General features: G+C 65.4%; 55 protein-coding genes and 3 pseudogenes (1 of these 58 running past the window's edge). 41 read left to right on the plus strand and 17 right to left on the minus strand.

The features are described from left to right. The 3 genes and pseudogenes from ACFYOW_RS44585 to ACFYOW_RS44595 form a co-directional block, all read left to right on the plus strand. Positions 1 to 913: pseudogene (locus ACFYOW_RS44585) on the plus strand (IS110 family transposase); the annotation flags it as partial. Between the two features lie 606 nt (positions 914 to 1,519). Beyond that, the gene (locus tag ACFYOW_RS44590) at positions 1,520 to 2,485 is read left to right on the plus strand and encodes a reverse transcriptase domain-containing protein (protein WP_387297354.1); all 966 of its coding nucleotides are present in this window, start codon (positions 1,520 to 1,522) and stop codon (positions 2,483 to 2,485) included. Next, positions 2,452 to 2,949: a group II intron maturase-specific domain-containing protein gene (locus ACFYOW_RS44595; protein ID WP_387297356.1), complete on the plus strand. Its 498-nt coding sequence runs from the start codon at positions 2,452 to 2,454 to the stop codon at positions 2,947 to 2,949. Before ACFYOW_RS44590 ends, ACFYOW_RS44595 begins: the two co-directional genes overlap by 34 nt. Before the next feature lie 262 nt (positions 2,950 to 3,211). Here ACFYOW_RS44595 and ACFYOW_RS44600 read toward each other — a convergent pair whose 3' ends face one another. Together ACFYOW_RS44600 and ACFYOW_RS44605 are read right to left on the minus strand one after the other, a co-directional pair. Continuing rightward, complete coding sequence (locus ACFYOW_RS44600) at positions 3,212 to 3,535, minus strand: hypothetical protein (RefSeq protein WP_387297358.1); 324 nt, start codon at positions 3,533 to 3,535, stop codon at positions 3,212 to 3,214. Between the two features lie 905 nt (positions 3,536 to 4,440). Further along, complete coding sequence (locus ACFYOW_RS44605) at positions 4,441 to 4,569, minus strand: hypothetical protein (protein WP_387297360.1); 129 nt, start codon at positions 4,567 to 4,569, stop codon at positions 4,441 to 4,443. Positions 4,570 to 4,653: 84 nt separating this feature from the next. On the opposite strand from ACFYOW_RS44605, the gene ACFYOW_RS44610 reads away from it, so the two are divergent. Both ACFYOW_RS44610 and ACFYOW_RS44615 read left to right on the plus strand, forming a co-directional pair. Then, positions 4,654 to 5,253 (plus strand): TetR/AcrR family transcriptional regulator, encoded by a 600-nt coding sequence (locus tag ACFYOW_RS44610; protein WP_387297362.1) that lies wholly within the window; start codon positions 4,654 to 4,656, stop codon positions 5,251 to 5,253. 85 nt (positions 5,254 to 5,338) lie between these two features. Then, complete coding sequence (locus tag ACFYOW_RS44615; protein ID WP_387297501.1) at positions 5,339 to 5,476, plus strand: hypothetical protein; 138 nt, start codon at positions 5,339 to 5,341, stop codon at positions 5,474 to 5,476. Here ACFYOW_RS44615 and ACFYOW_RS44620 read toward each other — a convergent pair. The 6 genes and pseudogenes from ACFYOW_RS44620 to ACFYOW_RS44645 form a co-directional block, all read right to left on the minus strand. Continuing rightward, positions 5,467 to 5,658: pseudogene (locus ACFYOW_RS44620) on the minus strand (multicopper oxidase domain-containing protein); the annotation flags it as partial. The gene ACFYOW_RS44615 and the pseudogene ACFYOW_RS44620 overlap by 10 nt on opposite strands. Then, complete coding sequence (locus ACFYOW_RS44625; protein ID WP_387297364.1) at positions 5,618 to 6,100, minus strand: transposase domain-containing protein; 483 nt, start codon at positions 6,098 to 6,100, stop codon at positions 5,618 to 5,620. The pseudogene ACFYOW_RS44620 and the gene ACFYOW_RS44625, both read right to left, overlap by 41 nt. Positions 6,101 to 6,194: 94 nt before the next feature. Then, a complete protein-coding gene (locus ACFYOW_RS44630; protein WP_387297366.1) occupies positions 6,195 to 6,983 on the minus strand; it encodes an ATP-binding cassette domain-containing protein in 789 nt (262 codons plus the stop codon). Next, complete coding sequence (locus ACFYOW_RS44635) at positions 6,980 to 7,984, minus strand: ABC transporter ATP-binding protein (protein WP_387297368.1); 1,005 nt, start codon at positions 7,982 to 7,984, stop codon at positions 6,980 to 6,982. Before ACFYOW_RS44635 ends, ACFYOW_RS44630 begins: the two co-directional genes overlap by 4 nt. Then, a complete protein-coding gene (locus ACFYOW_RS44640) occupies positions 7,981 to 8,883 on the minus strand; it encodes an ABC transporter permease (protein WP_387297370.1) in 903 nt (300 codons plus the stop codon). Before ACFYOW_RS44640 ends, ACFYOW_RS44635 begins: the two co-directional genes overlap by 4 nt. A gap of 4 nt (positions 8,884 to 8,887) precedes the next feature. Then, positions 8,888 to 9,838, minus strand: a complete 951-nt coding sequence (locus ACFYOW_RS44645) for an ABC transporter permease (RefSeq protein ID WP_387297372.1) — start codon at positions 9,836 to 9,838, stop codon at positions 8,888 to 8,890. 467 nt (positions 9,839 to 10,305) lie between these two features. Here ACFYOW_RS44645 and ACFYOW_RS44650 point away from each other — a divergent pair, with 467 nt between their 5' ends. Beyond that, positions 10,306 to 11,001 (plus strand): hypothetical protein, encoded by a 696-nt coding sequence (locus ACFYOW_RS44650; RefSeq protein WP_387297491.1) that lies wholly within the window; start codon positions 10,306 to 10,308, stop codon positions 10,999 to 11,001. A 68-nt stretch (positions 11,002 to 11,069) separates the two neighbouring features. On the opposite strand, the gene ACFYOW_RS44655 is transcribed toward ACFYOW_RS44650, so the two are convergent. Both ACFYOW_RS44655 and ACFYOW_RS44660 read right to left on the minus strand, forming a co-directional pair. Continuing rightward, on the minus strand, positions 11,070 to 11,552 hold the full coding sequence (locus ACFYOW_RS44655) for an oxidoreductase C-terminal domain-containing protein (RefSeq protein ID WP_387297374.1): 483 nt from the start codon (positions 11,550 to 11,552) through the stop codon (positions 11,070 to 11,072). After that, complete coding sequence (locus tag ACFYOW_RS44660; RefSeq protein WP_387297376.1) at positions 11,549 to 12,136, minus strand: CoA transferase; 588 nt, start codon at positions 12,134 to 12,136, stop codon at positions 11,549 to 11,551. The genes ACFYOW_RS44655 and ACFYOW_RS44660 overlap by 4 nt, the downstream gene beginning before the upstream one ends. Positions 12,137 to 12,375: 239 nt before the next feature. On the opposite strand from ACFYOW_RS44660, the gene ACFYOW_RS44665 reads away from it, so the two are divergent. Both ACFYOW_RS44665 and ACFYOW_RS44670 read left to right on the plus strand, forming a co-directional pair. Next, a complete protein-coding gene (locus ACFYOW_RS44665; RefSeq protein ID WP_387297378.1) occupies positions 12,376 to 13,968 on the plus strand; it encodes an ABC transporter substrate-binding protein in 1,593 nt (530 codons plus the stop codon). A gap of 55 nt (positions 13,969 to 14,023) precedes the next feature. Then, on the plus strand, positions 14,024 to 14,323 hold the full coding sequence (locus tag ACFYOW_RS44670; protein ID WP_387297379.1) for a hypothetical protein: 300 nt from the start codon (positions 14,024 to 14,026) through the stop codon (positions 14,321 to 14,323). Positions 14,324 to 14,441: 118 nt separating this feature from the next. Here the strand turns inward: ACFYOW_RS44670 and ACFYOW_RS44675 are convergent, their stop codons facing one another. After that, positions 14,442 to 15,710, minus strand: a complete 1,269-nt coding sequence (locus tag ACFYOW_RS44675; protein ID WP_387297381.1) for an indolepyruvate oxidoreductase subunit beta family protein — start codon at positions 15,708 to 15,710, stop codon at positions 14,442 to 14,444. Between the two features lie 234 nt (positions 15,711 to 15,944). Between ACFYOW_RS44675 and ACFYOW_RS44680 the strand changes: the two genes are divergently transcribed. From ACFYOW_RS44680 to ACFYOW_RS44690, 3 genes are all read left to right on the plus strand, one after another. Continuing rightward, positions 15,945 to 16,202, plus strand: a complete 258-nt coding sequence (locus ACFYOW_RS44680) for a hypothetical protein (RefSeq protein ID WP_387297383.1) — start codon at positions 15,945 to 15,947, stop codon at positions 16,200 to 16,202. A gap of 161 nt (positions 16,203 to 16,363) precedes the next feature. Next, a complete protein-coding gene (locus tag ACFYOW_RS44685; RefSeq protein ID WP_387297385.1) occupies positions 16,364 to 16,639 on the plus strand; it encodes a hypothetical protein in 276 nt (91 codons plus the stop codon). Between the two features lie 215 nt (positions 16,640 to 16,854). Then, positions 16,855 to 18,687 (plus strand): acyl-CoA dehydrogenase, encoded by a 1,833-nt coding sequence (locus ACFYOW_RS44690; protein WP_387297387.1) that lies wholly within the window; start codon positions 16,855 to 16,857, stop codon positions 18,685 to 18,687. A 463-nt stretch (positions 18,688 to 19,150) separates the two neighbouring features. Here ACFYOW_RS44690 and ACFYOW_RS44695 read toward each other — a convergent pair whose 3' ends face one another. Further along, positions 19,151 to 19,762: a TetR/AcrR family transcriptional regulator gene (locus ACFYOW_RS44695; protein WP_387297493.1), complete on the minus strand. Its 612-nt coding sequence runs from the start codon at positions 19,760 to 19,762 to the stop codon at positions 19,151 to 19,153. A 139-nt stretch (positions 19,763 to 19,901) separates the two neighbouring features. Between ACFYOW_RS44695 and ACFYOW_RS44700 the strand changes: the two genes are divergently transcribed. The 3 genes from ACFYOW_RS44700 to ACFYOW_RS44710 are packed head-to-tail and all read left to right on the plus strand — an operon-like array spanning position 19,902 to position 22,642. Next, on the plus strand, positions 19,902 to 20,819 hold the full coding sequence (locus ACFYOW_RS44700; protein WP_387297390.1) for an alpha/beta hydrolase: 918 nt from the start codon (positions 19,902 to 19,904) through the stop codon (positions 20,817 to 20,819). Continuing rightward, positions 20,816 to 21,697 (plus strand): SDR family NAD(P)-dependent oxidoreductase, encoded by an 882-nt coding sequence (locus tag ACFYOW_RS44705; RefSeq protein WP_387297391.1) that lies wholly within the window; start codon positions 20,816 to 20,818, stop codon positions 21,695 to 21,697. The genes ACFYOW_RS44700 and ACFYOW_RS44705 overlap by 4 nt, the downstream gene beginning before the upstream one ends. A gap of 15 nt (positions 21,698 to 21,712) precedes the next feature. Further along, a complete protein-coding gene (locus ACFYOW_RS44710) occupies positions 21,713 to 22,642 on the plus strand; it encodes a short-chain dehydrogenase/reductase (RefSeq protein WP_387297393.1) in 930 nt (309 codons plus the stop codon). 493 nt (positions 22,643 to 23,135) lie between these two features. Here ACFYOW_RS44710 and ACFYOW_RS44715 read toward each other — a convergent pair whose 3' ends face one another. After that, a complete protein-coding gene (locus ACFYOW_RS44715; RefSeq protein WP_387297395.1) occupies positions 23,136 to 23,762 on the minus strand; it encodes a TetR/AcrR family transcriptional regulator in 627 nt (208 codons plus the stop codon). Between the two features lie 199 nt (positions 23,763 to 23,961). Between ACFYOW_RS44715 and ACFYOW_RS44720 the strand changes: the two genes are divergently transcribed. From ACFYOW_RS44720 to ACFYOW_RS44850, 27 genes and pseudogenes are all read left to right on the plus strand, one after another. Continuing rightward, positions 23,962 to 24,762, plus strand: a complete 801-nt coding sequence (locus ACFYOW_RS44720) for an IclR family transcriptional regulator (RefSeq protein WP_387297397.1) — start codon at positions 23,962 to 23,964, stop codon at positions 24,760 to 24,762. A 102-nt stretch (positions 24,763 to 24,864) separates the two neighbouring features. Then, positions 24,865 to 26,061, plus strand: a complete 1,197-nt coding sequence (locus ACFYOW_RS44725) for a Rieske 2Fe-2S domain-containing protein (protein WP_387297399.1) — start codon at positions 24,865 to 24,867, stop codon at positions 26,059 to 26,061. Between the two features lie 7 nt (positions 26,062 to 26,068). Next, a complete protein-coding gene (locus ACFYOW_RS44730) occupies positions 26,069 to 28,435 on the plus strand; it encodes a CaiB/BaiF CoA transferase family protein (protein WP_387297401.1) in 2,367 nt (788 codons plus the stop codon). 13 nt (positions 28,436 to 28,448) lie between these two features. Then, complete coding sequence (locus tag ACFYOW_RS44735; protein ID WP_387297403.1) at positions 28,449 to 29,615, plus strand: thiolase family protein; 1,167 nt, start codon at positions 28,449 to 28,451, stop codon at positions 29,613 to 29,615. After that, positions 29,612 to 30,049: a Zn-ribbon domain-containing OB-fold protein gene (locus tag ACFYOW_RS44740; protein WP_387297405.1), complete on the plus strand. Its 438-nt coding sequence runs from the start codon at positions 29,612 to 29,614 to the stop codon at positions 30,047 to 30,049. The genes ACFYOW_RS44735 and ACFYOW_RS44740 overlap by 4 nt, the downstream gene beginning before the upstream one ends. Beyond that, positions 30,039 to 31,508, plus strand: a complete 1,470-nt coding sequence (locus ACFYOW_RS44745; RefSeq protein ID WP_387297407.1) for a class I adenylate-forming enzyme family protein — start codon at positions 30,039 to 30,041, stop codon at positions 31,506 to 31,508. The genes ACFYOW_RS44740 and ACFYOW_RS44745 overlap by 11 nt, the downstream gene beginning before the upstream one ends. Positions 31,509 to 31,525: 17 nt before the next feature. Then, positions 31,526 to 32,401, plus strand: coding sequence for an SDR family NAD(P)-dependent oxidoreductase (locus ACFYOW_RS44750; protein ID WP_387297409.1), 876 nt, complete (start codon positions 31,526 to 31,528; stop codon positions 32,399 to 32,401). Continuing rightward, on the plus strand, positions 32,394 to 33,389 hold the full coding sequence (locus ACFYOW_RS44755) for an amidohydrolase family protein (protein WP_387297410.1): 996 nt from the start codon (positions 32,394 to 32,396) through the stop codon (positions 33,387 to 33,389). Before ACFYOW_RS44750 ends, ACFYOW_RS44755 begins: the two co-directional genes overlap by 8 nt. Beyond that, positions 33,386 to 34,282: an SDR family NAD(P)-dependent oxidoreductase gene (locus ACFYOW_RS44760; RefSeq protein WP_387297412.1), complete on the plus strand. Its 897-nt coding sequence runs from the start codon at positions 33,386 to 33,388 to the stop codon at positions 34,280 to 34,282. The genes ACFYOW_RS44755 and ACFYOW_RS44760 overlap by 4 nt, the downstream gene beginning before the upstream one ends. 20 nt (positions 34,283 to 34,302) lie before the next feature. After that, a complete protein-coding gene (locus ACFYOW_RS44765; protein WP_387297414.1) occupies positions 34,303 to 35,463 on the plus strand; it encodes an amidohydrolase family protein in 1,161 nt (386 codons plus the stop codon). Between the two features lie 3 nt (positions 35,464 to 35,466). Continuing rightward, complete coding sequence (locus ACFYOW_RS44770; RefSeq protein ID WP_387297416.1) at positions 35,467 to 35,685, plus strand: hypothetical protein; 219 nt, start codon at positions 35,467 to 35,469, stop codon at positions 35,683 to 35,685. A 246-nt stretch (positions 35,686 to 35,931) separates the two neighbouring features. After that, complete coding sequence (locus tag ACFYOW_RS44775) at positions 35,932 to 38,286, plus strand: CoA transferase (RefSeq protein WP_387297418.1); 2,355 nt, start codon at positions 35,932 to 35,934, stop codon at positions 38,284 to 38,286. Between the two features lie 27 nt (positions 38,287 to 38,313). Next, a complete protein-coding gene (locus ACFYOW_RS44780; protein WP_387297420.1) occupies positions 38,314 to 39,219 on the plus strand; it encodes an SMP-30/gluconolactonase/LRE family protein in 906 nt (301 codons plus the stop codon). Between the two features lie 27 nt (positions 39,220 to 39,246). Continuing rightward, positions 39,247 to 40,386, plus strand: a complete 1,140-nt coding sequence (locus ACFYOW_RS44785) for a CaiB/BaiF CoA transferase family protein (protein WP_387297422.1) — start codon at positions 39,247 to 39,249, stop codon at positions 40,384 to 40,386. Between the two features lie 36 nt (positions 40,387 to 40,422). Next, on the plus strand, positions 40,423 to 41,325 hold the full coding sequence (locus ACFYOW_RS44790) for an SDR family NAD(P)-dependent oxidoreductase (protein ID WP_387297424.1): 903 nt from the start codon (positions 40,423 to 40,425) through the stop codon (positions 41,323 to 41,325). Then, positions 41,322 to 41,552, plus strand: a complete 231-nt coding sequence (locus ACFYOW_RS44795; RefSeq protein ID WP_387297426.1) for a ferredoxin — start codon at positions 41,322 to 41,324, stop codon at positions 41,550 to 41,552. The genes ACFYOW_RS44790 and ACFYOW_RS44795 overlap by 4 nt, the downstream gene beginning before the upstream one ends. A gap of 14 nt (positions 41,553 to 41,566) precedes the next feature. Further along, complete coding sequence (locus ACFYOW_RS44800) at positions 41,567 to 42,784, plus strand: cytochrome P450 (RefSeq protein WP_387297428.1); 1,218 nt, start codon at positions 41,567 to 41,569, stop codon at positions 42,782 to 42,784. A gap of 4 nt (positions 42,785 to 42,788) precedes the next feature. Beyond that, the gene (locus ACFYOW_RS44805; protein ID WP_387297430.1) at positions 42,789 to 44,153 is read left to right on the plus strand and encodes an FAD-dependent oxidoreductase; all 1,365 of its coding nucleotides are present in this window, start codon (positions 42,789 to 42,791) and stop codon (positions 44,151 to 44,153) included. 2 nt (positions 44,154 to 44,155) lie between these two features. Further along, positions 44,156 to 44,503: a ferredoxin gene (fdxA, locus tag ACFYOW_RS44810; protein ID WP_387297432.1), complete on the plus strand. Its 348-nt coding sequence runs from the start codon at positions 44,156 to 44,158 to the stop codon at positions 44,501 to 44,503. After that, a complete protein-coding gene (locus ACFYOW_RS44815) occupies positions 44,503 to 45,636 on the plus strand; it encodes a MaoC family dehydratase N-terminal domain-containing protein (RefSeq protein ID WP_387297434.1) in 1,134 nt (377 codons plus the stop codon). Before fdxA ends, ACFYOW_RS44815 begins: the two co-directional genes overlap by 1 nt. 15 nt (positions 45,637 to 45,651) lie before the next feature. Then, positions 45,652 to 45,948: a hypothetical protein gene (locus ACFYOW_RS44820; RefSeq protein WP_387297436.1), complete on the plus strand. Its 297-nt coding sequence runs from the start codon at positions 45,652 to 45,654 to the stop codon at positions 45,946 to 45,948. Between the two features lie 14 nt (positions 45,949 to 45,962). Then, entirely contained in the window at positions 45,963 to 47,096 is a 1,134-nt protein-coding gene (locus ACFYOW_RS44825; protein WP_387297438.1) for an NAD(P)H-dependent flavin oxidoreductase, read from the plus strand. Positions 47,097 to 47,169: 73 nt separating this feature from the next. Beyond that, positions 47,170 to 47,919 (plus strand): enoyl-CoA hydratase-related protein, encoded by a 750-nt coding sequence (locus ACFYOW_RS44830; protein WP_387297440.1) that lies wholly within the window; start codon positions 47,170 to 47,172, stop codon positions 47,917 to 47,919. Between the two features lie 134 nt (positions 47,920 to 48,053). Further along, the gene (locus ACFYOW_RS44835; RefSeq protein ID WP_387297442.1) at positions 48,054 to 49,337 is read left to right on the plus strand and encodes a CoA transferase; all 1,284 of its coding nucleotides are present in this window, start codon (positions 48,054 to 48,056) and stop codon (positions 49,335 to 49,337) included. Continuing rightward, positions 49,334 to 49,534, plus strand: a complete 201-nt coding sequence (locus ACFYOW_RS44840) for a hypothetical protein (protein WP_387297444.1) — start codon at positions 49,334 to 49,336, stop codon at positions 49,532 to 49,534. The genes ACFYOW_RS44835 and ACFYOW_RS44840 overlap by 4 nt, the downstream gene beginning before the upstream one ends. Next, a pseudogene (locus ACFYOW_RS44845) lies at positions 49,471 to 49,851 on the plus strand (enoyl-CoA hydratase/isomerase family protein); the annotation flags it as partial. The gene ACFYOW_RS44840 and the pseudogene ACFYOW_RS44845, both read left to right, overlap by 64 nt. Before the next feature lie 160 nt (positions 49,852 to 50,011). Then, positions 50,012 to 51,715 (plus strand): FAD-binding protein, encoded by a 1,704-nt coding sequence (locus tag ACFYOW_RS44850; RefSeq protein ID WP_387297446.1) that lies wholly within the window; start codon positions 50,012 to 50,014, stop codon positions 51,713 to 51,715. Between the two features lie 221 nt (positions 51,716 to 51,936). Here the strand turns inward: ACFYOW_RS44850 and ACFYOW_RS44855 are convergent, their stop codons facing one another. The 4 genes from ACFYOW_RS44855 to ACFYOW_RS44870 form a co-directional block, all read right to left on the minus strand. Next, entirely contained in the window at positions 51,937 to 52,773 is an 837-nt protein-coding gene (locus ACFYOW_RS44855; RefSeq protein WP_387297447.1) for a nitroreductase, read from the minus strand. 464 nt (positions 52,774 to 53,237) lie between these two features. Next, positions 53,238 to 54,716 carry an FAD-dependent oxidoreductase gene (locus ACFYOW_RS44860; protein WP_387297449.1) on the minus strand — a complete coding sequence of 493 codons (1,479 nt, stop codon included), beginning with the start codon at positions 54,714 to 54,716 and terminating at the stop codon, positions 53,238 to 53,240. Between the two features lie 98 nt (positions 54,717 to 54,814). Then, a complete protein-coding gene (locus ACFYOW_RS44865; RefSeq protein WP_387297451.1) occupies positions 54,815 to 55,693 on the minus strand; it encodes a VOC family protein in 879 nt (292 codons plus the stop codon). A 37-nt stretch (positions 55,694 to 55,730) separates the two neighbouring features. Further along, positions 55,731 to 56,534: the 3' portion of an acyl-CoA dehydrogenase family protein gene (locus ACFYOW_RS44870; RefSeq protein ID WP_387297453.1), read on the minus strand. The gene runs 381 nt beyond the window's last position; the window shows 804 of its 1,185 coding nt (coding positions 382-1,185); its start codon lies beyond the right edge, outside the window; it ends in the stop codon at positions 55,731 to 55,733.

Raw genomic sequence — 56,534 nt, forward strand, 5'->3', positions numbered from 1 at the left:
ACGGCCCGGTGCTGATCGTGGTCGATCAACCCAACACAATCGGGGCGCTACCGGTCACCGTGGCCCGCGCCTGCGGCCACGACGTGGCCTATCTGTCGGGCTTGTCGATGCGCCGCATCGCCGATCTGTATCCGGGGCAGGCCAAAACCGACGCCCGCGACGCGCACATCATCGCCGACGCGGCCCGCACCATGCCGCACACCCTGCGCCGTGTCGACATCGGCGACGAGACCCTCACCGAGCTCGGTGTTCTCGTCGGGTTCGACGACGACCTCGCCGGTGAAGCAACCCGCACCAGCAACCGCATCCGCGGTCTGCTGACCAGCGTCCATCCCGCTCTCGAACGGGTCCTGGGCCCGCGCATCGCCCATCCGGCGGTCCTGGAAATCCTGTCCCGCTGCGGCGGACCCGAAGGAATCCGCGCAGCGGGCAGACGCAAACTCACCGCCATCGCCACCAAACACGCCCCGCGCATGGGCGCCCGTCTGGTCGAGGACATCCTGGCCGCATTACCCGCCCAAACAGTCACCGTTCCCGGCACCAAGGCCGCCGAAACCGTTCTCCCGAAACTCGCCGACTCGCTGAAAGCTGTTCTGCTGCAACGAAAACAGATCGCAGAGGACATCGAGAGGATGTTCGACGATCACCCTCTTGCCAAGGTCCTGACCTCGATGCCCGGCGTCGCAGGACCGGAGCCCGCATCCTGCTCGAAGTAGGCGACGGCACGGCATTCGCCACCGCCGGCCACCTCGCCTCCTACGCGGGCATCGCCCCGATCACCCACCGCTCCGGCACCTCGATCCGCGGCGAACACCCCGCCCGATCAGGCAACCACAAACTCAAACGGGCACTGTTCCTCTCAGCCTTCGCCGCTCTACACGACCCCGCCAGCCGCCACTACTACGACCGCAAAGTGCGCCACGAGGCGCTTGATGTTCGAAGGGAGGTGCAAGACCTTCCTCGCCTGGCTGTCGCAGCGGTCGAGTTGAAGCTGGGAGCAGCCTGATCCGGGGAGCGCCGGTGAGGGTGGGAAGCAGCTCCGACGATGTCGGGACGCGCCAGAACTGCCAGATGGTGTGGGTCCGGCTAGCGAGGTCAGAGGGTATAGCGAGAGCGAACCAGTGGTTGACGCCCCGTAAGCGTAGTACCGGCTCCAACCTGGTGGATATGGGCCGGGATGCAGTGCGCGGCTTCTATTTTGCGAGGAAGCCGACTCCGCCGCCGCCTTTTTCGACCGGTGCGGAGGCCACGGTGAAAGTCTGCGGCGTAGTCGTGGCGATGCTGCCGGGGTAGAGCTGGATGCCTGCCTGACCGATCGAACAACAAGTGAACGTGGGAACCACCCGTGGCCGTCCCGGCCACCGGGCAACCAGCCCGGTTCGGGACAGGTCCGCTGCCGACTGACGACCGCGTGGTGGGACGGAGGTCTCGTAGTAGTCCGAGCACGCGAGAGGCGTGCACATGGCGAAGGGGACCAGCGAATCTGCAAGGAGGAGATTGGAATGCCGGGAGGTCGTTGGTGAATACCGACGCGCCGGAGGAAATCGCCCTGCTCCGGGCGAATCGCCGGGTACTGGAGATCCAAACCAAGCTGCACCATTGGGCGAACGGCGATCCTCATCGCCGGTTCGATGATCTGTTCAACCTCGTGACCGATCCCGCGTTCTTGCTGGTGGCGTGGGATCGGGTGCGCAGCAATACCGATGCCCGCACGGCGGGAATCGACAGGAAGACCGTCTCCTATATCGAGAACCGATCCGGAGCCGAGGAGTTCTTGGCCCGGCTGCGATCCCAGTTGCGGGACCGCAGTTTCCGGCCGGTTGCGGTGCGGGAGCGGATGATCCCCAAGGCTGGCGGCAAGCTTCGCCGGCTGGGGATCCCGACTGTCGCCGACAGAGTGGTGCAGGCGTCGCTGAAATTGGTGTTGGAACCCATCTGGGAAGCGGACTTCCGGCCGTGTTCCTACGGGTTTCGCCCAAACCGCCGCGCGTATGACGCGATCGCTGAGACGCGCTTTCTCGCCTCCTGGTCTTACGAGTGGGTGGTGGAAGGTGATATCGAGGCGTGTTTCGACTCGATCGACCACACGGCCCTGATGGACCGGGTGCGTCTGCGGGTTGGAGACAAGCGCGTGCTGGCGTTGGTGAAGGCGTTCCTCAAGGCGGGCATCCTGTCCCAGGATGGGACGCTGCGAGACACCGACACCGGGACCCCGCAAGGGGGCATCCTCTCTCCGTTGTTGGCCAATATCGCCCTGTCGGTCCTGGACGAGTACTTCGCCCAGATCCCGGGCGGACCGGCCACCAAGGAATGGGAGCGCCGCAAGAGACGGCACCGCGGCCAGGCCAACTACCGGTTGATCCGGTATGCGGACGATTTCCTGGTCATGGTGTCGGAGACCGTGAACGCACCGAAGAAATCCGGGACACGGTCGCGGCGGTCCTGGCACCGATGGGTTTGCGCCTGTCGCAGGCCAAGACGATGATCACGCACATCGACGAGGGCCTCGATTTCCTCGGCTGGCGCATCCAGCGCCACCGCAAACGAGGCACTACCAAGCAGTTCGTCTACACCTACCCGGCCAAGAAAGCCCTCAAGGCGATCACGGTCAAGGTCAAGACAATCTGCCGCACCGACATCAACCGACCGCTGCCCGCACTGCTGCGCCGTCTCAATCCGGTGCTGCGGGGCTGGTGCAACTACTTTCGGACCGGGGTGTCCAGCTCGACCTTTCAATACCTGTCCAAGATCGCATGGCGGCAGGTGATGAAATGGCTCTGGCGAAAACACCGCAGACCGACCTGGAAATGGTTGCGCCGCCGCTACTGCGGCGGCGGATGGTGGCCGACCGCCAGCACCGGACGGCTGTTCGATCCCGGAGCGGTGCACATCACGCGCTACCGATACCGGGGTACGGCCATCCCCACCCCATGGACGGTCACCGCATGAGGAAATCCCTTGCACCCGAAGGGATTCGTGGAGAGCCCGGTGCCTGGTAACAGGCACGCCGGGTTCGGGAGGCGGTCCGGAGAAACCCACCGATGGCAACGTCGGCAGGGCGCTCCGGACCGACCTCACCGCGCCGAAGGCAAGAAACACAACGCCGCCCTGATCTGCCTGGCCCGACGCCGCTGCGACGTCCTCTACGCCATGCTGAAAACCAAACAGCCCTACCGCAGCCCCACAGCCGCCTGAGCTGCCACCGGCCCGATCAGGCATCCAGATCCTCGGCGCCGCGAGCTCTGGCCGGTGCACCGCGCTGCCACCAATCGATGGCCTCACCGTGATCAGCCATGCGCTCAATCAGGTGCGCGGTAGATTCCACCTGCGCACCGGACTGGGCACAGAACGACCACAGCTGCCGGGCCGCCCGACGGAACTGGTGGATCACGGCGTCGACCTCGAACGCGTCCTGCTCGCTGGCCCGGAACCTGTCCACCGCCTGGCCGACATGCTCAATCAGCACACCGAGCTGCGCCTGGTGATACGCAGCCACCAAGCCACGGGCAGCCTGCCGTTCAGCCTTCGTCCCCACCCAAATCACGCTACCGACAACCGACTTCGCCCCACACCCTCACCCGCCAGGACACCGACCCGTGACTTGACAACGAACATAGGGACACCCCCCGACCGTCCCTGTGCTATTGGTCGGTTCCCCGGAGGTTCCGGTCGTTCGAACTGTCGCGTCGATGGACCGATGCCCGAAGCTGAGTACCGTCGTATCGAGATCTCTGACGACCTGCGTGCCGATGCAGATCGCGCCCAACTCCTCGATGTGCGGCACGATCCTAGATGTGTGCGAACCTGATCTGGCAATCGGAACCACGAGTGCACACCAACTCGCCGGGAGGTTCCGAAACAGCGACCAGGCGCTACTGATACTGCCAGTGGGTCAGAACTGGCACAGACCGACGACCGAACGGAGAAAACCCACGTCAGTTACTGTGGCGGTCGCTCTCTGGGACGACCGAGGATCGAAACTCGATTTCGCTCGCTGTGGCCGGTCTCTACGGTCTCGTGGCGGTCGCTCCCTGAGGCGACCGAGGATCGCAACCTTGTCATTACCTACGACGAAATGATCGAGTACCGGGGTGGCGGTCGCTTCCTGATGAGGTGACCGAGGAGCGCAACGCTGAGATGGTGGCGGTGGGTTAGGGGTACCGTCCCGCGTGGCGGTCGCTCCCCGGGGCTGAGACCTACTGAAACACATTTCCCGGCTGGATCTTTACTGGATCTTTTGGTCCGAATCCACCCGAAGACGGCGGCATGTAGGCGCATGGTCAGGACCTGAGTCTGTGCAGGTAGATGTAGGGAACCGACGCCATCCGAAGGTAGCTGTATCGCGGTCCGTCATAACCCAGAGATCTCAGGTCCAGATTGCCCTGGGGATGCAGTCGCGATGCTTCGCACCCGAGATGAGGATCGTATGGAACTCCGTATTTACTCGTCATTCTCAGTCGAATCCGGCCGAATCCGATGCGGCACCTTGTCGCCGCGGCTCAGTGCCGCCTTGGCGAACTCCTTGCCGAACCCGCGCCCGGCGCCCGTGATGAACCAGATCTTGGTCATGAGTACCTCCTTCGTCTCTGATGTCACCGTACGCCACACATGTCACTCGGTGTCAAGTGTGGCGTGTGATGTTAGCCTGCAGGAGTGGAATCACCATCGCTGCGGGAGCGCACCCGCCTGGCCGTGCGCCAGCAGCTGCTCGATGCGGCCCTGGCGCTGTTCCTCGAGCAGGGTTACGAGGCGACGACGGTCGACGAGATCGCGGCGGCGGCCGGGATGTCCAAGCGCAGCTTCTTCCGCTACTTCGGCAGCAAGGAAGATGTGATCCTCGGCAAGCACGAACGCCTGGGCGAGCAGTTCGTCGACGCCCTGCGCGCTCGACCGCTCGACGAGCCCTTGTGGACGTCGCTGCGGCGGATGTTCGACGGCGTCGTCGACTACATGATGGATCCGGCGCAGGCCGCGGGCGCGGCGGAGCTTCAGCGGGTGATCAACGGTTCGCCGTCACTACGCGCGGCGTATCTGGACCGGATGCTTGGGAACCAGTCCAGCATTGCCGACGCCGCCCGGGAACGAGCCCGCGACGCCGGTCACGGCTGGGACGACGCGGACCCCGCTCCACTCGCGCTGGTGGGCGCGGCATTCGCCTGCCTGACCGCGGCGAATGCCGCGGCTGCGGCCGGCGGCGGGTCGTTGCGCGAGGCTCTCGACCGGGCCATGGCCGCGGTCGGCCCCCTCGCCTGAACTCGTGAGCCGGTGAGTCACGAGGCAAGTGCTCGGCCGGTCGTTGAAGATGGCCGGCGGCAAGGTTTCGCGATTGTCTCCGACGATGATGGTTCCCGACAGTCCCGCCCCGATCTGGTTCTCGGTTCCGTCGCAGCGCATGTTGGCCGGGTCGGCGGTCATTGTCATCCCCGGCATCGACTGGCCGTTCTTGGGGCACATGTCGTGGTCGTGGTACCAGTAGGTCCCGAGGGGCTGGTTTGCGGGGATGTCGAGGTGATAGGTCAGGGTTTGACCGGGCTTGTTGGAGAGAAAGATGTTGTCGGCGTTGCTATCTGGGGGCAGGTGCATCCCGTGGAAGTGCAAATTGGTTGCCGTGCCGAGATTATTGACCAGTTGCAAGGTGACATGCTGGCCGGGAACCACATGCAGGGTCGGCCGACGAGGCTCCCGTTGCCACCGCCAGCCCGTCCAGACCGGTCGTGAGTCGAGCCCGCCCCTGCCCATAGCCGATCTCGGTGAACAATCCGGCCGCGAGCAGCAGGTACACCACGACCCGCGAGGGCAGGTCCCGCACCCGATGTTGGGTGCTCGCGGTTGAGGCGAGAACATCATCGACCATCTCGAACGGCACGATCTGGTTCAACTCGCCGAGATGGCCGGGTGCGAAGGCACCCGTGGCTACCGCGACGGATCGGTGGATGACAGACTGAGCAGACAGCGGGACTCCAACCGTGGCGACAGGTTGTCTTGCGAGGACGAACCCATCAATACCCGGCGTTCCGCTGTCTTGGTACCACCACACATCTTGGCAGCCAACAGAATTCGATACCGTCGCACACATCCCCGGATCTGGCCGACGCAGCATCCGCCGATCTGACCACGGGCCCGCCACCTGAACTACCCGGCATTGGGCCTGGTGCCGGAGACCTCCGGGCTTGCGCAGACATGTCGCGGGCTCCTCAGACGGTGAACGAGGGCACCGGCGCCGCCGCCAGCAGCGTGCGGGTGTACTCGGCGGATGGATTCTCGAAAACGTCTGCCGTGGATCCGGTTTCGACTACCTCTCCGGCCTTCATGACGACGACCCGGTCGGCGAAATGCCGCACCACCGACAGGTCGTGGGAGATGAAAACATAGGAGATCCCGAGTTCCTGCTGGAGCTCCACGAGCAGGTTGAGAATCCGCCCCTGGATGGACAGGTCCAGCGCCGCGACCGGTTCGTCACAGACGATCAGCGCCGGCTCGGTGCAGACGGCTCGCGCTATCGCGACGCGCTGCAGCTGACCGCCAGAGCACTCCCGCGGATACCGGTCGGCGAACGCACCGTCGAGTCCGACTCGGTCGAGCAATTCCAGCACCTTCTCGTGCCGGGCGTCCGGACCCGCGAGGCGGTGTACCCGCAAGGGCTCGGCTATCGAATCACCGATGGTCACAAGAGGATTCAGCGACGAGAACGGGTCCTGAAAGATCATCTGCATCCGGGGCCGCAACCTGCGCAGTGCCGAACCGGAGAGCGCGAGCAGATCGGTGTCCTCGAAGGTGACCGAGCCCGACGTCGGCTCGATCAAGCGCAGGATCATCCGGCCGACGGTGGATTTGCCCGCACCGGATTCACCGACGACGGCTATCGTCTCGCCGACACCGACGGCAAGGTCCACACCTTTGACCGCGTGAAAGGTATCGCGGCCGAAACCCGGCTTCTTATAGGATTTTCGCAGTTCCCGGGCTTCGAGCAGAGTTGGTGTCATCGCTTCACTCCTTCCAGCGCCAGTTCCCCGGTCCGCGCACAGCGGACGGTGCGATCGCCGAGCATCTCGATCGGGATCGGACCGTTCGTGCAGCGGCCGGTGACAACGTGATCGCAGCGATCCGCGAAATGGCAACCGGGCGGCCAGTTCCCGACCCGTGGCACCGCACCGCGGATGTAGCCGAAGCGGCGGTTGTCCGCGTCTGTGGAGGGCAGCGAGGAGATGAGGCCGTCGGTGTAGGGGTGAGCCGGTGCGAGGAAGATGTCGCGGGTCGAGGCTTGCTCCACGATCTCGCCCGCGTACATGACAGCGGTGCGGTGGCAGATCTCGGACACGACACCGAGATCGTGCGTGATCAACAGGACCGCCAGGCCCATCTCCGCCTGCAGATTCGCCAGTAGCTTCAACACCTGTTTCTGCACGGTCACATCGAGTGCGGTAGTCGGTTCGTCGGCGATGAGTACGCGGGGCGAACAGGCCAGCGCCGTGGCGATCATGACCCGTTGGCACATGCCGCCGCTGAGTTCGTGCGGGTAAGCACTGATCCGATCGGCGGCCCGGGGGATCTCCACCATTTCCAGCAGTTCGATCGCGCGCTTGCGGCTGTCCTTTCGCGACATCTTCCGATGCAACCGAAGCGGTTCGGCGATCTGGTCACCGATGGTGTATGCGGGGTTCAGGCAGCGCATCGCGTCCTGGAAGATCATGGAGATCCTGGCGCCGCGCTGGGATCGCAGTTCGGCAGGGGATAGGCGCAGCAGATCGGTTCCGTCAAGGAGAACCTCGCCGCCACGCACCCGCAGTCCCCTCGGCAGCAAGCGCATGGCGGCCAACGAGGTCACCGTCTTGCCGGAACCCGACTCGCCGACCAAGCCGAGTACCTCGCCCTGGGCGATATCGAAACTCACCCGGTCGAGTACCGGCGTGTGCGCTGAGCCGCGCACCGCGTCGACCGACAGGTCGCGGACCTCGAATACGGGCGCTGTCGTCGTGTTCGTCATAGTTTGTCCCCTCCTGAGGCGAGCGTGTCCCGCAGTGAGTCGCCGAGCGACGCGAACAGAAACATGATCAGCGCGATCATCAGGCAGGGCGGGAATACGGCGAACGAGGACTCTCGCACGTGAGTGAAGGCATCGCGCGCCATTGTTCCGAGGCTGACCGCGGGGGGCTGCGCGCCCACTCCGAGGAAGCTCAGGCTAGCCTCGGCGATGATCGCCAGGCCGATCGAGAAACTGACTTGTACAAGAATCGGCGCGATGCTGTTGGCCAGCACGTGGTGACCGAGGATGCGGGATGTGCGGCACCCGATCGCGCGCGCCGCCTCGACGTAGCTCTCCTTGGCGACCGAGCTCGCCACGCCTCGGGTGACTCGAAAGAACCGGGGTGCCATGGTGATTCCGACCGCCAGCATTGCCGGGACGACGCCGCCGCCGTACGCGCCCACCACCGCGAGTGCGATGATCAGCGGCGGCAGACTCAGCAGTGTGTCCGAGAACAGGTCACCGAGTGCACGGATCCAGCCGGAGCGATATCCGGCCAGCAGTCCGCTCGGTACGCCCGCCACCACGGCGGTGCCGACCGCGAGCAGGCCCGCGAGCAGGCTGAGCCGGGTGCCGGCGAACAGCAGGGTGAAGGTGTCGCGGCCGAGGCTGTCGGTGCCAAGCAGATGGGCGCCGGATGGTGATTGCAGTCGGTTCAGCAGGTCCTGCTGGTTGAGCCCATAGGGCGAGAGCGCGGGTATGGCGATCGAGGCGACGGCCAGTGCGATGAGCAGGCAGAGCAGAATCCGGGTCCGGCGGCTGGACAACATCATTCGGGTTGTGCGCAGCCTGCGCCTGCGCCCCGGTGGGGTCGCCGGAGTTTCGATATCCGGGTTGCCGGATTTCACCAGTGTCGTCATCGGTTCATGCCTTTCGGAGGCGTGGATCGAAATAGCCGTAGGTCAGGTCGACCAGCAGGTTGGTCAGCAACACGGCGAAGGCGCTGAACAACACCAGGCTCTGGATGACCGGAAAGTCCTTCGCCAGAACGGCATTCACGGCGAGTGAGCCGATCCCGGGCATCGCGAAGATGATCTCGACGACAACCGTGCCGCCGATGACCCGGGTGACCTGCAGGCCCAACACGGTGACGGCGGGTATGGCGGCGTTCTTCAGTGCGTGCTTACCGATCACGCGAGCCGGAGCCAGACCCTTGGCGGTGGCTGTGCGGACGTAGCTCTGGTCCATCGCGTCCACCAGCGAGCCGCGGATCTGGCGGGCGATCTCGGCGATCGGGTTGACCGCCAGTGCGAGCGACGGCAACACCAGGTAACTGATCCACACTGGAAATCCGGTCGACAGGGGCTCGTAGCCCACGGCGGGAAACGCCCTGATGGTGATCGCGAAGAGTACGGCCAGCACCGGGCCGACGACGAACGGGGGCAGCGCCAGCGCCAGCGCAGTGAGTCCGGTGAGGAACTGATCTTCCCACGTGCCCCGGCGCAGCGCCGCGGCCACGCCCAGTGGCACCGCGACGAGAACGGCGATGATCAGCGAGACGAGGGTCAGTGACAGTGTGACCGGGACGGCTTGGGTGATGAGGTCCATCGCGTTCCAGCCTGGTTGCAGGACAACGGATTTGCCGAAGTTCCCCGAAGCGATGTCACCAAGATAGGTCACATAGCGCTCGAAGACGTTGCGGTCCAGGCCGAGCGCCACCCGGGTTGCCGCCACCTGTTCGGGAGTGGCCGTTTCGCCGGCCACCACCTGTGCCGGATCGCCGGGAATCAGCTCGATCAACAAGAACGAGATCAAGGTGACCAGCAGTGCGACCGGCACCATTGCCGCGAGGCGCAGACCGATGAATCTGATCATCTCGCTACATCCCGCACTCGGGCCGACGCGGCGTCACCGGGGTCGCAACGGCCGCTGATTTCCCACGCATCATCTTGCTCTCCTTCGCGACAGTCCCAGTGACTGGAGTCACACGGAAGAGTATCCTATTATGAAGGGCTGTCAACGAGGAATCCGCAGAAGTGGGCCGTTTCGGCCAGCGGTGGGGAGATATTAGTGCACTTTGCCTCTTGCTGAGGCTGGATCGCGAGATCGGCGGCGCCCATCCGGGAAATAGCCCAAGGCTATGGATCTGCCCTGATTTGGTGGTTGCTCACAGAAGGCAATGAGGATACTATTAGCAAAATCTCAGGAGGCTAGGTGGTGAAAAGCGTGCCACTACGACTTTAAAAGTAGCCTCTTTCTCTATTTGTGCCACCGCGGCAGCGGTGTTAATGCGGCATGCTTTTGCCGCTGATTCCGAGTTCACCGGAGAGGAACGAGTAATGATGAGGAACATTGCTGGTATGGCCGTGGGTCTGGCGGCTGCCGTGGGAGTAGTGGCGGGCTCGACGCCTGCGCACGCCCACTCGGACGACGCTGTCGGCTTCACGGCTTATACCGCGGGCGCCCGGTCCGTCGTCTCGACGGAGGCCGGCTCGCTCCTGGTGGAAGGCGGGATCTTCAAGGTCACGGCGCCGGATGGCACCGTACTGGCGGGGACGCCGCTGACGTTCCGTGTCGACGATTTCGAATTTCCGATCGCCGCGGAGATCGACGGACGCACCGCCACTTTGACGCCGCAGTTCGATTTGGCGCATGCGGCCTATAAGCCGGTCGCCCTGCCCTATGAGGACAAGGCGCCGTGGAAGAGCGACTACGACCGTGAACAGGCCGCGTGGTCGCGAATGACCAGCACCGTCACCGTGGGCGCCACGCTGGGAACGTTGGTGGGCGGGCTCGGCGGCGCGGCCGTCGGATGTGTGCTCGGCGGCATCGCGGGCGCTACGGTGGCCGCGGCCACGATCGTCGGAATGTTCGGCCCGTTCATTCCGGCTGCCGCTGTTGGCTGCATCGGCGGGGTCATCGCCGTCGGTGCGCTGGGCACCGTCATGGGGCAGCTGCTGGTGACCGCGCCGGTGGCGATCGGCGCGGTCATCCAGTACATCTCCACCGTCAATCAGCCTTCGCTGCAGACGAAGTAGATCCCCTCTGCCGCAGCGGAATCCTTCGCGCCCGGCGCAAGCGCCGGGGCGAACGATTCCGCCACTGATCATCCGGGTCGAGCCACGGGCACCAGCGTCCGCAACGGAACATCCGAATCCGCCAGCAGGTCGAGATCGATCGGCGTGCCGGCGGACACCATTTTCTTGGCCGCCGCGAAATCGGCTGGCCTATTGCCCACGTCGGCGGCTATCACGACATTGTCGCGGAGATAGAACACCGTGATCGGCCGGCCATGGTCCGTATCCGGCCGCACGATCACGCGGTCGTAGCCGGTGGACAGCCCGACCACCTGGAGTTTGAGATCGTATTGATCCGACCGGAACCAGGGTTCCGCCGCGTAGTGCAGCCGGTTGCCGGTGAATGCCAAACCGAGCTGCCAACCGCCGCCGCCGAGTTCGTCGACGACATAAAGCGGTAGCAGTGCCAGCGCCATGCCGAAGGAGACCATGTACAGGCCCATCACGAGCATGAGCGAGAGCAGCTTCCTGCTCAGCACCCGCTGTGAGCCGCGAGCGCGCGATGCCGTCATTCGCCCTGCGAACCGGTGATGATGTAGTCCTGCACCAGGTGCGGAGCTGTGGTTACCGCGGCGTCGGCGTGCGCATCGATCTCCGCGTCGGACAAGCCGGCCTCGCTCAGGATCGCTCGGGTGTGCTGGCTGTGGCCCGGAGCCGGTTCGAGATTGGCGGCCGGGGTGCCGTCGAGTGCGGGTTGGCCGATATAGGTGAAGGGCGCTCCGTCGGCATCACGGCCCTCGTGCAGGATTCGGCGGGCGCGGATCTGCGGATCCGCTTCGACCTCGCCCATGCCGTCGTTCGCAGGTCCGAGTGGAAGATGGTGTGCGACAGCCAGTTCCAACCACTCAACGCGGGTACGGGCTCCCGGTTCCTGGAAGGCGGCCGGGATGTGCTCGTAGCGAGTGAGCACCCAGAAGCCGCCGTGGCGCGGGCTGTAGAACGTGCGTGTGCCCTCGCGCAGGCCGTCGATCGCGGAGGGGGGATGCCGGAGCACTTCGGGGCCGGAGACATGGTCGTAGTCCCGAACGAGATCGGCCGGCACGTGGGCGGGGATCTCGGCGACTTGTAGTGGGTGAGGACGGCTGTCCATGGGCATCGGCACTCTCCTGGATCCGGCCGGCGCTCGCCACAGGTACGTCGGCCGTCGTGGTCCCAGCCTAGTTACGTTGTGGCGCTCGAACAATATATTAGGACTCTAATTGTCTCGCAGATCAGTGCATATGGACAGAATAACTCGGTCAGATTCCTCAAAGTGCATTGACACTGGTACGGAAAAGGATACTCTTTGCCTGTGACTCCGGTCACTGATGCTCGTTGTGGAGAGGAATGGATCACGTGCTCAAGCTATCGACGGTGTTGCGTCGCAATGAATCCGGACGTTCCTCCCGTGGTTACCGCCCGGCACGGGGTATCGCCGTGGCGCTGGCGGTGACCCTCGTCGCGGCGGGATGCGCCGATGTCGCCCGGTCAGGGTCAGGCGGGGGAGCAGTCGATCGAAACGCGACGATCACTGTCGGTGTTTCGGTGCCACCGTCGCAGAACGACCCGATCGCGGCCAACAGCGAGCTCGCGGTGCTGCCGTACTACTCGCTGATGTTCGACACCCTGATCGGGCTCGACGCGAAGGGCGGGCCGACGCCGCTCATCGCGGAGAAATGGGCGCTCGCCGCCGACCAGAGGTCGTTGACGCTCACCATCCGCAAGAACGCGGTCTTCCACGACGGCACTCCGATCGACGCACCGGCTGTCGTGGCCAACCTGCAACGGGCGATCGCCGCGGATACACCGTTGATCCGGTCCAAGACCGCGACCATGGAATCGGCGTCGGCGGACGGCGATTCGACCGTGGTCATCCGGTACATCAAACCGGAACCGCTGGCGGTGGTCCAACTGGTGTCGCCGCTGCTGGGTCTGATCAGCCCCGCGTCGTTCGCGACCGCAGCGACCACGCCGATCGGTTCCGGGCCCTACAGATTCGCTCGGCAGAACCAGGACAGCGTGACGTTCGACAGGTTCGACCGCTACTGGAATCCGGATACGGCCAAGGCTGCCCACTTCGTCATCAAGGGCATTCCGGACAACACCGCACGGCTGAACGCGCTCGAAGCGGGTCAGCTGGACCTGACGAACGCCCAACCGGATCTGACCAGTGCGCTGTCCCGACTCTCCGGCACCGGCGCCGTCACCGTGGACTGGATTCGGACACAGGCCAATTCCGTTGTCTTCCTGAACATCTCACGAGGTCCGCTTGCCGATCCCCGGGTGCGCCGGGCACTCAACTACGTGGTGAACCGGCAGGCGCAGTCGGATGCACTGATGGGCGGGCAATGCAAGCCGAACCCGCAGCCGTTCCCGACCGGGCCGGGGTACCTTCCCGAGCTCGACAGCCGATATACCTACGACCCGGCGAAGGCGCGGCAACTGCTCGCGGAGGCTGGTTTCCCGGCCTTGCGGCTCAACGGGCTGTTCTCGAACAACGCGCTGGCGCGTGTCCAAGCACCCGCAGTGCAAGGCGACTTCCAGGCCGCGGGAATCGGTTTCGAGATGGCTCCGGTTCCTGCGCAAGAAGCGCGGGCCACCTTCCGCCAGGGCAAGGCCGACTTCTTGGTGCTGCAGATGAACGCCGAAGTGGATCCCGCTCTGACGATCGTGAACAACTTCCTCGGCGGCGACAGCCCAGGCGGAGTGCCTGCCGAGGTCCGCGCGGCGGCCGAGAAGGTATTGGCGCTCCCGGTGGATGCGCCGGAACGGACCGCCGCTCTGCAGGAGTTCGGCCGGGTCGCGACCGACACCCCGACACACGTGATCATCTGCAGCCCGCCGTCCGGATTCGCGTATCGCAACACCATCACCGGGGTGAAGGACATGCCGTGGCTCACTGTCGCCCAGAACACCGACTTCCGCACGCTCGCCAAGACCGCCCGATGACACCCGAAAGTGGGATCCGCCGGAACACACCAATCATCGCAAGGCGCTGCAGAAGGTGTTCTCGCGCAAGACTGTCGACCACTGGCGCGATGAACTCGTGGTGCCGGATCTGAAGCGCTGGATCGACGCGTTGCGCGAGCAGGGCCAGGCGGACCTGGTCAAGGACTTCACACTGCTTACTGGCACATGTGTATCGGGTTGCCCGATCGAACGCGGTCAGCCCGCGACGGGTCGTCTGGCCCCGACGGGAGCCGTCGGGTTGCCCGACGTAGCGCCAGTCGAAGCGGTTCGGCATCCGGTACACCCCGACGTTCGTCGGCAACGACCGCGACCTCCCGCCAGCTACGCGGGTTGAGCCGGACGAATTTCAATTTGTGTCGCGTGCAATCAATGTGGTCTTCGCTTCGCGTCGAAGAACATGATCCTGCGCGACCAGCCCCGAGGAGCGACCTGGTTTCGGCCGCCGGCATCGGTCAACCGATAGTCGCTTGCCTGCCGGTATGCAGGGTGGCGAGTTGGGCGTTGAGGGTGGCGCCGGTTTCGTCGCCGAGGGCGGCGGTTCGCAGGTTGGCCAGTTGTTCGGCCGCGTCGGCGTGTCCGGCCAGGGCGTGGGCGGCTTCCATGAGGGCGGTGAAGCTGTCGGTGCCGTGCTCGTAGGTCGCGCCGTAACCTTTCAATACGCGCTGGCAAGCGAGGATCTCGCGGGCGAAGTCGGGGTCCAGGGCGGCCGCGGCGGAGGCTGTGTTCAGCCATTCGTCGATGGCTTGTTGTTCGCGGAGATACCGCAGCGAATGCGGACGCAGCGGGCGCAGGCGTGCGGTGAGCGAGAGCGCGGTGTAGCCGGTGATCGAGCTGGTGTTGACGATCATGCCGCGGTGGGTGATTCGGCGGACCAGACGTTGGAACGCGGTGGAGCGGCGCAGTGTCGATCCGAGGCGGGTGGGCATGGTGTCGGTGATCTCGTCGATCTGTGGGTGCAGGTATTCGCGGACCTGGATGAGCTGGTCCGGTTCGGCCCGCGCTTCGGTGCGGATGCGGTCCATGCGGTGGCGCCGGATCTTTTGCAGCGCAACCTGAATGGTGTCCTGGTAGCACATCCACAGCGCGATCTGGCGGGCCGCTTCGATGGTGAGCAGCGCGTCGCTGTCCCGGTCGGGATCCAGGTCGGCGAATACGCCGACGCGACGCAGATACAGCTCCGCGTAGTCGGTGTTCTGGTACAGCGCGGTGCGGACCAAGCCGTGCAGGATCATCGATCGCGCCGCGGGTGGCAGACCGGTGACCGTGTCGGCGAGCGCACGCAGTTTCGGGCCGACCAGCCGACCCGGGTCGGTGGCGGCGATGTCGTTGCGCCGCTTCTCCTCTCGGGCCTTGCGTTCCTCCGCGGACAGCGGCTTCGGGATGAGCGTCAACTCCACCGGCTGTGATTTGCGCTGTGGGGTGGCGGTTTCGGGCTGCTCCGATCCGGACGGCTCGGGTTCGGCGGCGGCGCTGAAGCCGTCCGCGAAGGCGTGCAGGGACTGTTCGACTCCCTTGCTGAACGCGCGGATCGGCTGCTCGAATTGCGCACGGGTGAAAGGCAGTACGTTGGCGCCGGCCAGCGCGCCGAACAGTGCTGCGCTGATGACGCTGCGAGCACGTTCGGCGACCGCCATGAAATCGGCCGCGATGAGTGTCTTCGAGCCGCGGCGCGCCGCGTCGAGCAGCGCCGAATTGTCTACCCGGCCGTCGCCGAGGGCCATCTTCTATTTTCAGCGGACTCAAACTCGCCGAACGCGAAACCGGTGAACACCACATCAGCGCCCGCCCGGCCGAGGGCAGCGGCCGCCACAGGTAGCTCTGGTCGATTTCGCACGAGCCGCCGTAGGCCCCATCACCATCGCGATCCTGGCCATGGGCGGCGAGGGCGGCGGTGTCCTCGCCGACTGGATCGTCGAGGTCGCCGAAACCGTCGGCTACTACGCCCGACCACCTCCGTGCCCGGCGTCGCCCAGCGCACCGGCGCGACGGTCTACTACGTGGAGTTGTTCCCGCCAGTCCCGGGCGGTCCTCGCGGATGCGGGGTGTGCGGCGCGAACGCACACGCCGCGGTGCTGTGTCCCTCGTTCTACCGCACCGACGTCGTCTACAACCCCACCCGCCGCGATCGCGTCCTGGCGCGGCTGCGCACCTGTTGGATCAACCTGCTCGCCCGCGGCGTCGAACGCCGCGCCGCCGGATTCGAGGCCCCGTGATGACAAGCTGGCACAACGAATTACGGGGGGGTCGAGCAGATACTGCTGGCCGACCACGACGGTTGGGCGGCGGGGGAGCAGCCCGGCTTCGGCCTCCGCGCAGGCGATTCCGGTGCTGGCGGAACCATCGGAGACATGGATCAGGGGAGCTGGCCATCACGGTGAGTGAGACCCGGCACCTGCCCGCTGAGGCGGTGCAACGCTACCGGCGGGTGCGTCTGGACGGCATCGCCCAGTGGAGTCGCATGCTGCAGGCTGCCCGGCCCGAGCTTCCGGCTGCGGTGGCGCGCTTGCTGGTTCGGGCTTCCACCACCGTCGTCATCGACGCGGTGCGCAACCCGCGCCTGCGTCGCCGGAGCGATCTCGTTGACGTCCTGGTCGCCGTCGGTGAGCGTATCGGAGCGGCGCCGATCGGCGAACGCGCACCGGCCCAGTGAATTACACCACTTAGCGGCCATTCACTTATGAGGTTCGGATTGCCTGCTACCTGTGTGCGAAAGGATTGAATTCCCTGGCTGCCTTACTTAGTGGTCATTAACAGTGAATTGTCAGCCAGTTGATCGTGATCCAAGGTGGCCGGTGAGCGATCAAATCTGTGCGCTCTGCTGCGACTCGTGCGGTAATCCTCCGCTTCTTCTCGAAAGGTGGCGCCGTGGGCCATTACAAGAGCAATGTCCGCGATCTCGAATTCAACCTGTTCGAGGTGTTCGGTCTCGATGTCGTCCTGGACGGCGGTGCCTTCGGGGATCTCGACCCGGACGTCGCGCGGACCATGCTGATCGAGGCCGCGCGACTGGCAGCGGGGCCGGTGGCCGCGCCGTTCGCCGAAACCGACCGCACTCCACCGGTTTTCGATCCGCAGACCCATTCGGTGCGGCTGCCCGAGACGTTCAAGCGTGCCGTGCGTGCGTGGTACGACGCCGAGTACTGGCGGGTCGGCAAGGCCGAGGGGATCGGCGGCGTGGCAGCGCCTGCCATGCTCGCCTGGGCGTTGAGCGAGTTCGTGCTCGGCGCACAGCCGGCCGCGTACATGTATCTGACAGGCCCGATGATCGCGAATGTCGTGCACGGCGTGGGCACCGAGCAACAGCGGCACTGGGCCAAGCTGATGGTGGACCGCAACTGGGGCGCGACCATGGTGCTCACCGAGCCCGACGCTGGGTCGGATGTCGGCGCCGGACGCACGAAGGCGATCCGGCAGGACGACGGCTCCTGGCATATCGAGGGCGTCAAGCGCTTCATCACCGGCGCGGACTCGGACGACCTGTTCGAGAACATCGCACATCTGGTGCTGGCACGGCCCGAGGGCGCGGGCCCCGGCACCAAGGGGCTGTCTCTGTTCTTCGTGCCGAAGTTCCACTTCGATCCCGAGACGGGCGAGCCGGGCGGACGCAACGGAGTCTTCGTCACCAACGTCGAGCACAAGATGGGCTTGAAAGCGTCGTCGACCTGCGAACTGACCTTCGGCGACCACGGCACGCCCGCCGTGGGCTGGCTGGTGGGTGAAGTGCACGACGGCATCGCCCAGATGTTCAAGGTGATCGAGGAAGCCCGGATGATGGTGGGCACCAAGGCGATCGCCACCTTGTCCACCGGCTACCTGAACGCGCTCGACTACGCGAAGCAACGAGTCCAGGGCGCCGACTTGACCCGGCAGGCCGACAAAACCGCCCCGAAGGTGACCATCATCCACCACCCGGACGTGCGGCGCTCACTGCACCTGCAGAAGGCGTACGCCGAAGGGCTGCGCTCGATCTACCTCTACACCGCCGGACACCAGGACGATGTGGTGGCCCAGCATCTTTCGGGCGCGGACCCGGAACTCGCCGCCGCGGTCAATGATCTGCTGCTGCCGATCGTGAAGGGCGTCGGCTCCGAACGTGCGTACCAGTATCTCGCCGAATCGCTACAGACGCTGGGCGGCTCGGGATTTCTCCAGGACTACCCGATCGAGCAGTACATTCGAGACTCGAAGATCGACTCGTTGTACGAGGGCACCACGGCGATCCAGGCGCAGGACTTCTTCTTCCGCAAGGTCGCCCGCAATCGCAGTGTCGCACTGGCGCATGTGCTGGGGCAGGTCCGTGCCACCGCCGAGTCCGAGAGCTGGGCACAGCTGAAGGTGGCCCGGGAGCTGCTGGCGACGGCGGCGTATCGGGTGCAGGACATGGCGGGCGCGCTGACCGGCTACCTCTTGGCCGCGCAGGAACAGCCCGACGAGTTGTACAAGGTCGGCCTGGGTTCGGTCCGGTTCCTGCTGGCGGTCGGTGATCTGCTGGTGGCCTGGAGACTGCTCGTCGGGGCCGAAACGGCCCTTGCCGCACTGGATTCCGATCCCGCCGACTCCGATCGTGCGTTCTACGACGGCAAGGTCGCGACGGCGACCTTCTTCGCCCAGCAGATTCTGCCGCGCCTGGACGCTGACAGCGCGATCATTTCGGCTCTCGACGGTGAGATCATGACCCTCGACGAGGACGAGTTCTGACACGAACAGAGCCAGTTCTGCGACGAAACCCTCGGAGCGCCCGAGGGTTTCGTTGTTTTCGACTCGAAGTCCTCCACGCGGCACACCCGTCAGATCATCTCGAGTCCAAGGTCGGCGCAACGGTGGCACAAGGTGTCGAGCCCGAACGTATCGACGGCGCCGACGACACCGGGGGTGAAATACCCTGAGATCAGATATTTGCTACCGATTGGTGACTCGTCTCTCCCGCAGGTCATCAGAGAGTGAACCGGTTTCCCTTGGTGGTCGCCCACAAGATTCGCCCGCGATCGGTGAGGTACCAGCGCTGACCGGTACCGCCACCGGTGGCCCAATCAACTCCCGCGCACGCAAACGCGTGGTGATACGGCATATGGCGCTGATGGTCAGATGCATGCCGGGCCTATCGGCTGCCGGCTTCGCTACGGCGTCGTCGATGGAATCCGGATGACCATCGTGTCGGCTGTCAGTCCCCATTGCCCGGGCTGATGCCTCTGTCGAGCAGACCGATGACGGTCGCAAGGAGCAGTTCCATGCGGTGACCCTCGGCGCGCAGCCGGTCGGCGCGCCAGTTCAGGGCCAGCACGCCGTTCATCGCTGCCCACAGCGCGGTCGAGGTGAGCTCGGGATCGAGGTTCGGATCTATGGTTCCGTCGGCGAGTCCATCCGACAACGCGGCGGCGAGTTTCGTGTTCTGTTCCTCGATGAGATCGGCGACGCGTGCGAGCGCGCGCGGCTCGTTGGGCGGGTCGATGAGCAGCCGGAATTGGTGTGGTCGTTCGGCGGCGAACCGGGCGTACGCCTCGGCTGCTCGCAGGATCCGTGCCCGGGGCGACCCGGGCGCGGCGTAGGCGTCGTCCATGTACTGGCGGTTCTGTTCCAGTGCGCGTTCGGCGACGGCGATGAGCAGGGCCGAGCGTCCGCCGATCCGGTTGTAGATGGTCTGGACCGCGACGTCGGCCTGCTCGGCGACGGCCTCCAGGGTGAGGGCGTCGGCTCCGTGGGCGAGGACCAGGCTCTCGGCGGCGTCGACGATCGCTTGCTGGGTGGCTGCGGCCCGTCGTGCCGTCCGTGTCATGCCTGCGGAGTCCATGCGCCCACTGTACGGCCGTCATGGAGTGACCTCCATTGTTGGAATGACTTCCATATTTGGAACCTATTCCATATACTATGTGGTGCCGGTCATAGTCGACCGGCGAGAGCAAAGGAGTTAGCCGATGGGTGATCGCCTCGAAGTCCGCTTCCCGTCCGGCCCCGCGGGGCTGGAATGCGCTGCTTGGTTGTATCTGCCGGTCGGCGGTCCGGCCCCGATCATCGTCATGGCACATGGTCTGGGCGGTATCCGCGAGATGCGGCTCGACGCCTACGCCGAGCGTTTCCGTGCCGCCGGGTATGCGTGCCTGGTTTTCGACTATCGGCACTTCGGGGCCAGCGGCGGCACGCCACGCCAGCTGATCGACATACGTGAGCAACTCGCGGACTGGGCCGCGGCGATCGCGTTCGCACGCTCGCTGAACGTGGTCGACACGAGCCGAATCGTGTTGTGGGGAACGTCCTTCGGTGGCGGACACGTCCTGGTGGCCGCTGCCGGTGATGGCGACATCGCGGCGGTGGTCGCGCAGTGTCCTTTCACCGACGGTTTCGCCTCCGTACTGGCGATGCCGCCGTCGAACGCGCTGCGTGTCACCGCGCGAGCGGTCCGCGATCTGATCGGGGCGCATGTGGGCAGGGAGCCGGTAATGATCGCCACGGCGGGGCGGCCGGGTTCGACCGCGCTGATGGCGTCGCCGGATTCGGAGCCGGGCTATCTGGCGTTGGTGCCGGACTCGGCGCCGTTCGCCAACGAAGTCGCCGCCCGGGTCGCATTGTCTATCACTCGGCACATCCCGGGGCGCAGCGCCGCGAAGGTGAGCTGCCCAATCATGTTCGCCATCTGCGAACGGGATGCGGTCGCACCGGCGAAAGCCACTCTGCGTCATGCGCGTAAGGCTCCCCGCGGGGAGATCGCGCTATATCCCGCAGGGCATTTCGATATCTACGTCGGTGACTGGTTCGAGCGCGTCGTCGCCGACCAGATCGCCTTCCTGCACGCTCACGTCGCACCGCGCGTCACCGTCGAGGAGTCCGAACGATGACCCGCTATCCACTCGCAGGCCGCACCGTCGCGTTGACGGGTTCCACCGGTGGGCTCGGCACTGAATTGGCCCGAGCCCTGCGTGCCCGCGGAGCGAACCTGGCACTCCTGGATATCGACGCCGATAATGTCCATGCGCAAGCGGCCGCGCTCGGTACTGCGCGTCAGGCTCGCGGTTGGTATGCGGATGTGCGCGACATGACCAGCCTGACCGACGCGATGAACGCGGCCACCGAGCATTTCGGCCGTCTCGATGTCGTCATCGCCAATGCCGGAATCGACACCATGGCTCCCATGGCCACTCTGGATCCCGCGGCCTTCGAACGTGTCGTCGACATCAACCTGACCGGGGTGTGGCGCACCTTTCGCGCCGGGCTGCCCGGCGTGCAGGCCAATCACGGCTATCTGTTGGCGATTTCCTCGATGGCCGCGTTCGTCCACTCCCCGTTGCAAGCGTCGTATACGGCCACCAAAGCCGGTGTCTGGGCGATGTGTGACAGCATCCGCCTCGAACTGCGCCATCAGGGTGTCGGAGTCGGCAGCGTGCACCCGACCTTCTTCCGCACCCCGATGATGGACGACGTCATCGCCGATCCCGCCGGTCGAGTGCTTTGGGGCGGCAATGAGAAAGGTCTGTTCAAGATGGTGCCCAGCGCCACGGTCGTGCGAGGCATCGTGCGCGGCATCGAACGGCGCTCCGAGCTGATCGTGGTGCCGAAACGCAACTCGCTCATCGCCAAAGCGCCCGGCCTCTTCCGCCCGGTGCTGGACCGCGTCGCCTGGAAGGACACCACCATCGCCCACGCCACCGAACTGGCCGCCCCGGCCGGTTGGCATGACCACCGAGCTATCGACCGCCATACCGCGACCGCGGACTGACCCAGGGAGAAGACGTTGTCCGAGATCTGGCCCCTCGCCGGAAAGACGATCCTCATCACCGGCGCAGCCGGCGGCATCGGTGCCGCCAGTGCCATCGCACTCCACACCCGCGGCGCCAACGTCGTGCTCACCGACATACACCTGGATGGTGTGGAGCGGCTCGCGAATCGGCTGGCTGGCAGCCGCGTGCTGCCGCTCGCACTCGATGTCACAGACCCCGACAGCCTGACGGACGCGGTCGAACAGTCGGTGGAGAAATTCGGCGGCATCGACGTCACCTTCGCCAACGCCGGTATCGCCGCTGCCACGCCCAGCACCATCTTCACCAGCGACCCAACCGAATTCGAGCGCATCATCGAGGTCGACCTGCTCGGTGTGGTCCGGACCGTGCGTGCGACGCTGCCCCAGATCGTCGCAAGCAAGGGCCATGTGCTCGTCACGGCCTCGGTCTACGCGTACTTCAACGGAACGATCAACGCCGCGTACGCCATGTCCAAAGCCGGTGTCGAACAATTCGGCCGGGCACTGCGCACCGAACTCGCCGTGCACGGAGCCACCGCGGGCGTGCTGTATCCGGGATGGGTGCGTACGCCGATCGCGCAGAGCGCCTTCGGCGGCAACGATCTCGTCACCGAGATGCGCCGGCAGCTCTATCCTCGATTCCTCGCGGAGGCGATCGAGCCCGAGACCGTCGCCGCTCGTATCGTGGAAGGCCTCGAGACGCGATCTCCACGCATCATGGTTCCCCGTAGGTGGGCGCCGATCTCCGCGCTGCGCGGCGTGGTCAACCCGTTGACGGACTGGGCTCTCGAGCGCAATTCGCAACTGCGAGAACAGCTACGACAGCTCGAACAAAGGGCTCAGTCGAGTACCCGACTCGGGCAAGGTAGCGGAATCGCGGAAAGCGGCCGACAAACTCGATCCCCCTTCCCAGCCGCACAGTAGGGTGCCGATTCACGACAACGGGTCTGCCGCACGAGACTGCGTGCCGCAGACCCATTGTTGTGCCCATGTCGTGACAGCGTGTTCGTGACCGAAGTCGCCCGGCGTCAACCCTCGACAATTCCTACGGGCGGTAGCGCGGACCGCAGCCATCGGTCTCGGTTCCAGAGGTCGCGTGCTGGTGGCAGGCCGTATCGTTCGGGGTGGCCTGCAGTTCCAGATCGTCGTTGAGTGGAGAGGCTTGTCAGCAGAGCATTTTCAGCCTGTTGAGTGCCTCCGCCAAATCAGGGGGGAGGGGAAGGTCGCGACGGCTGCAGTCAGCCGGACGCACGGTGTCGATCGTGCGCCGGAAACCGGGATGTGGGGTTCGTTCGGGCCCCGTGCCCTGGTTTCGAAGCTCACCTCGACCGAACGACCGTGTGTCAGCCGCTCCCCGGCGAATACCTCGCCTGATTGATCTCGAACTGTCCGCGCTTCGCGCATCATCGTCGCGTTCTCACTGGCCGGATATCGTCGGCTGCCGTCGCTTCTCCCGCAAGCCACCGACGATCATGCGCATGCCCTCGCGTTGCCGAGATTCGAGTTCCGTCAAGTCGCCGGTGTCGACCCACTGGATGTAGGCATGGACGCTGGTGTGCACGATCAGGCGTGCGGGCAGTTCGCGCAGGAATGGGTCGTCGTCGAGATCAAAACGGGTGGAGAGGAACTCGGTGACCGGCTGTTCCATATGCTCACACCATTCCATCCAGCGCAGACGGAATGGGGGAGTCTTGACGACCAGGGACATGAACTTGCGGTCGAACTCTTCGAAGTGTCGGCGTCGAATTTCCGTAGTGAACGCTCGGACCAGCGTTTCGACCGGATCGTCCTGCGGCCCGGCGGTCTCGAACACCTCGGTGGTGGTGGATCCGAAGCGTCGGAACAGGGGGATGGCCACATCCTCCTTGACGGGGAAGTGGCGATGGAAGGTACGCGGGGAGATGCCGACGATTTCGCAGATGCGCTCCACAGTCGCGGAGGTATCGCCATCGGTGACGAACAAATCACGCGCCGTCAAGGCGATGGTGAGCTTGAGTTCTTCGGCGCGGCGCTCGGTCAGGGTCTGTTTGGCCGGTTTGCTCACTTGCTGACTCCCTCACTCTTCACTCGATTTCACATTATCGCGATCCTGTGGTGAGCATCCGCGGTCTCGTACGTGTGGGGGCGAGCCGATGTGACCTGCTTTACATAGAGCCGCGAGTGTGTCTACACTCACACCTGTCAGATTCTGACATCTAGTCATAGTATGACATAAACGTCAGCGGTCGGAGGTACACGTGGCAATGACGCAAACCGAAGAGGCCCCCACCGCGATGATCGACCGAGTGTCATCCGTGCTCGACGCCTTCGTTGGACAAAGGCCGCTCACCCTGGCCGAAATCGCCAGGCACGCACACCTTCCACGCTCGTCGACGCATCGCATTCTGCAACGGCTGGTGGAGCTGGGCTGGGTGGAGCGATCGGGATTCGAATACGTGCTGGGCATACGGATGTTCGAGCTCGGCGCACAGGTCGTAAGACAGCGCAGTGTGTACGAGGCCGCGCTGCCGGTGATGACCGATCTGCATCGCCGAAGCGGATACACGGCCTATCTGAGCATCCTGCTCGGAGGGGAAATCATGCACATGGAGCGGGTCGGCTTGTGGCCTGCGGTCGGCCGGGAGTGGGGTGTGGGCGCGCGGCAAGCAGCTGAACTCACCGCGCCTGGACGGGCGTTGTTCGCCGAAATGGAGCCGGACGAATGGCCCGAGCTCGAATTCGCCTCTGCGCCGACCTGTTACAGCATCCGTGCCAGGTCGCAGTTGGAGCGTGAGGTCGCGCGCGTGCGCGATCGCGGTGGTATCGCCGTGGACGCGCAGGGTTGCGCTCTGGGGGTCACCGTCGTCGCCGCACCACTGGCGTTCGACGACTCGGGCAACCGAGTGGCCTTATCGGTATGCGGACCCACCAATTCGGTGCGCATCGAAACCATGGCCGCTGCGGTTCGCAGTGCTGCCGTCGAGATCGGATACGCCGCATCAGGGGTGCCGCGAGTGCGCAATCGTCCGCTGCGCCCGGTTCCGGCGCTGACCGGTTTTCGGTGAGTGGGAGCTCGGCTTTCCCGCTTTCCCGCTGGTTTCCAGGATGAACGCGAGTGGTTGCGAGTCCGCCGGGACGCGTTGCCGGTGAGAAGATTTGGAGGAGCGATGACATCACTGGAGTCTCAGGATATCCGTGTGATCGAGGCAGGCGCGCCGCCCGTGCGATACGCGCGCGGCTGGCACTGTCTCGGCCTGGCAGATGGATTCCGGGATGGTAAGCCGCACGCCGTACAGGCGTTCGGAACCAAGCTGGTGGTGTTCGCCGACAGCAAGGGCGGACTGCACGTGCTCAACGGTTACTGCCCGCACATGGGCGGTGACCTCACCATGGGTACCGTCAAGGGTGACGCGGTGGCTTGTCCTTTTCACGACTGGCGCTGGTCGGGTTCGGGTCGCTGCACGGGCATTCCGTACGCCCGCCGGGTGCCGCCGCTCGCGCGCACCAAGGCGTGGCCGGTACTCGAGCAGAATAAGCAGCTGTTCGTCTACCACGATCCGCAGGGCAATCCGCCGCCACCGGAGGTCGCGATACCCCGAATCGACGCAGTCTATTCCGACAAATGGACGGACTGGACCTGGAATTCGGTGCTCATCGAGGGATCGAACTGCCGGGAGATCGTCGACAACGTGGTGGACATGGCGCACTTCTTCTACGTGCACTACTCGTTCCCCACCTACTTCAAGAACATCTTCGAAGGCCACGTCGCCACCCAGCACATGCGCTCACGCGGCCGCGGAGACATCGTGCTCGGCTCGAACTACACCAAGCGTGCGGCCGATGAAGAGGATGCCGAAAATAGTTCGGACGCAAGCTATTTCGGACCCTCATACATGATCGACTGGCTGCACGGGAATGCCGGAGCGGTGCGGACCGAGACGGTCCTCATCAACTGCCACTACCCGGTGACGCCCACCAGCTTCGTCCTGCAATGGGGCGTGATCGTGAAGAAGCAGCCGGGCGTATCCGACGAGATCGCGCAGAAGATCGCCGAGGCCACAGCGAACGGCGTCGAAGTGGGCTTCCTGCAGGACGTGGAGATCTGGAAGAACAAGACCCGCGTCGACAATCCGCTGCTGTGCGAGGAAGACGGACCGGTGTATCAGCTTCGCCGGTGGTACGAGCAGTTCTACGTGGACGTCGACGATGTCACCCCGGCGATGACCGACCGCTTCGAATTCGAGCTCGACACCGAGCGCGCTATCGAGTACTGGAAGCGGGAGGTCGCCGAGAATCTGGAGCGGCAGGGCGGAGTACCAGTGAACCCGGTCGAGCAGCGGCCCGCTGCCGCCACTACCAACTGAGATGGCGATGCGGGCAGAGCGCACAACGCACGTGCGCGAGTTCCGGGTGCTGGACATGACATCCGGCATTACAGGTCCCTACGCCACGAAGCTGCTCGTGGACGCGGGCGCGGATGTGGTGAAGGTGGAGCTGGCCACCGGTGACGAGTACCGGAGGTGGTCGGCGTCGGGAGCCGACCTGCACGGTGCGGACGGGGCCATGTTCCGATACCTCAATGCCGGAAAGCGTTCCGTGCTGGGCGATTGCGCCGATCCCGAGATACGTGCGCTGCTGGCCGGAGCCGATCTGCTGGTCGAGGATCGGTTGACCGCTTCCCAACTTGCTGCGATCCGGGCGGACTACCCCGCGCTGGACGTCGTGTCGATCTCACCATTCGGCCGCACCGGGCCGTGGTGCGATCGGCCGTGGACGGAATTCACCCTGCAGGCGCGCGCCGGCTCGACCGGTGTTCGTGGCTTCCGCGACCGCCCCCCGGTGCACGCGGGCGGACGGCTCGGTGAATTCATCGCGGGAAGTTACGCGGGGGCAGCGGCCATGGTGCTGCGCACCGCCGCCCGCCGCCACCGGCACAGCGGCGCGCACGTGGACCTTTCGATGCTCGAATGCGTTTGCGTCGCGATGTCGTTGTACACCCCACTGACCGTGTCGCTGTCGGGGCTGCAGCCGCCCGGCCGGACGGTGGAGATCCCGTCGGTGGAGCGCAGCGCTGACGGCTGGGTCGGCTTCTGCACCATCACCGGGCAGATGTTCCAGGACTTCCTGCTCATGATCGGCCGCGCGGATCTGCTCGACGATCCGGGGATCGTCGATCCCAAGGCGCGGCAGGAGCGCTACGGCGAATTCCAGAAGGCGATCGAGGAGTGGACCAGTGCGCTGCCCACGGCAGCGATCGAGGAGATCGCAAGCGCGATGCGGATTCCGGTGTCGCCGTTGGGAACTCCCCGCACGGTCACCGGCAACGCACACTTCGCGGCGCGCGAGGTGTTCGTGACGAATCCCTCCGGTGGTTTCCCGCAGCCGCGGCGTCCGTACCTGCTCGACGGCGATGCAGGTGAGAGTCCCGGGCCCGCTCCGCTCCTCGGCGAGCACACCGGCCGGGTGCTGTGGAGCCCGCGGCGCGGTGTCCGGCGCGCGGATGGTTCGCCGTTGGCGGGTCTGCGCGTGCTGGATCTGACCGGATTCTGGGCGGGTCCAGCCGCTACTCAACTGCTGGCCGCGTTCGGAGCCGAAGTCGTGAAGGTCGAATCGACGCAGCGACCTGATGGCATGCGGTTCACCTCCACCAAGCCTCCCGATTTCGAGGGGTGGTGGGAGTGGGGCGCGGTGTTCCAGGGCGCGAACGCCGGCAAGCGCGGCATCACGTTGGATCTGTCCCGGCCCGAAGGCCGAAGGACGCTGTTCGCGCTGGCAGCGGAATCGGATGTGCTGATCGAGAACTTCTCACCACGTGTGCTCGACAACTTCGGCATCACTTGGGATGCCTTGCAGGAGATCAACTCCCGGCTCACACTGGTCCGAATGCCCGCCTTCGGGTTGGACGGGCCATGGCGTGATCGCACAGGCTTCGCACAGACGATGGAACAGGCCGCCGGGCTGTCGTGGATGACCGGATACCCGGACACCGCGCCCATGGTGTTGAAGGGCGCGTGCGATCCCGTCGCTGGATTGCACGCGGTAGTCGCCACCCTCGCCGCCCTGGAACGCGCCGACGTGGCAGGGCGTGGGGTCTTCGTCGAGGTGCCGATGGTGGAGACCGCACTCAATATCGCAGCCGAGGTGGTGATCGAATTCGCTGCCTACGGTGCGGAACTCGTGCGCGAGGGCAATCGCGGACCGGTCGCCGCACCGCAGAACCTGTACCGCTGCGCCGGACCGGGGGGTGACGCATGGCTGGCGCTGGCCGTCGCCACCGACGAGCAATGGGCCGCGTTGCGGGCGGCCCTCGGAGATCCGGAATGGGCGCGCAACCCGGAGCTGGCGACAGTTTCGGGCCGCCGCGGCCTGCACGACGAGATCGATGCGCGACTCGCCGAGTTCTGCGCTGACCGGGATGCCGCCGAATTGTCCGAAGAGCTTGCCGCGCAGGGTATTCCGGCAGAGTTCGTGGTTCCGCCCGCCTGTGCGTGGGACAACCTGCAATTTGCCGCCCGCGAATTCACCGAAATCGTCCGCCATCCGCAGCTGGGCGATTACCGCCTACCGGGTCTGCCGCTGCGCCTGGCGGATCGGCGGGCGCCCTGGTTTACCGCTCCCGCTCCGACGCTGGGACAACACAACGACCCGGTGTTGGGCGAGATCGCGGGTCTGTCCCCCGACCGTATCGCGGAGTTACGCCGGACGGCTGTGATCGGCGAGCGGCCGGACAATCTGTAGAACCGGAGATTCGTTGAGTAGACACCCTTTCCGCGACGTGGCCATCATCGCCGCGTTCAACACGCCGCAGGCGCGGGTGCTGGAAGGCCATACCGCCTTCTCCATCACCCTCGACGCGGCGCGCGGCGTCCTGGCCGAGGCCGCGGTCGAGGTGACCGAGGTCGACACCGTGTTCAGCAAGCACGCCCCCGAGTTGATTCACGCCCTTGGCATCGGACCGGTCTGGAATTCCAACTCCAAGAGCGGCATCGCGGGTGTGCTGCAGGCGGCGAGCTTGGTTGCCACCGGCCTGGCGCAGACGGTCTTGCTGGCTGATGGCGAGGCGGGGATTTACACCGAGCGGTCCGCGACCGCGCCGTGGACGCGTCCGTCCAACGAGTTCGTCGCTCCGTTCGGGCTGTATACGGCCGCGGAATTCGGATTGATCGCGCGGCGGCACATGGACCGCTACGGCACCTCGCCGGAGCAGCTCGCCGAGGTCGCCGCCACGATCCGCAACAACGGGCACGTCAATCCGGACGCGATCTACCGCGGCAGGGGACCTTTCACCCCCGCCGACGTGCTGGCCTCGCGCATGATCGCCGAGCCGTTTCATCTCCTGGATTGCGCCATGACTTCCGAGGGCGGCTGTGCGGTGCTTATCACCACCGCTGAGCGCGCCGCCGAACTGCCCGGCACACCGGTCTACATCCTCGGCGGCGGGCTGGACACACTCGGGCCGGCCTATCGACATGCTCCGGCCTGGGATCTCACGGGCCGCGGCAGCGACATCCCGAACGGTTATGTCGGACGCCGTGCCGCCCGAAAAGCGTTCGCCATGGCGGGATTGCGTCCGGTCGACGTCGACGTGTGCGAGCTCTACGACCCGTTCTCGTTCGAAATCATCAGGCAGTTCGAGGCTTTCGAGTTCTGCGGTGACGGCGAGGGCGGAGATTTCGTTATGGGCGGCCGGATCGCACCGGAAGGCGAGTTCCCGATCACCACCGACGGTGGGCTCATGTCCTACAGCCACGGCGGTGGCATGGTGCAGCTCAGTCAGCGCGTCGCGCGAGGCGTACACCAGTTGCAGAAGCAGTGCCGCAGCCGCCAAATCGCCGACGCGCGAGTGGTGTTGTGCAGCAACGGCGGTGCGGGCGCGCTGTTCACCGACGTCGTCCTGCTGGGGAGTGAACGACCATGACCATGCTGCGACCTCAGCATGCTGGAATCCCGCTCCCGCAACCAACCCCGGTCTCGAGGCCGTTCTGGGATGGCTGCGCGGCCGGAGAGCTGCGCTATCAACGTTGCCGGACGTGCGGGCACGCGGAATTCGACCCGGTGTGGGTCTGTCGGCACTGCGGTTCGGACGACATGGCCTGGCAGGTGAGCGACGGGCGAGGAGAGGTGTACTCGCACACCGTCGTATGGCGGCCACAGACACCGGAATTCACCGTGCCCTACGCGGTAGTGATCGTGAACTTCGACGAGGGCTTCACGTTGTTGACCAATCTTATCGGCTGCACCGTCGAGGACGTGCTGACCGGTATGCGAGTGCGGGGCGTGTTCCACCAGATCGGTGGCGGCATCACGCTGCCGTACGTGGAGCCGGATCCGGAGGGAAATCATGGGAATTGAATTGATTCTGGACATGGCAGGCGACGGGCTTGCCGACCGGGTTGCGCTGGGACGCCAGACGGACGGCCTCACCTACGCGGACCTGACGCGGGCCGCGGACGGCGGCGCTGCGCTGCTGCGGGCCGCGGGCGCGGGCAGCGTGGCCTATGTCGGGTTGAACGGTCCGGTGCTGCCGACGTTGGTATTCGCGGCGGCCCGGGCGGGAATTCCGCTGACGCCGTTGAATTATCGGCTCTCGGCCGACCAGCTCGGCGAGCTCCTGTCCGAACTGGAAAGCCCGTACCTGGTGGCGGACCGGGCCTTCGCGCACGTGGTCACCGCCGACACTTGGTCGCAGGATTGGCTGGAGCTGGCCCGGCGCACCGATCCGGTCGACGCCATCCCGGCCGCCGATAGCGATCCGGCGGTGGTGCTGTTCACCAGCGGCACCACTGCCAAGCCGAAAGGCGTAGTGCTGCGGCATTCACACCTGCTCAGCTATGTGCTCGAAACGGTGGAATTCGCTTCCGCCGCTGAGCCGGACGCGGTGCTGGTGAGTGTGCCGCCGTATCACATCGCGGGGATCGGCTCGGTACTGAGCAACCTGTACGCAGGCAGGCGAATGACCTACCTTCCGGACTTCACCGCCCGCGGCTGGCTGGACCTCGTACGCGCGGATCGAGTGACGCACGCGATGGTGGTGCCGACCATGCTGGCCCGAATCGTGGCCGAACTCGACGGTGCGCCCGCCGATGTGCCGATGTTGCGTTCCATCGCTTATGGCGGTGCCCGGATGCCGGCGACCGTGCTGCGGGCGGCGTTGCACGCGTTCGGGGACACGGACTTCGTGAACGCCTACGGTCTCACCGAGACCAGCTCCACCATCGCGGTGCTCGGACCGCAGGACCATCGCGCGGCGCTCGCCGGTAATTCGGCGGCGGTGGCGCGGCTGGCATCGGTCGGGCGCATGGTGCCCGGGGTGGAATGCCAGATCCGCGGTGAGGACGGGAAGCCGTTGCCGCCCGGTGAGACCGGTGAGATCTGGGTGCGCGGCGCGCAGGTGTCAGGGGAGTACCGGGGCATCGGCTCGGTACTCGACGCCGACGGCTGGTTCCCGACCCGCGACCGCGGGCGCCTCGACGAGGAGAACTACCTGTTCGTCGACGGTCGCTCCGACGACACCATCATCCGAGGCGGCGAAAATATCGCGCCAGCCGAGATCGAGGACGTCCTGGTCGAGCATCCCGCGGTAGACCAGGTCGCCGTGCTCGGCGCGCCCGATGCGGAATGGGGCGAGCGGATCGTCGCGGTCATCGTGCCGGTTTCCGGTACGCAGCCGGACACCGAAGATCTGCGCGCATATGTGCGCGCCCGCCTTCGGGGTTCGCGCACCCCCGACGACATCGTCTTCCGTACCGAACTGCCGTACACCCCAACCGGCAAACTGCTGCGCCGCGAACTGGCACAGCAGCTGAGCTGACAGCAGAAAGAAGAATCATGAGTACAGATCACGCCGCCGAGCTGTTCGGACTCACCGACGCGGTCGCGCTGGTCACCGGTGGTGCGGGCGGCATACCCAAGGCCACGGCCATCGCCCTCGCCAAGGCGGGTGCGCACGTGGCTGTCGCCGACATCGCAGATGAGTTCACCGCGCAGACGGTCGAGGAGATCGAAGCACTGGGCCGCCGCGCCATCGGACTGCACGCTGATGTACGAAGCCCCGAGGATGTCCGGGCGATGATCGAGGAGACCCGGCGTCGACTCGGCCCGATCACCGTCGCTGTGAATGGGGTCGGGAGTCTCGGCGCGGCCACGCCGAAGTCGTTTCTGGACTTCACCATTGACGATTGGAATGGCCCGGTGGAGCTGAATCTCACCTCGACGATGCTGTGCATGCAGGCCGAGGCCATCGCCATGATCGAGGATGGTGTGCCCGGCCGGATCGTGAACTTCGGATCCACGAGTGGTCTCGTGTCCGCGCCCTCGGTGTCGCACTATGGCGCGGCCAATGCCGGGGTTATCCATCTGACGAAATCCGTTGCCCTGGAGCTGGCTTCCTACAACGTCCGCGTCAACTGCGTCGTTCCGGGTACGCATAACATCAACCGGGCAGGCCGAGAGACGCCCACGTCCAAGCGGCCGGAGCAGGCCGAATTCCTGCGCAAGGCCGCCGCCGCGACACCGCTGCAGCGGCTCGGGCTGGCCGAGGAGACGGCAGGCGTGGCGCTGTTCCTCGCGTCGGATCTGTCCTCGTACATGACCGGGCACGCCGTGGTCTCCGACGGCGGCATCGTGCACACGACGCAGCGGCCGCCGGTCGGCGCACTGAAGCCCTTGGCGCTCAGCGGGATCGGCGGCGGCGGACATGACTGAGCTCGAGATCATCGACTGCCACAGCCATATCCTGCGCACCGCCGACCACAGCTGCGACCTCTACAGCAACTTGCTGCGCTTCAGCGCCGCCATGGGCCTGCCCGACAAGCCCGGCTTCTCCGGCACCCCGGATGAGGCCGAAAAGGTCATGGCCGCAACGGGTATCGCGCACATGAACATCCTCATGTTCACCTGGTCGGGTGCCTATTGGCGGCAGGGCCGCAACATCCTGCCCGACGACCCCACCGACCGGGAATACGAGGCGCAGGAACTGCGCCGCCGGATCGTCCGCCGCATCCGGGACAACAACACATGGGCACTCGAACAAGCCGCCCGCAGCCCCCGGCTGAGTTGTTTCGTCGGCGTCGACCCGGTGCTGATGGACGAGCAGTCTCTGCTCACCGAGGTGGAGACCGGGATCAGCCGCGGTGCTCTCGGGGTCAAGCACGTGCCGATGAACCACGGCATCGAGGGCGACGATCCGCGCATGTGGCCAGTATTCGACTACTGCGCCAGGGCGGGCATCCCCATCCTCACCCAGGCGGCCGGTTTCATGCCGGGCCGGCCGGCGCGCTACGCCAAGGCACTGCAGGAGTTTCCGAACCTGAATCTGATCTTCGCCCACCTCGGGCACGATCGACAGTTCGGGCAGGGAGCCGACGCAGAAGTACTGGAGCTCGCCCGACAGTACTCCGGTGTGCACACCGACGTCTCTCTGCGGTTGATCGAGGTCGCGGAAGGACACGTCAGCGCCGACGACATGGTCGCTCACCTGCGCGCCATCGGCACGGACCGGATTCTCTTCGGTAGCAACTGGGTGATCAGCGAATACCTGTGGCTGCGGTCGCGCCCGGGCGTCACACCCGCGACCAGCCACGATCGGCTCGACAAGGAGATCGAAGTGTTAGAGAAGCTGCCGCTGACGGACGACGAACGGACCGCCTTGGCCGCAGGCAATTTCCGGCGACTGACGGGACTGAGCCTATGACCACGGCGCTGCCGCACGTCGCGATTGTGACCGGAGCCAGCCGCGGTATCGGTCGCGCCATCGCCCGCAGGCTGGCCTCGGAAGGGATTGCGGTAGCAGCGGTGTCGCGGTCGATGTGTGCCGGTGACGGCAAGCTCGCCGGATCGCTGGAGGAGACGGTTACGCAGATCACCGCAGACGGTGGCCGCGCGGTCGGTATCCAGTTCGATCTCGGCGATACCACCGCGGACCGGCGTGAGATCATCGCGACCGCGGCATCCGCATTCGGCGCGCCGGTGGATATTGTCGTGAACAATGCCGCTGCCACACGGCATTTCGATCGCCGATTCGCGGACATGACCCGGCAGGCGTTCTTCGAGGCGGTCGAGACGAACGTATGGGCGGCTTGGGAATTAGCCGCCGCGGCGGTGCCCGGCATGCGGGAACGAGGGGCAGGCTGGATTCTCAATATCTCGTCCTCGCAGGCAGGTCCGCGGCTCGGTCCGCCCTTCGCGGACAACCCCACCAATGGCGCGGCGCTTTACGGCGGCACGAAGGCGTTCATCGACCGCATCACCACCGGGGCGGCGATGGATCTCTACGACGACAACATCGCCGTCAACACCCTGGCTCCGGAATTTCAGGTGGCGACCGACAACGCGCTCTCCGTCGCGGGTGTCCGCAAGGACAATTCGGAACCCGAGGAGACGATTGCCGAGGCCGCGCTCGCACTGTGCACCGGCAACCCGAAGACCTGCACCGGTCGGGTGAACTACAACCTCTCGCTTCTCGTCGAGCTCGAGCGTCCCGTACATACCGTCGACGGGCGCCACCTGGTTCCAGGCTGGCAGCCGAGTGACATCGATTCCGCCAGGCTTCGCACGCCATACATGAAAACCGGTACATCGCACTAATTTCCGTACGGAGGCCTCACATGCCACTGCAACCGTGGATGAAACTCATATCGGTCGACGACCATCTCATCGAGCACCCGAAGGTGTGGGCCGATCGGCTGCCGGGGAAGTTCCTCGAAAGCGGACCCCGCATCGCGGACGAGCCCTCGTCCTCGGGCGGGCTCCCGATCCAGGTCTGGCACTATCAAGGCAAGCGTTTTCCCGCCATCGGCCTCAACGCCGTCGCGGGGAAGAAACCGGAGGAATTCGGCGTCGAGCCTGTGCGGTACGCCGACATGATCCCCGGCTGCTACGACCCGAAGGCCCGACTGGTCGACATGGATCTCGACGGCGTGTGGGGCGCGGCGAACTTCCCTTCCTTCCCCCGCTTCGCGGGATCCCTGTTCACTGCGGAAAGCACCGATTTCGAGCTCGCGCTCGCGTGCGTACGGGCCTACAACGATTTCGTCATCGACGAGTGGTGCGCCGCGGCACCGGATCGTTTCATCCCGCTCATCATCCTGCCGCTGTGGGATCCCGACTTGTGCGTCGCCGAGATCCATCGCTGTGCGGCCAAAGGCGCCAAGGGAATCACCTTCCCGGAGAATACGGTTCCGCTCGGCCTGCCATCGATCTACACCGACCATTGGGACAAGGTGTTCTCTGCGGCCGAGGAAACGAACATGCCGCTGTGCATGCACTTCGGCTCGTCGGGCTCGCCGCCGGCCACCGCGCCCGAAGCTCCCTACGCCGTGACCATCTCGCTGTATGGCACCAACTCGATGTCGGCCACCGCGCACCTGCTGTTCTCACCGGTCTTCCACCGGCACCCGAACCTGAAGGTCGCACTGTCGGAAGGCGGTGTCGGCTGGGTGCCGTATCTGCTGGAGCGAATCGACGGCACCTGGCACCGGCATCGCTGGTACCAGAACGTGGTCAAGGATGTGCGGCCGTCGGACCTTTTCCGCAAACACATCTATGGTTGCTTTATCGACGATGTGGCGGGTCTGAAGGCACGCCACGATATCGGCATCGACAACATCACCTGGGAATGCGACTACCCGCATTCCGACTCGTACTGGCCGCACAGTCGAAAATATGCAGAAAAGGTCTTCGCGGACATTCCTGACGCAGAGGTGCACAAGATCGTCGAGTTGAATACGCGAAAACTGTTCGACTTCTTCGACCAGGAGGCGAGCTGAATCATGCCGGAACACGATATCGATGCTTCGGACTGGACCGAACAGGACCTGCTCACTCGGGAACTGGCCACCGAGCGACTGGCCGAGGATGAGCTGGAGACGGTCGCTGAACTCGAACGACTGCGGTCGTCGGGTCAGGTCGCGCCCGAAGCCGTCGAACTGCTGGAGCGGCGGTTGAGCGCACTGGCCGCGTGCCGATCGAATATCGCTGCGAACCGATAGTTCGCGCACCGAAGCACTCCGGTCACCGCTGCCCGGTATCCCGATTCCGAGTCGGGATACCGGGCATTCGTATTCGCGCCCTTGAATTATTGTTCAAGGCGGTCGCGTGGCGAAGGGGGCAGTTCGAAGCCAATTCCAGTCAATGGAATTCCGGTGAAAGGGCACGTCGCCGAGCACATATCGTGCGTGTATCGCGGCAATCGGAAACCTGCCGCCATGATCGACGCAGGCATGAAGGGCCGGTGCATGAATCCCATTCCCAGCTACAGCGGACTGCTCGCGGGGCTACGAGTTCTCGAGGTCTCCCGGAGCATCGCGGGGGCGTATGCGGGCAAGCTGTTCGCCGATGTGGGTGCCGAAGTGCTGCTCGCGGAACCGACGGATGGACACCCGCTGCGTGGGCGTGGCGAACCTGGAACGGACGCACCACTGTTCGGTTTCCTGGCGGCCGGGAAGACCGTGACCCGCATGTCGTGGCCAGAGTTGGCTGCCGACGCCGATGTCGTGATCTTGGAATCCGAAACCCGGCCTGATGCCGAGTTACTGAATCGTCTCGCCATGCGAGCGGTGGTCATCGCGATCACACCATGGGGATTGACGGGCCCGTGGGCGGAGGCCGACCGGCCGTGGACGCAGTTCACAATCGAGGCCGAGGCCGGGTCGCTTAGCAACAGAGGCGAGCCGGGCTCCTATCCCGTGGCCCTGGGTGGCAACGAAACTCTCTGGGTCGCAGGCGCACTCGCCGCGACCGCGGGTCTGGGCGCACTGGCCGGGCTGGAGCGCGATGGACGCGGCGAACTCGTCGATCTGTCCCTGCTGGAGGTGACGACCTACTCGGCGACCATGTTCGCCGACGTCTCGGCCACAGTGAGCGAGGCCATGCGGATCCCGAATGTGCTGCGCCGGCGGCTATTGCCGTCGGTGGAACCCGCTGCCGACGGCTGGGTCGGGTTCAACCTCGCCTCCGCACAGAATCTCGAGGACTTCCTGATTCTGATCGAACGACCGGATTGGCTAGACGACGAGGGGATCAAAACGCACCAGGGCCGGTATGCGCGTGGCAAGGAGTTCTCGGCTGCGGTGCATGCCTGGACCAAGCGACATACCGTCGCGGAAATCGTGGAAATCGCAGCGGCCTTCCGTATTCCCTGCGCACCGGTGCACAGTGCGAAGACCATTCTCGATGACCCACAAGTGGTCTCCCGTGGTTTCTACGTCGAGGATGCTTCCGGCAGGTTCCGGCACCCAGCGGTTCCATTCCTATTCGACGGACATCGACCGTTCCCGGCACACCGATCGCCAGAAACGATGGCCGACAAGGGTTTCACGCCCGTCACCCGCGTGCCGCGAGCTGACGGTGAATTCCCACCGTCAGAAGCGCTGCCGTTGGCCGGTACCCGGGTGATCGACCTGGGAAACTGGTGGGTCGGCTCGCTGGTCGGAACGCTGCTGGGCTCGCTCGGCGCCGACGTGATCAAGATCGAGTCGGTCCGCCGGGTCGACGGTGCGCGCATGCTGGGCGGCACTATCACTGATGCGCCCGACTGGTGGGAGTACGGCTGGGTCAATCTCGGTGCGAACCACAATAAGCGCGATATCACCCTGGATCTCACCGATCATGAGAGCCTCGAGCTCGTCAAGAGACTCATCGCGGACGCCGATGTGCTGCTGGAGAACTTCGCACCGCGGGTCCTGGACAATGTCGGGCTGGACTGGGACAGCGTGCGGGCGCTGAATCCGCGCATCGTCATGCTGCGTATGCCCGCCTTCGGGCTGGACGGGCCACGCCGCGACATGGTCGGCTACGCGCAGACCGTCGAGCAGTATTCCGGAATGTGCTGGCGCACCGGCTATCCCGGCGGTGAGCCGATGAATCCGAGCGGGCCTGCCGACCCGATGGGTGGCTCGAACGCCGCCTTCGCGCTGCTGGTCGCCCTGCGTGAGCGCAATCGCGCCGGGCGCGGCATGTTGGTCGAATCTCCGCTGGTGGAAGCCGCGCTGACGATGACGGCCGAGCAGGTCGTGGAGTGGACGGCGAACGGCACGCTGCTCGAACGCGACGGCAATCACGCGAAAGGTTGGGCACCGCAGGGCGTCTATGCCGCCAAGGGGGTCGAGCAGTGGTTGGCGCTGTCTGTGGTGACCGACGAGCAGTGGCGGAAGCTGATGTCCTACGCCGGAATTCAGTCGTGGGATGACTCGGCTCTGGCGACTGCTGCCGGTCGCTGGGAGCAGCGATCCCGGCTCGACCGGGACCTGAGCGCCTGGGCCGCCGGTCGTGACGCGGCGGCGACGGCGGCCGAGCTGGTATCGAACGGGATCCCCGCAGCACATGTGGTCGACCAGCGCTATGTGCACGCCCACCCGCAGATCACGGCGCGCGGCTACTTCGAGGACATCGACCACCCGGTACACGGGACCATTCCGCTTCCGGTGCTGCCGTTCCGATTCGGCCGCATTCCACGCTGGTCTCGGCTGGCGCCGCCGACCGTAGGCCAGCACAACGTCGAAGTGCTCGAAAAGGAACTCGGGCTGTCCCGCGCCCGCATCGACGAACTCACCGAGCGCGGGCTCATCGGCTACCGGCCCGCCGGGCTGTAGTCCCCACCGATCGAAGGAGATCACCGCATGACCACGCCCCTTCCCGCCGCCCGGTTGGTAACCGGATTCAGCTGGACCGAATGTCCGCGCTGGCACGACGGCCGCTTCTACTTCACCGATCTCTACAGCGCACGCGTCGTCACCGTCGCCGCGGATGGCACCACCGAAACCGTCGTCGACCTGTCGGATCGCGAAGCTGCGGACGGTCAGCGAATCGTGGCCTCCGGCACCGGCTTTCTGCCCGACGGCCGACTGCTGATCAACTCCATGTTCGAACGGATCGTATTGGTCCATGACGGTTCCACCACGACGGTGTACGCCGATCTGCGCGATGTGGCCGCCAGCCCGATCAACGACATGGTCGTCGACGCCGCAGGGCGCGTCTACATCACCCAGCTCGGCTTCAACCTGTTCATCGGTGAGAGCCCGAAGGAGTCGCCGATCGTCGTGATCGAGCCGGACGGCACCGCACGCACCGCCGATGAGGCGGGTCCGCTCATGGGCGCCAACGGCATCGCCATCTCCGCCGACGGCACCACGCTGGTGACTGCGGAAACCTACATCAGCCGGATCACCGCGTTCGACGTCGACGCCGACGGAAAACTCAGCGGGCGGCGTACTTTCGCCGAGGTCGGGCCCGACAGCTACCCGGACGGCTTGTGCCTGGACGAGGACGGCGCGGTGTGGACCGGCTTGACCGCCAAGGGCCGGGTGGTGCGTGTGCTCGACGGCGGTGAGATCACCCATGAGGTCACACCGCCAGCCGTCGAAGCGGGTATTGCGACGGCATGCGGCCTCGGTGGTCCGGACCGTCGAACCCTATACCTGTGCTGCGGATTCGAGGTCATGGACTTCGACAAGTCGGTGCGGGAAGGCCAGGGCAGCATCTGGACCACCGAGGCGTCCGTCTCCGCTGGGACGACCCGTCCCTGAATCACCGACAGTCGAGAGGATACGCACATGGCCGGACCACTTTCCGGGCTGCGAGTCGTCGAACTCGCGGGCCAAGGGCCTACGCCCTTGGCGTGCATGCTGCTCGCAGACCTCGGTGCCGACGTGGTCCGAGTTGATCGTGCGGTCGGATCGGCCTGGCACACCGGTGATCCCGTCGACGACGTGTTCGGCCGCGGCCGCCGCTCGATCGCGCTGAACCTGAAGGACCAGCGCGGCGTCGATCTGGCACTGCGGCTGATCGAGCGATCCGATGTCCTGATCGAAGGCTTCCGTCCCGGAGTGACCGAGCGGCTCGGCCTCGGGCCGCAGGTCTGCCTGGAGCGCCGGCCCCGCTTGATCTACGGCCGGATGACCGGATGGGGCCAGGACGGTCCCCTCGCGAGCACCGCCGGCCACGATATCAACTACCTCGCGCTCTCCGGTGCGCTGCACGCGATCGGGCAGGCGGGTGGGCCACCGGTTCCGCCGCTCAATCTGGTCGGTGACGGCGGAGGCGGCGGCATGCTGCTCGCCTTCGGTATCGTGTCCGCGCTGCACGCGGTGAATCGCACCGGCCGTGGTCAGGTCGTCGACGCTGCCATGATCGACGGCGTCGCAGCCCTGCTGGCCCCCTTCTACACTGCGGCGGCCACCGATGGCTGGGGACCGCGCGGGACGAACCTGGTCGACGGTGGCGCGCCCTTCTACACCGTCTATCAAACTGCCGACGACGAGTACGTCGCCGTCGGCGCACTCGAACCCGTCTTCTATCGCGAACTGCTGAAACGACTGGGGCTCAATGAATTCGATTCCGACCGACAGATGAATCGGGACGAATGGCCCGCCCTGCGGATCGCGATGGCGGCGGCTTTCGCCACCCGCACCCGCGAAGAATGGGCTGCGGAATTCGCCGACGCGGACGCCTGCGTCACGCCGGTGCTGAGCCTGGCGGAAGCGCCCGGGCACCCACATCACGTGGCGCGCCGCGCCTTCGTGAACCTGAGCGACCGGCCGCATCCCACATCCGCGCCCCGATTCGGCCACACCCGACCCGAAGACCCGCGCCCGGCCCCGGCGATCGGTGAGCACACCGACGCGGTGCTCGCCGAACTCGGGCTCACCACCGACGAGGTCGCGGCCGCCAAACTCGCCCGCTTCGTGGCCTGAGCGCCGCACCATCCTGGAACTGCTGGAGGAACTCCCATGACACAGTTGGACTTCGCCGATCGCGTCGTCATCGTGACCGGCGCGGGACGCGGCATCGGCCGTGCGCACGCCGAGCTGCTGGCTGCCCGCGGCGCGGCCGTCATCGTCAACGACACCGGCGGCGCGATCGACGGCAGCGCCCTCACCGAGGACCCGGCCGCCGAAGTGGTCGCCGCCATCAGCGCCGCCGGTGGCAAGGCCGTCGTATCGTCCGCGTCGGTCGCCACGGAGGAAGGCGCACAGTCGATCATCGACACCGCGATCGCGAACTTCGGGCGGCTCGACGCGGTCGTCAACAACGCGGGTATCTACTCCGTGAAACCTTGGACGAGCATCACTCTCGCGGAATACCAGGCATTCCTGGACGTCCACTTCTTCGGCAGTCTGCTGGTAGCGCGGGCGGCGTGGCCGCACCTGATCGCTTCCGGTCAGGGGCGGGTCGTCAACACTGTCTCCGGCGCCATACTCGGCGTACCGGACATGGTGCACTACGGATCGGCCAAGGGGGCGATCTTCGGCCTCACCCGCAACCTCGCCGTCGCAGGCCACGAGCACGGCATCAAGGTCAATGCCATAGCTCCTGGCGCGGGCACCCGGATGATCGACGAGGCGGCCGATGCGCTGCCGCCGGGTACCGCCGAGTACATGAAGCAGTCCATGCCGCCGGAGCTGGTGGCACCGGTCGCGGCATACCTGTCGCACGAAAGCTGCGCTGTCACCGGCGAAATCCTCAATGTCGCGGGAGGCGGTGTGTCCCGTATCGCCTTCGGCTACACCGCCGGGATCACCGACACCGCGCTCACGCCGGAGGGAGTCGCTGCCCGCTTGGATGCGATCCTCGCGTTGGGTGAACTCCAGCCTGCATCGCTGATGCTGCCGACTCCCGCCACCGGTGCATGACCACCGACGACGTGTGGACCATCGAGGTGAAACGCGACCTCTGCGTAGGCAATCGCATGTGCGTCGCCTCGGCCCCCGACGTCTTCGAGATCACCGACGGCAAGTCTCGGGCGCGATCGGCCTATTGGTCGGCCTCGCCCGCCCTCGTCGACGCCTTCGAATCGTGCCCGGTCTCGGCGATCGTGCTGCGTGACGAGACCGGCGCCGAGTTCGAATCCGAACCCTGAATCTGGAGAAAATAATGACCGAATCCGTTGCGGTGTACCCGTTTCCGGCTGTGCCGCCCGATCGGGCCGTCGAGCTGATCCAACAGGTGATAGCAGACCGGCCGATGTCCAAGATGACCATGCCATTCGGCGGTGACGTGTGGGTGATCCACCGGTACCACGCCGCCAAGCAGGTGCTCGAGAACCCTGTGTTCGTGCGCGGTCCGTTCGCCCGCAACGAGCGGGAGATCCCGTACTTCGTGCAATTCCCGGACTTCTTGAAGCAAACTTTCCAGTTCGCCGATCCGCCGGACCACACCCGGCTGCGCAAGCTGGTCGCAAAGGGCTTCACCGCCCGCCGGGTCAACAAGCTCCGCGAAGGAACCCTGCTCATTGCCGAGGACCTGCTCGACAAGATGGCCGCGAAGGGCGCGTCGGCAAATCTGCATGAGGATTTCTCGTTGCCACTGCCGATTCAAGTTATCAGCGAGCTGCTCGGCGTCCCGCTCTCCGACCGCGACAAGTTCGTCGCTTGGAGCAAGTCGACGCTGGCGACCTCGGGTATGACCGAGGAAGAGGTACTGCAGGCGGGCGCCGAGCTGTACATGTACCTTGCCGAACTGATCGCTGCGCGCCGCGCCGAACCACACGACGACCTGCTGAGCGTGCTCGCCGCCGCCGAGGACGCCGACGAAACCCTCACCGACGCCGAGATCCTGCCGATCGCCATGCTCCTCATCGTCGGCGGCTTCGACAACACGGCGAACTTCATCAACACCGCCGTCCTTGCACTGCTGCGCAATCCAGACCAGTTGAAGCAGCTGCTGGCGGATATCGACGCTGTCGTCGGCACCACGGTCGAGGAGGTGTTGCGGCACGGCACCTTTGCGGTAGGACAACCCGTTGCGGGCGGCAATGGCTTGCCCCCATGGATTGCCTCCGAGGACGTCGAGATCGATGGGCAGGCCGTCAAAAAGGGCGAAGCGGTGCTCATCGATCCCGGCTGTGCCAACCACGATCCGGCTATGTTCGCCGACGCGGGAACATTCGATGTCACCCGCAAGTCGAACCTGCATCTCACCTTCAGCCACGGCCTGCACCACTGCATCGGCGCACCGCTGGCCCGGATGGAGATGCAGGTTGCGCTGAGCTCGCTGTTCCGCAGATTCCCGGCCCTGCAGTTGGCAGGCGAACCCGAGTACGCGACCGAATACCTCACGGCCGGCATGAAACTGCTGCCGGTCACCTGGTGACCCGATGACCGAGGAGTTCTTCCGCATCGCCGTCGTGGGGACCGGCCCGGCCGGTCTCTACGCGGCGGACGAGCTGGTCCAGCAAGACCGAATTCCAGTGCGGGTCGATCTCATCGACCGGTTGTGCACCCCGTTCGGCCTGGTCCGCTACGGCGTCGCGCCCGATCACCCCCGGATCAAATCCGTCACAGGGGCATTGAGCACGATCCTCGAACACCCGCTGGTGCGGTTCCTCGGGGGCGTCGAATTGGGTTCGGACATCGGACGATCCGATCTACTCGCCTGCTACGACGCGGTGGTGTATGCCACGGGCCTAGCGGCGGACCGTCCGCTCGGCGTGCCGGGAGAAGAGCTGCCCGGCAGTCACTCGGCACGGGAGCTGGTCTCCTGGTACAGCGGGCACCCCGATGCGGCGCAACCGTTTTCTCTGGATGCCGAGCGGATCGCTGTCGTCGGCGCCGGAAACGTGGCCTTGGACGTTGCCCGAATTCTCACCAAACCGGCTGCGGCACTCTCATATACGGACATGCCGGAACCTGTGCTGGCGGCGCTGCGTGCCAGCGCGGTGCGTGAGGTGACGGTCATCGCCCGGCGCGGTCCCGAGCACACCCGTTTCACCACGAAGGAACTCCGGGAGCTGGACACGCTGGACGGCGTGAGTATCCGAGTCCCGGCCGAGGAGATACTGCCCGCATCCGACAACGTGGCAGAGCGATCGGTTCGCGCCAATCTCGCACTGTTCGAGAAATGGTCCGGCTTACCGGCCGGTGAACGCACCATCACCTTCCGATTCTGGCGGCGGCCCATTGAGATTCGTGGCGAGAACGCGGTACGGGAGCTGGTACTCGAGCACACGGCCCTGGATGACACAGGTCAGCTCGTCGCCACCGGTGGCACGGAGACCCTGCCCGTCGGCGTCGTGCTGCGTTCGGTCGGCTATCACGGCATGCCGATCGGGGGCCTGCCCTTCGATCGATCGCGCGGCGTGGTCCGGCAGCATGCCGGGCGGATCGTGGACGAGGAGGGGCGAGCCTGCTCGGGCGAATACGTGGCGGGTTGGCTCAAGCGCGGTCCGTCCGGCGTGATCGGAACCAACCGGGCCGATTCCGCTGACACGATCGCCGCGCTGCTCGACGATCTGGCGACCAGCGGCGGCCCCCGCGCGGTCCGGTCTTTGGATGATCTGCTGGCCCGTAACGGAAGTCGGCCCGTTCCGCTATCTGGCTGGCGGGCAATCGACTCCAGGGAGATCGCGCTCGGTGCGGAGGCTGGCCGCGACCGCATCAAGATCACTGACTGGTCGGTCCTGCGCACGCTGGGCGCCCACGAGGCACCCGCACCAGTCGTCTCCAACTATGGAAGGGAGTAGCGATGCCATTCCTGATCGGCGAGGCCTGCGTGGATGTCATGGACCGGTCGTGCACCAAAGTGTGCCCGGTCGACTGCATTTACGTCGGCGAACGCAAGCTCTACATAAACCCGGCCGAGTGCATCGACTGCGCGGCGTGCGAGGCCGAGTGCCCCGTCGAGGCCATCTACATCGACGACGACGTCCCCACCGAGGAGACGTGGCTCATCGACGACAACGCCCAGTTTTTCACCGAGGCTCTGCCGGGAAAACAAGCGCCGCTGGGCAATCCGCGCGGATCCCGCAAGGTCGGACCGATCGGCGTGGACACCCCGCGTATCGCGATGTTGCCCCGCAAGGAAGGGAACTGATGCCGAAGATCACCACGCTCGACGAATTCCAGGAGGCGTACAAGGCGCGCCTCGGCGAGCCCATGCTGCCGAAGCGAGACTGGCGCACCGTCACTCAGGAGTGGCTCACGCGCTACGCCGAAGGTGCCGGGGATTACAACCCCCTGTACAGAGATCCCGCATATGCCGCCGAGGGGCCCTTTCACGAACTCGTCGCGGCGCCGGGCTTCATATTCTCGATCGACTTCGGTGCGGACGCGTCGATCTGGGGCCACATCCCCGAGTCGGACATCTCCATGAAGGACATCACGGTCCTGTACCTTGGGGCGTCTATCGAGTGGTACCGACCGATCCGGCTGGGTGATCGGGTCCGATCGTTCGAGATTCCCACCGACATCCGCAGGGTCACCATGCGTCAGATCGGAGAAGCCCTGATCTGCACAGGCACAACGGAGTACTGGAATTCGCGTGGCGAGCTGGTGGCGAAGCTGAGCAACGATATGCTGCGCTTCCCGAATCCCGGTACAGGTGTTGAATCTTCGCCCGCAGCCGACGACTCGGCCCCGCGCATCGCGCCCGACCCGCTGGTGTGGCAACGCACCCGTCGCGGCGCGGAACCCCGTTTCTGGGACTCGGTTTCCGAAGGCGCGGCCATTCCCGAGCTGCCCAAGGGCACCTACACCACCACCGAGCTCTACCTGTTCGCGCATGGAGCATTGACGATCGGCCGTAGCCGGCAAGTGGACGAAGGCACGATCGATATGGGCGCCGGCGGTCGGGCCGACCCCGAATACGCGCGCAAAACGCGGGCACAGGCTTCGACATTCGACTATGGCCCGCAGCGGATCTGCTGGCTCATCCAGGCGGTGACCGACTGGATCGGCGATCACGGCACCCTGGTGCGCATCGAGACTCGGTTGCGGCGGCCGAACCTCATCGGCGACACCAATACGGTGCGGGGCCGGGTGCGCCGCACCTATCAGGTCGGTCGCGACGAGCTGTTCGCCGATGTCGAGGTCGAGAACGTCAACCACGCCGGCGTCGTGACAGCCAGTGGTCTCGCCACGGTGAAACTTCCCGCGCGCGATGCGGTTCCGGCGCACAGCTTGATCTTCGGGCCGAACGCTGAATCTCGGCCCGGCGTTTACCACTGATCGAAAGGATCAATCATGGAACTGCGACCAGGCATGCGATTGAACAGCGCCATGTCCTCAGCCGAGGTGATCGTCGTGCGCGCACCTTCCGGAGATGTCGATATCCGGTGTGGCGGTCGCCCGATGGTGATCGGCGCCCCGCCTGCGGAGACCGGGCCGCCCAGCGGTGACCCGCTGCTGCTCGGAAAGCGCTACTGCGATGAGGACGGAACCGTCGAACTGCTCTGCACCAAGCCCGGACTCGGCGCGCTGAGCCTCGGTGGTGTTCCGCTCACAGTGAAGGTGGCCAAGCCGCTGCCCGCCTCGGACTGATTAAGGACATTCGAATGAACAAACTCTGCCGTGATCTGGGAATCGAATACCCCATCTTCGCCTTCAGCCACTGCCGCGACGTGGTCGCGGCGGTCTCCCGGGCGGGCGGAATGGGCGTACTCGGCGTCGTCGCCATGTCTCCGGAGGAGATCGACGTCGACCTCCGCTGGCTGGAAGAGAATTCCGGCGGCCACCCCTACGGCGTGGATGTCGTGATACCGGTGAAGACTGTCGACCGCGAGGCCGGACTGGCCAGTTCGGAGCAGACACTCGACCACCTGAAACAGATGATCCCGCAGCAGCATCGGGACTACGCCGAGGATATTTTGCGCCGCTACAACGTAGCGCCCCTGCCAGAAACCGATGGGCAGCACCAGGACTTCGCCGCCGAAGGGTTCACCGCAGCAGGCGGTGGGGAACAGATCGAGGTCGTGCTGAACCATCCGAGCAGCCTGATCGTGAGCGCTCTCGGGCCGCCGCCAGCCTGGCTGGTCGACCGCGCACACGAGCGCGGCACCAAAGTCGGTGCGCTGGTGGGCAAACCACATCACGTCGAGCGCAACGTCGAACTGGGCCTGGATGTGATCATCGCCCAGTCCTACGAAGCGGCCGCCCACACCGGCGAGATCGGTTCCATGGTGCTGGTGCCCGACGTCGTCGACGCTGCCGGTGACATCCCGGTGCTCGCAGCCGGCGGTATCGGCTCCGGGCGCCAGATGGCCGCCGCCATGAGCCTGGGCGCACAGGGCGTCTGGACCGGGTCGATCTGGCTGACCTGCCGGGAGGCGCCGGCCGAGCCGCAGCACGTCGAGCGCATCCTCAAGATGACATCTACCGACACAGTGCGCTCGAAAGCGCAGACCGGCAAACCGAATCGGCAGATCCGCACACCCTGGACCGAGGCATGGGATGACCCGTCCAGCCCTGGGGCTTTGCCCGCGCCGCTGCAGTACATCCTCTACGCCGACGCAACCGCCCGGGCCAAGCGGGCCGGGGTGGAGGAACTCGTCGGCGGTCCGGTCGGACAGATCGTCAGCCGCATGAACAAGGTCCGTTCCGCGGGCGAGATCGTGCTCGACATGGTCGAGGAGTATATGGACACCCTGCAGCGCATGCGCTTTCAGCTCGAGGAGCTGGAACGGGAGTGATCTGTAGCGCGAGGGCGCGGGTGAATCCGTCACGTACCGATCGGTGCATTCGACACAGTAGCGAGGGGTTGCGATGACCGTGCGGACCGAACGAATCGGTCAGGTTCTGGTGATTCGGATGGATCGCCCCCACAAGCGGAACGCGATCGACGCGGAGATGACACTTGGTCTGGACCGGGCTTGCAACGAACTCGACGACGACCCCGCACTACGGGTGGCCGTGCTGACCGGAATCGGGCCGGTCTTCTCGGCAGGGGTCGATCTGCGCACCGGCCCCGGGGATGCCACCGAACGTGGAGGTGAACTCGGCGTCGTTCGCCGCGAACGGGGGAAACCGCTGATTGCAGCGGTGGAGGGTGCCGCCCTGGGCGGTGGAATGGAGCTGGTGCTGGCCTGCGATCTCATTGTCGCTACCCGATCTGCGCGATTCGGCTTGCCGGAACTGTCACGAGGGTTGGTTCCGAGCTGTGGCGGATTGTTTCGCGCTCGCCGCGCGCTGCCGCTCAACATCGCGAAACAAATACTGCTGACTGGTGATTCGCTCACCGCTGAGCGCGCCTATCAGCTCGGCCTGGTCAATATCCTGACCGTCGACGGAGCGGCCGAGCAGGAATCGGTGAACCTGGCACAGCGCATCTGTCGGAATGCTCCGGTGTCGGTCCATGAAAGCCTCAGGGCCGTAGAGCGATTGAACTCCGCCGACGACGCTGTCGCCTGGCGGATTACTGATGAGGCCGTTGCGGCCGCCTTCGCCTCGCCGGACAAGTCGGAGGGTGTCGCCGCTTTCCTGGAGCGTCGTGCTCCCCGCTGGACCGGAGCCTAGCGCCATGGCTGGGGAAGCGCGCACTCTGCCCGCCAGGACCTCTGGACATCAGGGTCTGCGGGGGAACCCGCAACTCGGGGACCCGTTGGCGGGCTTGCACGTCACCGTGCCCGGATCGGACGCAGCCGCCTGGCATGCCGGAAGGAATGCTCTCGTGGTTGGGCGCGGCGGTCGTCTGTGATGCGCAACCGACTGGTGAGCCGGAGCAGTGGGCGGCGTCCGGCCTCATGGCACTCACGGGTCTCCGTGATGGCGTCCCCCTGGCGGCGCCCGGTCAGGTCGCGAGCGCTGTGGAAGGTGCCCTATTGGCCATCCGACTTCTTGCTCGCGTCTGCGGACGCGAGGTCGAACTCCCCGATGCGCGGCTACTTTCCGAGCGAGCGGCTTACGCCGGATTACACAGGGACGCACCACGATCCCCAGGAGGATCGTTCCGGATTCTGCGTGCCGCCGACGACTGGCTCGGAGTCAATCTAGCTCGGTCCTCCGACATCGAGCTCCTACCCGCATGGTTGGAGGAACCGGATCCGGTACTCGACCACGCGGTCGCGCAGCGAAGCGCGGTCGAATTAGCGGCAACCGCAAGGGTTCTCGGGCTGCCGGTGGCCGTCTTGGGTGGGAAGCCGGATGAACAGTTGATCGCGCGCGGTCAGTGCGAAGGGGTGCATCCCTTCAAGCTGACCGGTCGGTCCCGATCCGACCAATGGACTCTGCCACCGACCGTGGTGGTCGATCTGTCGTCGCTGTGGGCGGGCCCGCTGTGCGGGCATCTGCTGAACGCGCTCGGCGCTCGGGTGATCAAGGTGGAGAGCATCCATCGCCTGGACGGCGCACGCGGTGGACCGCGGCGGTTCTACGATCTGCTGCACGCTGGCCAAGAATCGGTAGCGATAGATTTCACTACGGTCGCCGGTCGTGCGGTCCTGGCGCAGCTGATCGATATAGCCGATGTCGTGATCGAAGCGTCCAGACCGAGGGCGTTGGAGCAGCTCGGAATTCACGCTGAGGAAGTCCTGTCCCGAGGTACCGACAAGTGCTGGGTGAGTATCACCGGCTACGGCCGCGTCGGCCCGTGGTCGAACGCGGTCGGATTCGGCGATGACGCGGCCTTCGCTGCGGGACTCATCGCCTTCGATCCCGAAACGGGAATTCCAGCGCCATGTGGCGACGCGATCGCAGACCCGGTCACGGGGGTGAATGCGGCGTTGGTGGCGCTGGCCTGCCGGATGTCGGGCGGGTGGTGGCTGGCCGATCTCGCCATGCGCGAGCAGGTCGCCGCCGCGCTCGAAACCCCGAGCGAACCCGATCGTGCGGTGGAGGCGGCCGATCCCCCCGCGCGCTCACCCCGCGGCACGGCGCCAGCCTCCGGGGTCGATACAACTCGTGTTCTAGCGGAATTCGGGATCGGCCCGAAATGAGGTCCACCGTTATCCTCGACGCCGAGGTCGCTGGGCGCACAACGGATATCCGGATCATCGATGACGTTGTCGACGAGATCGGGGTCTTACGGCCGGGGCCGGACGAGCTCGTGATCGAGGCGCGCGGTGGCGCGCGGGTCCATGCTTCTCTGCGGGCGGCGATCTCACGGAATTCGGCACCGCACCCGAGTCCGTGACCGCACACTTCCTCCGAACCTCATCGGGGGCCGGACGCTTGCTGTACCAGCTGGAGCGCAAGCTGGAAGCCAGACTCCATGGGCCGTGTATCGGTGCAGGTATCGAGCTCCCCGCGTTCGCCGGTCGCGTGACAGCCGCACGTGGCACAGTGTTCCGACGGCCGGAGATCGGTATGGGACTTATTCCAGGTGCTGGGGGAACCGTCAGCATCACACGTCGAATAGGTCGGTGGCGCACCATGTTTCTGGCATTGACCGGTCAGCCATTGGATGTCGATACCGCACTCGGCTGGGGACTGATAGATGCGATCGAATAGCGGTTGCTACGCCAGATGTGTGATTTCAATGAGTGGAAGTGTGGCTCGTCGCAGAGGCAACCCCGGCCGAAGATCGTTTGAACGTATTCGTCCGGCCGTGTGAAGCAGGCCCGACTTTCATCCAGACCGCATCGAACGGTCTTTTCGCTGGAGGCATTTCATGACGTCCAATGCGTCGACCTGGGACCACGAAGTCGACATTCTCATAGCTGGAAGCGGCGCCGGGGGAATGGTTGGCGCGATAGCCGCACATGATGCCGGATTGAGCGCACTCCTCGTAGAAAAGGCCGACGGGTTCGGCGGCTCCACCGCATTGTCCGGCGGCGGCGTGTGGATTCCAGACAATCCTGTGCTCCGCAAGCTCGGCCGCGGCGACGACCGTGCCGAAGTACGCAAGTACCTGCAGGCAGTGGTTGGGGATCGGGTACCGGCTGCGCGCCTGGACGCTTACGCCTACCGTGGCCCCGAGGTCATGGAAATGCTGGAACGAGTCAGCCGCCACATGGCATTCACCTGGTGCCCGGGCTACTCCGACTACCACCCGGAGGAACCGGGCGGCCGGCCGATGGGCCGGACTATTGAGCCCAAGCCGATCGACGCGCGTCTGCTCGGCGAGGAGGAGTCGCAACTGCGCGCGATGGACGTTCCCGCGCCCATGGGCCTGTGGATGACAGGGTACGAGGCGCGCACCCTCATGATGCTCAAGCGCACCTGGCGTGCCTGGCTGATGATCCCGGTAGCGGGCTGGCGTGTGGTCTCAAATGTGTTCCGACGTCGCCACATGAAAACCCTCGGTGCGGCACTGATCGCCCGATTGCGCCTGACCATGCGGGATCTCGGCATTCCGATGTGGCTCCGGTCTCCGATCACCGAATTGATCATCGAGCACGGCCGAGTGGTCGGCGCGGTGGTCGAGCGCGACGGCACCCCGCTCAGGGTCCGTGCACGCCGCGGCGTGCTGCTGGCGACCGGCGGATTCGACCACGATCCGGTGCTCCGCGAGGAACACCTGCCCGAACTCGGCCGGCCCGATTTCAGCATGGGTGCACCGGAGAACACCGGCGATGGCCACCGGATTGGTGAAAAATTAGGTGCCGCAACCGATCTCATGGACGACGCTTGGTGGATGCCGGGGATTGCCCTGCCCCGCGGCGGCGTCTTCCCGTTGGTATCGGAACGCTGCATCCCGCCCATGATAATCGTCAACAATGACGGCAAGCGCTTCACCAATGAGTCCTCGCCCTACGTGAATTTCGTGCATGCCCAGCTCGAAGGCGGCTATGTGCCGATCTACGAGATCTTCGATGCCAAGGCACGCAAGCGATACCAGTTCGCCGGTATCCTCCCGGGCCAGGAGTTCCCGCGTTCCTGGTACAAGAGCGAATTGGTCACGAAGGCAGACACTCTCGACGAACTCGCCGAAAAGATCGGTGTCCCCGCGGGCAACCTGCGGGCCACGGTCGATCGTTTCAACGAGTCGGCCCGAACTGGACGCGACGTGGACTTCGGCCGCGGCGACAGCGTCTACGACCATTACTACGGTGACCCCACCCTCCCCAACCCTGTCCTCGACGTGATCGAGGACGGCCCCTATTACGCCGTCCGACTCGAGGCCGGGGACCTGGGTACAAAAGGCGGCTTAGTAAGCGATGAAGTTGGTCGGGTACTGCGAGCCGACGGCAGTGCGATCGAGGGGCTGTATGCCGCAGGCAATGTCTCTGCCTCGGTGATGGGCAATGACTACGCAGGTGCCGGTGCGACCATCGGACCCGCCATGGTTTTCGCCTATCTCGCGGCCCGGCACGCCGCCGGGCGCACGTTCTCGTCCACGACGGATGGTCGACAGGCAGCTATCGGCGCGTAGAAAGACAGTCAGCCCGGGGAAGCAATGCTCCCCGGGCTCAGTGCTGTTGGAATCGATCGGCGAGAGCCATTGGTCCGGCCGCTATTCTCGATCGACTCGGGCGATGACCTCTCGGGCCACCTCTGCCCTGCCTGCGAAGTTTGGATGGTACGAACTAGCAAGGGAGGCAGAGGATTCCGGACCTGAGGTGACAGGATTGATCAGGCCGTGCACCCACGGGCTCAGACTGCAGGCCGTCTGGCCCTCGGCCTCGGGAGCCGAGATCGTCTCCACTCCTGTAGCTTTCGCCGCCCGCTGGGTGGCGTGGGCGGTATTCTCGCCCGCAAGGTCGGTGCTACCGACTTATCCGGCGACCCAGGTGACAGTCTCCTCGACGGTAGCCCGGTGGGTCCGGAAGCCATCGCCGGATGGTCATGATCGGGCCAGCCGAACGATATACCGCAAACGACCAGCCGGTTCTCGGGCAGGCCGAAGTGCTCGCGAATGAAGGGGGCGTATCCGGCGAGCGCCGCCTGTGGGATGGCACCGAGGCCGAGGCTCTGCGCGGCGAGTAGGAAGGTCTGGACATACAGGCCGCAATCCACTGCACCATAAACACCGAGTTCGGCTTCGGTCGTGACAATCGCGGCGTGGGGCGCACTGAAGAGTTCGAAGTTCTTTGCGGCTTGCTTCGCCGAGGCCGCTCTGTCGCCCCTGGCGACACCAACGCTCTCGTAGAGCTGGAAGCCACATTCACGGCGGCGGTCGCGGTAGACACCGGAATACTGTGAGGGAAAGGAGAAGTCCGGAGTGAGTTCGGCCGAGGCGACATGTCCGGCGAGCGCCGCCCGAAAGCACTCCGTGCCATCGCCTTCAGTGATAAGCACCTGCCAGGGCTGGGTATTGCACCATGAGGGCGACTGCCGGGCGAGGTCGAGTACATGTGTAATGGTCTCGCGGGGAATCGGTTCCGGCAGAAATCCCCGGCAACTTCGCCGATCTGTCAGCAGCCGGCTGAGGCTCGCGGTGTCGTCGGTCGCGCGGGCTTCGGTAGTCTCCATGCGGTCAATGCCTGCCATCAACGTCCCATCGGTCGCCGCGGAGGCTTCGTCTGGGATTGAGTCACACTGGGGCGAGTGTGAACGATTTGAAGTCGCGCTTGCCGCCGCTGTGATAACGGAGGTAGAGCGGGTGCTCTCCCTCGATGTCGATCGTGGTTTTACTCGCTACCCATGCGGGTGTTGGACGGTTATGGAACCGACAGGTTCCGTGCGGTGTGGAGATCTCGAATCGGCCGACGCTCCGCCCGCGTATCCACACGGTTTGTGTTCGCCTACCTCGCCGCTCTGCAAGCCGCGAGCCGCGAACCCATCAACGCAGAGCGGACAGGTTCGTCCGCCGCCGCCTGATCAGGTGGCTGTTGCCGAAGCGTCTGCCACGAATCCCTAAAACACGCAGTGGGTCCAGGGCGAAAGCCTTGGACCCATGGCTCGAGATCCAGAAGAGCGCGTAATGCGAGAAAGCGCCATTGGTACAGGACGGCTCAATCCGCGATCGTGCGTGCAGCAGCGCGGCCGGCTCGGCGGCCGTAGAAGCTTCCATCACCGAGGGAAGCGCCGCTGGCGTAGCCGCCGGCGCAGATGCCGGAGGTGCAACGCCCTGCGGCGAACAGACCGGGGATGGGGTCACCGGAGACGTGGAGGACCCGCGAGTCGAGGTCGGTGGCGAGACCGCCGAGTGTGAATCCGCCGGTGCATTCGCGGAGGTCGTAAGCCGCCAGCGGCGTGGTTATCGGTTGGACCCACTGCCGCTTCTTGCCGAGCAGCGGGTCGGCGCCCTGGCGAGCGTGCTGGTTGTACACATCAATGGTCGTCTTCAAAGCGCCTGTGGGAAGTCCGATCTCGGCTTCGAGCTCTTCCACCGTCTCGGCTGCCCAAGTGGGTGGCCGACGCATGGCCACGCTGGTGGATTCGGTGGCGAAGGCGGCTTCGAGGGACGGCTCGTCGATGATGAGGTAGGCCTGGTTGTCCTGCTGGTTGAGCGTGGCTTGGCCGATGCGGCCCGCGTAGGTGTCCTCAGGGATGTAGCGCTGGCCGCGGCTGTTGACCAATATGCCACGAACGAGCACCTGCGGGTCGGCGAAGAACGCGACTTCGGCGGCGTCCATATGGGCCAGTTGTGCGCCGAGTGCCTGGGCGACCTGGATGCCGATCCCATCGTGTTGCTCAATCGAAGCGGCGGGTCTGCCGATCAATCGCGGCGTGAAGGTGGCGACCATCTGCTGGTTATAGGCGAAGCTGCCGGTAGCCAGCACGACTCCGCGGCGAGCGCGAATGGTCAGCCGGCGGCCATAGCGTTTGGCCACGACACCAACCGTACGGCCATCGTCGTCGATGATCAGTCGCTCGATCCGGATGTCGTATTCGGCTCGCACTCCGACGGATTCGGCGGTGTCGGCGAGCGGTTTCATCAGCATGTAGCCGCCGCCTCGCTCACCGGTGCGTTTATCGGTCGTCTGCGGCAGGTGTCCGCGGGGCGCGGGCGAGGCGATCGTATTGAGGGGCGCGGCGTTCTCGCCGCCGGAGTACATCAGGCCGTGGTCGCCGGGTGGTTCCCATCCGGGCTCGCCCCAGAATTCTTCTTTGAACGGAACACCTTGCGCGACAAGCCATTCGAAATGTTCCACACTCCCCTGGCAATAGTCGTGGATCTTGGCCGAATCGGCACCAGGTCCGAGCGCGGCGAGCATGAATGCCTCCATGTTCTCGGCTGTGTCCTCGAACCCGAGCGCTTTCTGTAGCGGCGTGCCGCCGCCCAGATAGATGAAGCCGCCCGAGAGCGCGGCCGCGCCACCCCAGCCGCCGGTGCGTTCCAGGATCAGCGTGTCGGCGCCCGCACGGGCCGACTCGATCGCCGCGCACACTCCCGCGACACCGTAACCGGCAATAACGACGTCGGCTGCCAGGTCCCACTCTGAGATGGTGTTCGCATGCTGTGGACGCACATTCTGGATGTCTGACATGTTCATTCGGTTCCTGACTGGAAGGAACGGGGCCACGGCTGATCTCCCTCGGTTCCGTCGAGGGAGACCTGCCGCTCATTGTCGAAGGAAGGACCCCGTCAGCTGAAATCCCACTTGTGGCCCCAGTAGCTGTCGGCCGTGATTTCCTCTGCGGTGTAGGAGGTTTCATCGACCAGCTTGCCGTTGTAGCCGACCTCGAGGTCCCAACCGCCGGGGGTGCGGACGTAGAACGAGACCATCTTGTCGTTGGTATGGCGACCCAGTGTCGAGGACAAGTGCCACCCTGCTTTCAGCACGCGATCGAGTGCCCGGCCGACCTCGTCGAGGGTCTCGCATTCGACCATGATGTGCACCAGCGCAGGCGCTTTCAGATTGGCCGATGGAAGGATGGCCAGGCTGTGATGGCGGGCGTTGACCCCCATGAACCGCAACCGGATCGGCGGTGTCTCGGATATGCGGAAGGCTCCGCGAGGCAGGAACCCGAGCGTTTCCGCGTAAAATCGATGCGCACCGTCCAAGTCGTTGACTGGCACGACGACATGGCCAGCGCCGAGTTCACCTGTCACGAACCGATTTCCGTACGGCGTCGCGATCGGACTGTGGTCCAGGGCGGGCCCGAAGAAGACCTCGACCGGCGTGCCGCCGGGTGCTTCGAAGGCAATCCCCGCCTCGACACGACGTATGTCGGCTTCTTCCTGCGAGAGCGGTTTCGTCGCTACGCCGGCGTTCTCTACAGCTGACTGCACCCGGCCCAGAGCTTGGTAGTCGCGAACCTCCCAGCCGACCGCCTCGACGCGGTCCTCGACTCCCGGCAGCACCACGATGCGCCCGGCCCGCTCATCCATCCGCAGATAGAGAGCCTCGGGCTCGGGGCCGTTGCCTTCGGCGAACCCGATGGTCTCGAAAGCGAAGGTGCGCCATGCGCTCATGTCGGTGGCGCGCACGCGCACGTAACCGAGTGCGCTGATGTAGCTCATGTCTGCCTTTCTCGTCGTCGTTAACCCGCGCGCCAGCTCAGATCATCGCGCGCAGCGGGCCTTCCGGCTCGATGCCCATCGAGGTGAGTGCCGCCGAGTGGTAGAGGGAGCCGGGAGTATGGATGGCGTGCTGCAGGCCGACGTGGGCGTCGCGCCAGAATCGCTGCATGACGTTCTGCCGCCGTACCGCATTGCCGCCGGAGCGCGCGAAGATTTCGTCGACCGCCGATACCGCTCGCCACGCGCACCGAATTTGGTTGCGCCGCACGATCGAACGGTCTTCGAAGGTGATCGGTTTGCCCGCGTCTGCCAGATCGTAGAGTCGGCTGACACCGTCCAGCAGTTGGGTGCGTGACGCGGCGATCTCTGTTGCCGCCTCCGAGATGGCGGACAGCACGTAGGGGTCGTCCTTGATCTTGGTGCCCATCGCGGTAACGCGATCGCGCTGATAATCCAGATGCGCCGCGAGCGCGCCTTCGGAAATGCCGATGACCGCAGCAGTGATACCGAGCGGGAACATCGCCCAGAAGGGCAACCGGTACACGGTGTCGGTGCGGCCTGCCCGCTCGGCCGCGATCCCCCCCGCAGCGACCTGCTCCGAATCAATAGTGCGATAGGCGGGGATGAAAGCGCCGTCCACGATGACGTCCTTGCTGCCGGTGCCGGACAGCCCGATGACGTCCCAGGAGTCGTCCACGATCGTGTAGTCCTTGCGGGGCAATACCACATGCAGTGCCTTGCGTGGATTGGCGGGTTTGCCATCGGCATCACCCACCAATGCGCCGAGGAAGATCCAATCGCAGTGATCGGTGCCGGACGAGAAGTTCCAGCGTCCCTTCAG

Origin of the sequence: Nocardia sp. NPDC006982, from assembly GCF_042869435.1 — a bacterium.
GTDB lineage: Bacteria > Actinomycetota > Actinomycetes > Mycobacteriales > Mycobacteriaceae > Nocardia.

Coding starts and splice junctions, on each gene's coding strand:
- ACFYOW_RS44645 (WP_387297372.1), bottom strand. CDS start 9,838: ATGATCAGATTCATCGGTCTGCGCCTCGCGGCAATGGTGCCGGTCGCA.
- ACFYOW_RS44790 (WP_387297424.1), top strand. CDS start 40,423: ATGACACAGTTGGACTTCGCCGATCGCGTCGTCATCGTGACCGGCGCG.
- ACFYOW_RS44700 (WP_387297390.1), top strand. CDS start 19,902: ATGGGTGATCGCCTCGAAGTCCGCTTCCCGTCCGGCCCCGCGGGGCTG.
- ACFYOW_RS44640 (WP_387297370.1), bottom strand. CDS start 8,883: ATGACGACACTGGTGAAATCCGGCAACCCGGATATCGAAACTCCGGCG.
- ACFYOW_RS44615 (WP_387297501.1), top strand. CDS start 5,339: ATGATGGTTCCCGACAGTCCCGCCCCGATCTGGTTCTCGGTTCCGTCG.
- ACFYOW_RS44705 (WP_387297391.1), top strand. CDS start 20,816: ATGACCCGCTATCCACTCGCAGGCCGCACCGTCGCGTTGACGGGTTCC.
- ACFYOW_RS44785 (WP_387297422.1), top strand. CDS start 39,247: ATGGCCGGACCACTTTCCGGGCTGCGAGTCGTCGAACTCGCGGGCCAA.
- ACFYOW_RS44765 (WP_387297414.1), top strand. CDS start 34,303: ATGCCACTGCAACCGTGGATGAAACTCATATCGGTCGACGACCATCTC.
- ACFYOW_RS44840 (WP_387297444.1), top strand. CDS start 49,334: ATGAGGTCCACCGTTATCCTCGACGCCGAGGTCGCTGGGCGCACAACG.
- ACFYOW_RS44695 (WP_387297493.1), bottom strand. CDS start 19,762: ATGACACGGACGGCACGACGGGCCGCAGCCACCCAGCAAGCGATCGTC.
- ACFYOW_RS44605 (WP_387297360.1), bottom strand. CDS start 4,569: ATGACCAAGATCTGGTTCATCACGGGCGCCGGGCGCGGGTTCGGCAAG.
- ACFYOW_RS44660 (WP_387297376.1), bottom strand. CDS start 12,136: ATGCCCATGGACAGCCGTCCTCACCCACTACAAGTCGCCGAGATCCCC.
- ACFYOW_RS44630 (WP_387297366.1), bottom strand. CDS start 6,983: ATGACACCAACTCTGCTCGAAGCCCGGGAACTGCGAAAATCCTATAAG.
- ACFYOW_RS44820 (WP_387297436.1), top strand. CDS start 45,652: ATGGAACTGCGACCAGGCATGCGATTGAACAGCGCCATGTCCTCAGCC.
- ACFYOW_RS44770 (WP_387297416.1), top strand. CDS start 35,467: ATGCCGGAACACGATATCGATGCTTCGGACTGGACCGAACAGGACCTG.
- ACFYOW_RS44595 (WP_387297356.1), top strand. CDS start 2,452: ATGGGTTTGCGCCTGTCGCAGGCCAAGACGATGATCACGCACATCGAC.
- ACFYOW_RS44730 (WP_387297401.1), top strand. CDS start 26,069: ATGCGGGCAGAGCGCACAACGCACGTGCGCGAGTTCCGGGTGCTGGAC.
- ACFYOW_RS44740 (WP_387297405.1), top strand. CDS start 29,612: ATGACCATGCTGCGACCTCAGCATGCTGGAATCCCGCTCCCGCAACCA.
- ACFYOW_RS44675 (WP_387297381.1), bottom strand. CDS start 15,710: ATGGCCCTCGGCGACGGCCGGGTAGACAATTCGGCGCTGCTCGACGCG.
- ACFYOW_RS44720 (WP_387297397.1), top strand. CDS start 23,962: ATGACGCAAACCGAAGAGGCCCCCACCGCGATGATCGACCGAGTGTCA.
- ACFYOW_RS44625 (WP_387297364.1), bottom strand. CDS start 6,100: ATGCTGCGTCGGCCAGATCCGGGGATGTGTGCGACGGTATCGAATTCT.
- ACFYOW_RS44865 (WP_387297451.1), bottom strand. CDS start 55,693: ATGAGCTACATCAGCGCACTCGGTTACGTGCGCGTGCGCGCCACCGAC.
- ACFYOW_RS44860 (WP_387297449.1), bottom strand. CDS start 54,716: ATGTCAGACATCCAGAATGTGCGTCCACAGCATGCGAACACCATCTCA.
- ACFYOW_RS44775 (WP_387297418.1), top strand. CDS start 35,932: ATGAATCCCATTCCCAGCTACAGCGGACTGCTCGCGGGGCTACGAGTT.
- ACFYOW_RS44835 (WP_387297442.1), top strand. CDS start 48,054: ATGCCGGAAGGAATGCTCTCGTGGTTGGGCGCGGCGGTCGTCTGTGAT.
- ACFYOW_RS44760 (WP_387297412.1), top strand. CDS start 33,386: ATGACCACGGCGCTGCCGCACGTCGCGATTGTGACCGGAGCCAGCCGC.
- fdxA (WP_387297432.1), top strand. CDS start 44,156: ATGCCATTCCTGATCGGCGAGGCCTGCGTGGATGTCATGGACCGGTCG.
- ACFYOW_RS44635 (WP_387297368.1), bottom strand. CDS start 7,984: ATGACGAACACGACGACAGCGCCCGTATTCGAGGTCCGCGACCTGTCG.
- ACFYOW_RS44800 (WP_387297428.1), top strand. CDS start 41,567: ATGACCGAATCCGTTGCGGTGTACCCGTTTCCGGCTGTGCCGCCCGAT.
- ACFYOW_RS44755 (WP_387297410.1), top strand. CDS start 32,394: ATGACTGAGCTCGAGATCATCGACTGCCACAGCCATATCCTGCGCACC.
- ACFYOW_RS44805 (WP_387297430.1), top strand. CDS start 42,789: ATGACCGAGGAGTTCTTCCGCATCGCCGTCGTGGGGACCGGCCCGGCC.
- ACFYOW_RS44850 (WP_387297446.1), top strand. CDS start 50,012: ATGACGTCCAATGCGTCGACCTGGGACCACGAAGTCGACATTCTCATA.
- ACFYOW_RS44855 (WP_387297447.1), bottom strand. CDS start 52,773: ATGGCAGGCATTGACCGCATGGAGACTACCGAAGCCCGCGCGACCGAC.
- ACFYOW_RS44780 (WP_387297420.1), top strand. CDS start 38,314: ATGACCACGCCCCTTCCCGCCGCCCGGTTGGTAACCGGATTCAGCTGG.
- ACFYOW_RS44725 (WP_387297399.1), top strand. CDS start 24,865: ATGACATCACTGGAGTCTCAGGATATCCGTGTGATCGAGGCAGGCGCG.
- ACFYOW_RS44650 (WP_387297491.1), top strand. CDS start 10,306: ATGAGGAACATTGCTGGTATGGCCGTGGGTCTGGCGGCTGCCGTGGGA.
- ACFYOW_RS44745 (WP_387297407.1), top strand. CDS start 30,039: ATGGGAATTGAATTGATTCTGGACATGGCAGGCGACGGGCTTGCCGAC.
- ACFYOW_RS44830 (WP_387297440.1), top strand. CDS start 47,170: ATGACCGTGCGGACCGAACGAATCGGTCAGGTTCTGGTGATTCGGATG.
- ACFYOW_RS44655 (WP_387297374.1), bottom strand. CDS start 11,552: ATGACGGCATCGCGCGCTCGCGGCTCACAGCGGGTGCTGAGCAGGAAG.
- ACFYOW_RS44815 (WP_387297434.1), top strand. CDS start 44,503: ATGCCGAAGATCACCACGCTCGACGAATTCCAGGAGGCGTACAAGGCG.
- ACFYOW_RS44750 (WP_387297409.1), top strand. CDS start 31,526: ATGAGTACAGATCACGCCGCCGAGCTGTTCGGACTCACCGACGCGGTC.
- ACFYOW_RS44825 (WP_387297438.1), top strand. CDS start 45,963: ATGAACAAACTCTGCCGTGATCTGGGAATCGAATACCCCATCTTCGCC.
- ACFYOW_RS44795 (WP_387297426.1), top strand. CDS start 41,322: ATGACCACCGACGACGTGTGGACCATCGAGGTGAAACGCGACCTCTGC.